Source organism: Pseudoalteromonas sp. CuT4-3 (assembly GCF_035666335.1).
GTDB classification, from domain to species: domain Bacteria; phylum Pseudomonadota; class Gammaproteobacteria; order Enterobacterales; family Alteromonadaceae; genus Pseudoalteromonas; species Pseudoalteromonas atlantica.
Window position 1 is genome coordinate 598871 of the sequence record NZ_CP142030.1, and the last position, 57671, is coordinate 656541.

General features: G+C 41.9%; 55 protein-coding genes and 1 pseudogene (1 of these 56 cut by a window edge). 28 read left to right on the forward strand and 28 right to left on the reverse strand.

Annotated elements, in window-relative coordinates:
• Both VOI46_RS02595 and VOI46_RS02600 read right to left on the reverse strand, forming a co-directional pair.
• Positions 1–818: the 5' portion of an ion transporter gene (locus VOI46_RS02595; protein WP_004586829.1), read on the reverse strand. Its footprint begins 130 nt before the window's first position; 818 of the gene's 948 nt are visible here — the first part of the coding sequence; it begins with the start codon at positions 816–818; the stop codon falls past the left edge of the window.
• Positions 815–3487, reverse strand: a complete 2673-nt coding sequence (locus tag VOI46_RS02600) for a bifunctional acetate--CoA ligase family protein/GNAT family N-acetyltransferase (protein ID WP_004586830.1) — start codon at positions 3485–3487, stop codon at positions 815–817. The genes VOI46_RS02595 and VOI46_RS02600 overlap by 4 nt, the downstream gene beginning before the upstream one ends.
• A 114-nt stretch (positions 3488–3601) precedes the next feature.
• Between VOI46_RS02600 and VOI46_RS02605 the strand changes: the two genes are divergently transcribed.
• Entirely contained in the window at positions 3602–4318 is a 717-nt protein-coding gene (locus tag VOI46_RS02605; RefSeq protein ID WP_004586831.1) for an SIMPL domain-containing protein, read from the forward strand.
• Here VOI46_RS02605 and VOI46_RS02610 read toward each other — a convergent pair.
• The 8 genes from VOI46_RS02610 to VOI46_RS02645 all read right to left on the reverse strand — a co-directional run bounded on the left by VOI46_RS02610 (position 4315) and on the right by VOI46_RS02645 (position 11336).
• The gene (locus tag VOI46_RS02610; protein WP_004586832.1) at positions 4315–4983 is read right to left on the reverse strand and encodes a hypothetical protein; all 669 of its coding nucleotides are present in this window, start codon (positions 4981–4983) and stop codon (positions 4315–4317) included. The genes VOI46_RS02605 and VOI46_RS02610 overlap by 4 nt on opposite strands.
• An 83-nt stretch (positions 4984–5066) precedes the next feature.
• Positions 5067–6899, reverse strand: coding sequence for a DUF885 domain-containing protein (locus tag VOI46_RS02615; RefSeq protein ID WP_004586833.1), 1833 nt, complete (start codon positions 6897–6899; stop codon positions 5067–5069).
• Between the two features lie 86 nt (positions 6900–6985).
• Positions 6986–8122 carry a radical SAM family heme chaperone HemW gene (gene hemW, locus VOI46_RS02620; RefSeq protein ID WP_004586834.1) on the reverse strand — a complete coding sequence of 379 codons (1137 nt, stop codon included), beginning with the start codon at positions 8120–8122 and terminating at the stop codon, positions 6986–6988.
• Positions 8119–8718 (reverse strand): XTP/dITP diphosphatase, encoded by a 600-nt coding sequence (locus VOI46_RS02625; protein ID WP_004586835.1) that lies wholly within the window; start codon positions 8716–8718, stop codon positions 8119–8121. The genes hemW and VOI46_RS02625 overlap by 4 nt, the downstream gene beginning before the upstream one ends.
• Before the next feature lie 4 nt (positions 8719–8722).
• The gene (locus tag VOI46_RS02630) at positions 8723–9166 is read right to left on the reverse strand and encodes a DUF4426 domain-containing protein (RefSeq protein WP_004586836.1); all 444 of its coding nucleotides are present in this window, start codon (positions 9164–9166) and stop codon (positions 8723–8725) included.
• Positions 9167–9223: 57 nt separating this feature from the next.
• The gene (locus VOI46_RS02635; RefSeq protein ID WP_004586837.1) at positions 9224–9757 is read right to left on the reverse strand and encodes a YggT family protein; all 534 of its coding nucleotides are present in this window, start codon (positions 9755–9757) and stop codon (positions 9224–9226) included.
• A gap of 26 nt (positions 9758–9783) precedes the next feature.
• Positions 9784–10605 carry a pyrroline-5-carboxylate reductase gene (gene proC / locus VOI46_RS02640; protein WP_004586838.1) on the reverse strand — a complete coding sequence of 274 codons (822 nt, stop codon included), beginning with the start codon at positions 10603–10605 and terminating at the stop codon, positions 9784–9786.
• Positions 10606–10622: 17 nt separating this feature from the next.
• The gene (locus tag VOI46_RS02645; RefSeq protein WP_004586839.1) at positions 10623–11336 is read right to left on the reverse strand and encodes a YggS family pyridoxal phosphate-dependent enzyme; all 714 of its coding nucleotides are present in this window, start codon (positions 11334–11336) and stop codon (positions 10623–10625) included.
• 2 nt (positions 11337–11338) lie between these two features.
• Between VOI46_RS02645 and VOI46_RS02650 the strand changes: the two are divergent.
• Together VOI46_RS02650 and VOI46_RS02655 are read left to right on the forward strand one after the other, a co-directional pair.
• Positions 11339–12379: pseudogene (locus VOI46_RS02650) on the forward strand (type IV pilus twitching motility protein PilT).
• 9 nt (positions 12380–12388) lie between these two features.
• Entirely contained in the window at positions 12389–13522 is a 1134-nt protein-coding gene (locus tag VOI46_RS02655; RefSeq protein ID WP_004586841.1) for a PilT/PilU family type 4a pilus ATPase, read from the forward strand.
• A gap of 133 nt (positions 13523–13655) precedes the next feature.
• Here the strand turns inward: VOI46_RS02655 and ruvX are convergent, their stop codons facing one another.
• The 6 genes from ruvX to VOI46_RS02685 all read right to left on the reverse strand — a co-directional run bounded on the left by ruvX (position 13656) and on the right by VOI46_RS02685 (position 18081).
• A complete protein-coding gene (gene ruvX / locus VOI46_RS02660) occupies positions 13656–14105 on the reverse strand; it encodes a Holliday junction resolvase RuvX (protein WP_004586842.1) in 450 nt (149 codons plus the stop codon).
• 9 nt (positions 14106–14114) lie between these two features.
• Positions 14115–14672 carry a YqgE/AlgH family protein gene (locus VOI46_RS02665; protein ID WP_004586843.1) on the reverse strand — a complete coding sequence of 186 codons (558 nt, stop codon included), beginning with the start codon at positions 14670–14672 and terminating at the stop codon, positions 14115–14117.
• Between the two features lie 124 nt (positions 14673–14796).
• A complete protein-coding gene (gene gshB, locus VOI46_RS02670) occupies positions 14797–15747 on the reverse strand; it encodes a glutathione synthase (RefSeq protein ID WP_324738172.1) in 951 nt (316 codons plus the stop codon).
• Positions 15748–15822: 75 nt separating this feature from the next.
• Positions 15823–16557: a 16S rRNA (uracil(1498)-N(3))-methyltransferase gene (rsmE, locus tag VOI46_RS02675; protein WP_004586845.1), complete on the reverse strand. Its 735-nt coding sequence runs from the start codon at positions 16555–16557 to the stop codon at positions 15823–15825.
• A 72-nt stretch (positions 16558–16629) separates the two neighbouring features.
• The gene (locus tag VOI46_RS02680; protein ID WP_004586846.1) at positions 16630–17106 is read right to left on the reverse strand and encodes a hypothetical protein; all 477 of its coding nucleotides are present in this window, start codon (positions 17104–17106) and stop codon (positions 16630–16632) included.
• 81 nt (positions 17107–17187) lie between these two features.
• Positions 17188–18081: a hypothetical protein gene (locus VOI46_RS02685; protein WP_004586847.1), complete on the reverse strand. Its 894-nt coding sequence runs from the start codon at positions 18079–18081 to the stop codon at positions 17188–17190.
• 78 nt (positions 18082–18159) lie between these two features.
• Here VOI46_RS02685 and glnE point away from each other — a divergent pair, with 78 nt between their 5' ends.
• Positions 18160–21000, forward strand: a complete 2841-nt coding sequence (glnE, locus tag VOI46_RS02690) for a bifunctional [glutamate--ammonia ligase]-adenylyl-L-tyrosine phosphorylase/[glutamate--ammonia-ligase] adenylyltransferase (protein WP_138725022.1) — start codon at positions 18160–18162, stop codon at positions 20998–21000.
• A gap of 333 nt (positions 21001–21333) precedes the next feature.
• On the opposite strand, the gene VOI46_RS02695 is transcribed toward glnE, so the two are convergent.
• From VOI46_RS02695 to tolC, 3 genes are all read right to left on the reverse strand, one after another.
• Positions 21334–21906 (reverse strand): toxin co-regulated pilus biosynthesis Q family protein, encoded by a 573-nt coding sequence (locus VOI46_RS02695; protein ID WP_024031547.1) that lies wholly within the window; start codon positions 21904–21906, stop codon positions 21334–21336.
• Between the two features lie 38 nt (positions 21907–21944).
• Entirely contained in the window at positions 21945–22874 is a 930-nt protein-coding gene (gene lpxL, locus VOI46_RS02700; RefSeq protein WP_054983765.1) for an LpxL/LpxP family Kdo(2)-lipid IV(A) lauroyl/palmitoleoyl acyltransferase, read from the reverse strand.
• A gap of 97 nt (positions 22875–22971) precedes the next feature.
• Positions 22972–24327, reverse strand: coding sequence for an outer membrane channel protein TolC (gene tolC / locus VOI46_RS02705; RefSeq protein WP_282338002.1), 1356 nt, complete (start codon positions 24325–24327; stop codon positions 22972–22974).
• Positions 24328–24477: 150 nt separating this feature from the next.
• Between tolC and VOI46_RS02710 the strand changes: the two genes are divergently transcribed.
• The 10 genes from VOI46_RS02710 (at position 24478) to VOI46_RS02755 (ending at position 35336) form a co-directional block, all read left to right on the forward strand.
• On the forward strand, positions 24478–25104 hold the full coding sequence (locus VOI46_RS02710) for an NUDIX domain-containing protein (RefSeq protein ID WP_004587962.1): 627 nt from the start codon (positions 24478–24480) through the stop codon (positions 25102–25104).
• 26 nt (positions 25105–25130) lie between these two features.
• Positions 25131–25589, forward strand: a complete 459-nt coding sequence (locus tag VOI46_RS02715) for a DUF1249 domain-containing protein (RefSeq protein ID WP_039972261.1) — start codon at positions 25131–25133, stop codon at positions 25587–25589.
• A complete protein-coding gene (locus VOI46_RS02720) occupies positions 25576–26361 on the forward strand; it encodes a metallophosphoesterase (RefSeq protein WP_004587964.1) in 786 nt (261 codons plus the stop codon). Before VOI46_RS02715 ends, VOI46_RS02720 begins: the two co-directional genes overlap by 14 nt.
• Positions 26346–26915: a YqiA/YcfP family alpha/beta fold hydrolase gene (locus tag VOI46_RS02725; protein WP_004587965.1), complete on the forward strand. Its 570-nt coding sequence runs from the start codon at positions 26346–26348 to the stop codon at positions 26913–26915. Before VOI46_RS02720 ends, VOI46_RS02725 begins: the two co-directional genes overlap by 16 nt.
• A gap of 26 nt (positions 26916–26941) precedes the next feature.
• Positions 26942–28831 (forward strand): DNA topoisomerase IV subunit B, encoded by a 1890-nt coding sequence (parE, locus tag VOI46_RS02730; RefSeq protein WP_004587966.1) that lies wholly within the window; start codon positions 26942–26944, stop codon positions 28829–28831.
• Between the two features lie 30 nt (positions 28832–28861).
• The gene (locus VOI46_RS02735) at positions 28862–29956 is read left to right on the forward strand and encodes a PQQ-dependent sugar dehydrogenase (RefSeq protein WP_004587967.1); all 1095 of its coding nucleotides are present in this window, start codon (positions 28862–28864) and stop codon (positions 29954–29956) included.
• A gap of 10 nt (positions 29957–29966) precedes the next feature.
• Positions 29967–32261 (forward strand): DNA topoisomerase IV subunit A, encoded by a 2295-nt coding sequence (gene parC, locus VOI46_RS02740; RefSeq protein ID WP_004587968.1) that lies wholly within the window; start codon positions 29967–29969, stop codon positions 32259–32261.
• Positions 32262–32430: 169 nt separating this feature from the next.
• The gene (locus VOI46_RS02745) at positions 32431–33144 is read left to right on the forward strand and encodes a 1-acylglycerol-3-phosphate O-acyltransferase (protein WP_004587969.1); all 714 of its coding nucleotides are present in this window, start codon (positions 32431–32433) and stop codon (positions 33142–33144) included.
• A complete protein-coding gene (gene rraB, locus VOI46_RS02750; protein WP_004587970.1) occupies positions 33144–33479 on the forward strand; it encodes a ribonuclease E inhibitor RraB in 336 nt (111 codons plus the stop codon). The genes VOI46_RS02745 and rraB overlap by 1 nt, the downstream gene beginning before the upstream one ends.
• A gap of 681 nt (positions 33480–34160) precedes the next feature.
• On the forward strand, positions 34161–35336 hold the full coding sequence (locus VOI46_RS02755) for a polysaccharide lyase family 7 protein (RefSeq protein ID WP_004587971.1): 1176 nt from the start codon (positions 34161–34163) through the stop codon (positions 35334–35336).
• A gap of 53 nt (positions 35337–35389) precedes the next feature.
• Here the strand turns inward: VOI46_RS02755 and VOI46_RS02760 are convergent, their stop codons facing one another.
• Positions 35390–36361, reverse strand: coding sequence for a zinc transporter ZntB (locus VOI46_RS02760; protein ID WP_004587972.1), 972 nt, complete (start codon positions 36359–36361; stop codon positions 35390–35392).
• A 278-nt stretch (positions 36362–36639) separates the two neighbouring features.
• Between VOI46_RS02760 and VOI46_RS02765 the strand changes: the two genes are divergently transcribed.
• Genes VOI46_RS02765 through VOI46_RS02775 form a run of 3 tightly spaced genes read left to right on the forward strand, consistent with a single transcriptional unit; the run spans position 36640 to position 39029 of the window.
• The gene (locus VOI46_RS02765; protein WP_004587973.1) at positions 36640–37068 is read left to right on the forward strand and encodes a RimK/LysX family protein; all 429 of its coding nucleotides are present in this window, start codon (positions 36640–36642) and stop codon (positions 37066–37068) included.
• 10 nt (positions 37069–37078) lie between these two features.
• Positions 37079–37984: a 30S ribosomal protein S6--L-glutamate ligase gene (rimK, locus tag VOI46_RS02770; RefSeq protein ID WP_004587974.1), complete on the forward strand. Its 906-nt coding sequence runs from the start codon at positions 37079–37081 to the stop codon at positions 37982–37984.
• The gene (locus VOI46_RS02775; protein WP_024031557.1) at positions 37971–39029 is read left to right on the forward strand and encodes a succinylglutamate desuccinylase/aspartoacylase family protein; all 1059 of its coding nucleotides are present in this window, start codon (positions 37971–37973) and stop codon (positions 39027–39029) included. The genes rimK and VOI46_RS02775 overlap by 14 nt, the downstream gene beginning before the upstream one ends.
• A 74-nt stretch (positions 39030–39103) precedes the next feature.
• Here the strand turns inward: VOI46_RS02775 and VOI46_RS02780 are convergent, their stop codons facing one another.
• From VOI46_RS02780 to recQ, 4 genes are all read right to left on the reverse strand, one after another.
• On the reverse strand, positions 39104–39676 hold the full coding sequence (locus tag VOI46_RS02780; RefSeq protein ID WP_004587976.1) for a mechanosensitive ion channel domain-containing protein: 573 nt from the start codon (positions 39674–39676) through the stop codon (positions 39104–39106).
• 70 nt (positions 39677–39746) lie between these two features.
• Complete coding sequence (locus VOI46_RS02785; protein ID WP_004587977.1) at positions 39747–41456, reverse strand: BamA/TamA family outer membrane protein; 1710 nt, start codon at positions 41454–41456, stop codon at positions 39747–39749.
• A gap of 146 nt (positions 41457–41602) precedes the next feature.
• Positions 41603–41887 carry a DUF3630 family protein gene (locus VOI46_RS02790; RefSeq protein ID WP_004587978.1) on the reverse strand — a complete coding sequence of 95 codons (285 nt, stop codon included), beginning with the start codon at positions 41885–41887 and terminating at the stop codon, positions 41603–41605.
• A gap of 7 nt (positions 41888–41894) precedes the next feature.
• Positions 41895–43718: a DNA helicase RecQ gene (gene recQ / locus VOI46_RS02795; RefSeq protein ID WP_004587979.1), complete on the reverse strand. Its 1824-nt coding sequence runs from the start codon at positions 43716–43718 to the stop codon at positions 41895–41897.
• A gap of 134 nt (positions 43719–43852) precedes the next feature.
• On the opposite strand from recQ, the gene VOI46_RS02800 reads away from it, so the two are divergent.
• Both VOI46_RS02800 and rarD read left to right on the forward strand, forming a co-directional pair.
• Positions 43853–44308 (forward strand): thioesterase family protein, encoded by a 456-nt coding sequence (locus VOI46_RS02800; RefSeq protein WP_004587980.1) that lies wholly within the window; start codon positions 43853–43855, stop codon positions 44306–44308.
• Between the two features lie 130 nt (positions 44309–44438).
• A complete protein-coding gene (gene rarD / locus VOI46_RS02805; protein WP_004587981.1) occupies positions 44439–45356 on the forward strand; it encodes an EamA family transporter RarD in 918 nt (305 codons plus the stop codon).
• A 52-nt stretch (positions 45357–45408) separates the two neighbouring features.
• Here rarD and VOI46_RS02810 read toward each other — a convergent pair whose 3' ends face one another.
• Positions 45409–46644: a response regulator gene (locus VOI46_RS02810; protein ID WP_039972264.1), complete on the reverse strand. Its 1236-nt coding sequence runs from the start codon at positions 46642–46644 to the stop codon at positions 45409–45411.
• 87 nt (positions 46645–46731) lie between these two features.
• On the reverse strand, positions 46732–47106 hold the full coding sequence (locus VOI46_RS02815; protein WP_004587983.1) for a DUF413 domain-containing protein: 375 nt from the start codon (positions 47104–47106) through the stop codon (positions 46732–46734).
• A 90-nt stretch (positions 47107–47196) separates the two neighbouring features.
• Between VOI46_RS02815 and VOI46_RS02820 the strand changes: the two genes are divergently transcribed.
• The 8 genes from VOI46_RS02820 to ung all read left to right on the forward strand — a co-directional run bounded on the left by VOI46_RS02820 (position 47197) and on the right by ung (position 54912).
• Positions 47197–48066, forward strand: coding sequence for a LysR family transcriptional regulator (locus VOI46_RS02820; protein WP_004587984.1), 870 nt, complete (start codon positions 47197–47199; stop codon positions 48064–48066).
• Positions 48067–48264: 198 nt separating this feature from the next.
• The gene (locus VOI46_RS02825; RefSeq protein ID WP_004587985.1) at positions 48265–49197 is read left to right on the forward strand and encodes a porin; all 933 of its coding nucleotides are present in this window, start codon (positions 48265–48267) and stop codon (positions 49195–49197) included.
• 298 nt (positions 49198–49495) lie between these two features.
• Positions 49496–50305 carry an ABC transporter ATP-binding protein gene (locus VOI46_RS02830; protein ID WP_004587986.1) on the forward strand — a complete coding sequence of 270 codons (810 nt, stop codon included), beginning with the start codon at positions 49496–49498 and terminating at the stop codon, positions 50303–50305.
• 4 nt (positions 50306–50309) lie between these two features.
• Positions 50310–51314: an iron ABC transporter permease gene (locus VOI46_RS02835; protein WP_004587987.1), complete on the forward strand. Its 1005-nt coding sequence runs from the start codon at positions 50310–50312 to the stop codon at positions 51312–51314.
• Positions 51315–51319: 5 nt separating this feature from the next.
• A complete protein-coding gene (locus VOI46_RS02840) occupies positions 51320–52810 on the forward strand; it encodes a cobyric acid synthase (RefSeq protein ID WP_004587988.1) in 1491 nt (496 codons plus the stop codon).
• Positions 52794–53393 (forward strand): cob(I)yrinic acid a,c-diamide adenosyltransferase, encoded by a 600-nt coding sequence (cobO, locus tag VOI46_RS02845; RefSeq protein WP_004587989.1) that lies wholly within the window; start codon positions 52794–52796, stop codon positions 53391–53393. The genes VOI46_RS02840 and cobO overlap by 17 nt, the downstream gene beginning before the upstream one ends.
• Positions 53393–54253: a cobalamin-binding protein gene (locus VOI46_RS02850; RefSeq protein ID WP_004587990.1), complete on the forward strand. Its 861-nt coding sequence runs from the start codon at positions 53393–53395 to the stop codon at positions 54251–54253. Before cobO ends, VOI46_RS02850 begins: the two co-directional genes overlap by 1 nt.
• Positions 54250–54912, forward strand: coding sequence for a uracil-DNA glycosylase (ung, locus tag VOI46_RS02855; RefSeq protein WP_004587991.1), 663 nt, complete (start codon positions 54250–54252; stop codon positions 54910–54912). The genes VOI46_RS02850 and ung overlap by 4 nt, the downstream gene beginning before the upstream one ends.
• Positions 54913–55092: 180 nt before the next feature.
• On the opposite strand, the gene VOI46_RS02860 is transcribed toward ung, so the two are convergent.
• Positions 55093–55281, reverse strand: coding sequence for a DUF3545 family protein (locus VOI46_RS02860; RefSeq protein WP_004587992.1), 189 nt, complete (start codon positions 55279–55281; stop codon positions 55093–55095).
• 305 nt (positions 55282–55586) lie between these two features.
• Positions 55587–56537 carry a transaldolase gene (gene tal / locus VOI46_RS02865; protein ID WP_004587993.1) on the reverse strand — a complete coding sequence of 317 codons (951 nt, stop codon included), beginning with the start codon at positions 56535–56537 and terminating at the stop codon, positions 55587–55589.
• A 254-nt stretch (positions 56538–56791) separates the two neighbouring features.
• Between tal and yaaA the strand changes: the two genes are divergently transcribed.
• A complete protein-coding gene (yaaA, locus tag VOI46_RS02870; RefSeq protein ID WP_004587994.1) occupies positions 56792–57571 on the forward strand; it encodes a peroxide stress protein YaaA in 780 nt (259 codons plus the stop codon).
• The last annotated feature ends 100 nt before the right edge of the window (positions 57572–57671 follow it).

Sequence of the window (57671 nt, forward strand, 5' to 3'; positions counted from 1 at the left end):
TGTGAGTCATCTAAACTGCCTTGGTGAATTTGCTCATGTACGGCATCTTCAAAAAATTGCCGGCGTTTACGTATTTGCTCCGAAAAACTAGAGGCAAGCAAGCCTGTAGGAATTGCCACCATTCCCATGCTCACCAAAGTGACTACGCCACCAAATAGTTTACCAAGTGGCGTTAGCGGTACAACATCACCATACCCAACCGTAGTGAGGGTCGCCATAGCCCACCACATAGCCGCAGGAATAGAGCCAAATTTATCTGGCTGAATATCGTGCTCCAATAAATAAATACCGCAGGAGGCAAGTATTAGCAGTACCGACATAATAAAAAACGCGGCCAGTAACGAGCTCGCTTCGTCTTTAAATGCTTGTAATAACAACTGCATTGCACGTGAATAACGAGTAAGTTTAAATACTCTTAACAGCCTTAATACACGTAAAAAACGCAAATCCAGAGGAAACACAAACATTAGCAAGCTGGGTAAAATGGCTATTAAATCGATAAGAGCCAAAGGTGATAAAAAATAATGCAGCCGGCGTTTTGCGTTTGAACCTTTTATAGCCGCGTATTTGCTTTTATCAACACAGGCCCAAAGCCTTGCAAGGTATTCAAGGCTAAAAATAGCCACCGAAATAACCTCTAATAGTAAAAACTGCGGGTAATATACTTTGTTTATACTCGGTACTGATTCCAACACAATGGCAATAACGTTAAGCATAATTAAAGCAATCAGCGCGGTATCGAGTATATGCCCCGCTTTGCGGTAATCGCCAGTCCCTTCAAATACCTGCGCTAACGTTTGTCTTGCTGTACTGCTCATGTGTTTAGCTTTAACAGCATATTAATACTGCCTTCTTCAAAATCGCGGCTAATTGTGAAACCTAACTTACGGGCAAGCTCAATCATGCCGGTGTTCTCAGGCAGTGTTATGCCTTCAATTACTTCTACGCCTTGGCGCTTACAATGATTTATTGCAGCGCTCATAAGCAGCCTGCCAAGACCTAAGCCTTGGTAGTCAGAGCGAACCACGGTTGCAAACTCAGCATGTAAATTATCAGGGTCCATAATAACGCGTGCTACACCTAGGGTGCGGCTTTTACCTTCAAAGCGCTGGCATACAATAAAGGCCATTTCTCGGTCGTAATCTATTTGCGTCATTTTTGCGAGTTGATCGTGGTTAAACTGGGGCAGCTCACCAAAAAAGCGTTTGTAACGATCTTCTTTATTGAGTGATTGATCAAACTCTTGGTGGGCTTTTTCATCCTCTGGACGAATAGGCCTTAATGTAGCTCGCGTATTATTTTTAAGGGTTACTTCTTCTACAAGATCAATAGGGTAAGGGCGAATACACAAACGTTTACGATCGCTGCGTGCCTGATAGCGATTAACACTAATAGTGGCATCAAGCACTAAAAATTGCCCGTTGCTGGCTAAAATAGGATTAAGTTCCATGGCACTTATATCGGGCTGATCGACAACAAGTTGAGATATACGTGTGAGCAGGGCGCACAACCGATATTTATCGACTTTTTCTGGCAAAATGCGATCTTTTAATACGCCTTTATCGTTTGCTGCTGCAATGAGGTATTTAGCTAAGTTCATATTAAGCGGCGGCAAAGCAACGGCTGCTAGGGCATACTCTAACCCATTACCCGCTTCACCAAGTAATATAACAGGGCCAAAATTAGGCTCAGTTTTAATGGCGATTCGCAGTTCATTAGCGCCGGCGCGCGGCGCCATTTTTTGCAATGAAAACCCTTCAATAACAGCATCTGGATAGGTGTTTTTAATTCGTATCAGCATGGCAAAGGCGGTTTGTTCAACCTCGTTTGCATCGTTTAAGTTAAGAACCACGCCCCCTACTTCTGATTTTGAGGCAATACTTGGGCTAATCAACTTTAACGCTACCGGAAAACCTAGTTCAATTGCTTGCTCACGCGCCTCTGTGGGCGTGTAGGCTACTTCTGTTTGAATACACTCAACACCATAATGACTAAGAATTTGGCTTGCTTGATGAGTGGGTAAGTAGCTTTGCTCTTCTTCTAAAAATTCGTTAATGAGCGTAGTGGCCGCTGATTTATTTATTTTTGCATCATCGGTATTTGATTCGGGTGTTTGCGTTAAATGTTTTTGGTTACGACGATAGCTAACTAAATGCATAAATGCGCCAACCGCACCCTCAGGCGTGCGATAGGTTGGAATAGTGTGGTTAGAGCAAACACGCCTCGCAGCATAAGCCGCATCTTCACCCATAAAGTTGGTCATTACATAAGGGCGCGCCATCTTTGGTATTTTTTGTAAGGTTTGCACTATCATATCGGCGTAGTCTTCACTTGGTGCCAGTGCCGAAGGGGTATGAATAATAAGTAAGTTTTTAACTTCTTCGGCGCGAAGTAAAATTTCTAATGCTTGCTTGTAACGCGCCGGAGCAGAGTCGCCAAAAATATCGACAGGGTTAGATGTAGTATCCGACTGCGGAATAACTTTATTGAGTGCGGATCGTGTTTGCTCACTAAGCTGGGTAAGTTTGCCCGAATTTAAAATAAGCTCATCGACCGCCATAACCCCCGGGCCGCCGCCGTTGGTTAAAATGGTTAACTGCTCAACTTTTAGTAATTTAGGGTGGATGGCAAGTGTTTGCGTGGCTGCAAAAAGTTCGCGCAGATCACTAACACGCAGCATACCGGCGCGTTGAAAAAGCGCATCGTACACTGCATCTGAACTTTGCTTGCCACCGGTATGAATTTCAGCAGCCAGTGCACCTGCTCCGGTTTTTCCCGTTTTAATGGCAATAACTGGCTTACTAAAGGCCGCTGCCCGTGCTGCCGATATAAACCCGCGAATATCTTCAATATTATCTATGTAGAGCAAAATCGCTTTGGTTTTAGCATCGCGGCCTAAAAAATCGAGCAGCTCATCAAAATCGATATCTAGGCAATCACCGACCGAAACAAAATACGAAAAGCCAATTTCTTTATTTTTAGCCCAATCTAAAATAGTGGAACACACCGCTGCGGATTGCGATATAAATGCCAGTTTCCCTGGTGCTGCAACTGTGTGGGAAAAGCTGGCATTAAGGCCAATATGCGGAATGAGCAGCCCTAAACAATTAGGCCCAAGCAAAGTAACGTGATGGGCATTTGCAGCGCGCTTTAAAGCTGTTTTTTGGCTCAATGAGAGCCCATCGGCAATCACAATTGCACTTTTACAGCCAAGCTCACCTAGCTGCTCGATAATACTCAGTAAGGTATTTTTATTAGTACAAATAACGGCTAAGTCGGGCACTTTGGGCAGCGCGGCAATATCAGGGTAGGCAAGCACGCCGTGTACCGCACTATGGGTAGGGGTTACGGGCATAATTGGCCCTTTAAACCCACCTTGCAATAAATTGCGCATAACCACAAACCCCGCGCGTGTGGGGGTATTCGAGGCGCCAATAACGGCTACCGAGGCCGGATTAAAAAATTGGCTGATGCGCTTTAAGCTCATGGCATATCCTTGGCTGATTATATTTTGCGTTATTTATAGTCTCAATGTACCCTGTTTGCTGTGTTATTTCGAGCGCATAGATACTTATTATTGATATCAATCAAGGAGTTTTTTGTGAATAAAACACCCGGTTTTTACACCGTTATAGCCGCAATTTGCCTAAGTATAGGCTTAATTTTATTAGGCTTTATTATTAAAAGTGCCGCAGTAGATGTAAAAAGCATGGAACGTAGTGTGCAGGTTAAAGGGTTAGCAGAGCGTGAAGTTAGCGCCGATACGGTAATTTGGCCGCTGCAATACAGCGATGCAGACAACGACTTAGAAAAACTGGTTAGTCGGGTTGAGCAAAAAAACGATGCTGTTATTGCATTTTTAAAGCTACATGGCTTTGATGATGACGAAATAAGCACGGGTAGCCAGTCGATTATTGATAAGCAAGCCCGTGAATACGCTAACGATAATCAAAAATTTCGTTACTTGGTACGCGCTAATATTATTGTTTATTCGAACGCGCCCGACAAAGTACAAAATGCGCTGAGTAAAGTGAGTCAATTAGCTAAACAGGGCATTGCCATTGTGCAAAATAGTTACGAAACCAAAGTTGAGTATTTATTTACCGGCCTTAACGATATAAAACCAGCCATGGTGCAAGAGGCTACAGAAAAAGCCCGTGAAGTTGCCAACAAATTTGCTAAAGATTCGAACTCAACGCTGGGTAAAATAAAATCCGCTCGCCAAGGGCAATTTAGCATTAGCAATCGCGATTCAAACACGCCACATATCAAAAAGGTGAGGGTGGTCACCAGTGTTGAATATTACTTAAGTGACTAAATTGCTCTAACTAAGTGGGCAATTTGCGCGGTTGAGCGCTGTAGGTAAGCAGCGCTAAGTAAAATACTGGTTTCGTTTATATCAGCGCCTTTTAATATATTTGCCAGTTGCTGTTTAGCGGTTGGATTTTGTTTTTGCTCTATTTCCATAAGCGCTAATAATGCTGAAAATTCATGCTTTATTGGTGTGCTAGGTTTATCAGCATAGGCGATATAACAGGCAACAGGGGTAAGGCCGCGAGCATTTGTTTGTGCAAGGGCTTTTACTAAATTATCGTTAGATTCAAATAGCATTAATGAGCGCACATAGTTAAACGCCAGCTTTTGAGCATTGGCGTGTTTAAATACATTGTGCAGTACATTATTTCCTTGGCTGTCTTGTGCTAAAAAGCCGTTATTTTCTTTTAATGCAGGTGTAAAAAACGTTAATGCATCAGTTGTTGTTAATTGGTTTATAAAAGGTGCTGGTGGGGTGTTGGTTGTTAAAATACGTGTTGCCACATTTTGCATAAAGTCGTATTTAATACTCATCCGCAAAGCACTTTCGTAAAGGTGGTTTAGCTGTAATGTTTGCTGAGCCGGGCTTAACTGTTTAAAGTCGTTATCGAGCTCGTCTAGCTGATGCTTAGCAATGCGCGCATTAAGTAATTGTATGCTTAAATCCATTCTTAACCCTACCTCTGAGCGTTTTTATTACTATAAAACAAAAAAGGCCGCATCAGCGACCTTTTTCTATTTATAACCAAGTATTAAGCTTTTTTACTTGCTACCCACTCGTTTACAAAGTTCTCTAGTACGTTAAGTGGTACAGGGCCATTTTTAAGTATAACGTCGTGGAACTGACGAATATCAAACTTATCGCCTAGTTGCTTTTTAGCATCTTCACGCAGCTCTAAAATTTTAAGCATACCCACTTTATAAGCTGTCGCTTGCGATGGCATTACAATGTGACGCTCAACCATTTTAACACCGTCAGATGTGGCGTTAGGCGTATTATTTACGTAGTAATCAATACCTTCTTGGCGAGTCCATTTCATTGCATGAATACCGGTATCAACGACTAAGCGACACGCACGCCATAATTCCATAGAAAGGCGGCCAAAGTCTGAGTATGGGTCTGAGTAAAGGCCCATTTCTTTAGGAATGTACTCTGAGTATAAGCCCCAACCTTCAATGTAAGCGGTGTAGCCACCAAACTTACGAAACTTAGGTACACCTTCAAGCTCTTGTGAAATAGCAATTTGCATGTGGTGACCCGGAATACCCTCATGGTATGCTAATGCTTCCATTTGGTACGTTGGCATTGCTTCCATGTCGTAAAGGTTTGCGTAGTAAATACCAGGGCGTGAGCCATCTGGCGCAGGTTGTTGGTAAAATGCTTTACCTGCTGCTTTTTCGCGGAATGCTTCAACGGCTTTAACTTTAAGATCAGCCTTTGGCTTAACAATAAATAACTCATCTAGACGAGTTTTCATAGTATCAATTAGGCCAGTGGCTTCATCTAAATAACGCTGTTTACCTTGCTCGTCATTGGCATAATAAAATTGTTTATCCGTTTTCATAAACTGCATAAACGCTTTTAAATCACCTTTAAAGCCTACTTTGTCTTTAATTTCACGCATTTCATCATGAATACGTTTTACTTCAGCAAGGCCAATGGCATGAATTTCTTTAGCGGTTAAGTCAGTTGTTGTGGTGCGCTTAAGTGCGTTATTGTAAAACGCTTTGCCGTCAGGCAGTTTCCATGCGCCATCGCGGTTATCTGCACGTTTTTCTAACTGTGCTAAGTAATTAATTAACTTAGAGTAAGAAGGCTTAACTGCTGATTTTAATGCATCAGTTGCCTCGCTAATTAAGGCATCTTTTTCATTTTGGTTAATTTCAAGAGCGCTTACTTTACGTTTAAAATCGGCTAATAGTGTTGAGTCTTCACCTTTTTCAAACGGCGCACCATGAATGATGTTTTTGCTCGAATCTATAACATGTGGGAACACAAATTTAGGCGCAATAATGCCTTTATCAGCACGGGTTTCTAAATCAGTAATTAGCTGATCAAATACAGTCGGTACACCGTTTAAACGCGCAATATAATCTTTAGCTTCTTTAACATTACTAATTGAATGTTGGTTTATTAAAAACGCAGGCATCATAGAGTGCGTACCAAACATTTGGTTAACCGGGTAGTTATGGTAACGCCATTTAAAATCAGCAATCGAGCTTTCTAGGTCTTGTTTTTTTAAGTCGTAACTTACTTTAGTGGCATCATCAAGCAGGTCGCGGTTAATAGCATTTAAAGTAACTAAGTCTTCTTTTGCTTGCGCAAGGTCTTTTAGTTTTTGCTCTTCGCTGCCGTCATCCCATTTATCGTAATCTTTTTTAATACCCATGTAAGTTTGATAAACCGGGCTGCTCATTACATCGCGGTTAAAGGTATCTTCAAAAAACGCATTCGCTTTGTCGATTTCGCTTTGCACAGGTTGCGCTTGCACTGCAGGCGCCGGGGTTGTTTGTTGTGGTGCCTGCTGGCAGCCGGCTAAAATAGCAACGCTCACGGCTGCTGCAATAAAGGTAAGTTTACGCATTGTTTTCCCTTTGTTGTTAGAAACCCATTAGGGTGTATTATATTTATTTGCTTGTATTTTATGTTTATCGCGCGTGGTTAAAACCACTACACGAACAATTCTAGCAGGTCATTTAAAAAACGATGCCCTTTGAGGCTAACTTGCCAATGGCCGCTTTCTTGTATTAACAAACCTGCATTTATTGCTTTAGCTAACGCTGTTTGTTGGCTTTGCAATGGCTGATTAGTCAGCGCACTGTAATCATCAATAGGGCAAGGCTCGACTAAGCGAAAGCGATTCATAAAAAATTCAAAGGCTAAATCTTCTTGCTCTACTTGCCAGCTTTTATACAAGTACGGCTTAAGCATATCCATGTAACCGCGCGGATGCTTAATTTTTTCAGTACGGGTAATAATGCCGATTTTTGCATCAGTCACCTTACCATGAGCGCCACAGCCAATACCGAGATAATCGCCAAAACGCCAATAATTCAAGTTATGTTGGCATTGAAAGCCTGGCTTTGCATAGCCCGATATTTCGTATTGTATGTAACCGGCTTGAGCAAGTAGTGCTTGGCCTTGCTCTTGAATATCCCATAGGGTTTCATCTTGTGGCAAAGTTGGCGGCTTGGATGCAAATTGTGTATTAGGTTCAATAGTGAGCTGATACCAAGATATATGTGGCGGATTTAAAGCAATTATTTTTTTTAAATCGCTCAGTGCATCGTCAAGGCTTTGCCCCGGTAAGCCATGCATTAAATCAAGGTTAAAGCTATTTAACCCGGCTTGCTTAGCTTGCTCTGCAGCGTAGTGCGCTTCATCGGCACCATGAATACGGCCAAGTGCTTTTAACTTGTCGTTTTGCATGCTTTGCACGCCAATAGAAATACGGTTAATACCCGCTTTAACGTACTCTTTAAAGCGTCCGGTTTCTACGGTACCAGGATTAGCCTCAAGGGTTATTTCGCAGTTGTCGCTTAGGCCAATTAGGTTATCGACTTCGTTTAACAAGCGGGTATATGCATCGCCAGTTAATAAGCTTGGTGTACCGCCGCCAATAAATATACTGTGAATTTTACGCCCTTGCACCAAGTGTAAATCGGCTTTTAAGTCGTCAATTAAATGCTGAACATATTCAGCTTCAGGAATGTCGCCTTTTTGCCCATGGCTATTAAAATCGCAATAGGGGCATTTTTGCACGCACCAAGGTACGTGCACATATAAGCTCAGTGGTGGAAGGTTCACAGGCCGCCTTTGCTTTGTAGCTCTAGTAATAACTTTTTAAGTGCTTGGCCGCGATGACTCACTGCATTTTTTTGCGCTTTGGTGAGCTCGGCGCTGGTACAGTTTTGCTCTTTAACAAAAAATACTGGGTCGTAACCAAAGCCGCCTTCGCCATTTTGGGTTTGTGTAATTTCGCCTTCCCAGCTTGCGCTGCAAATAAGTGGGGTAGGGTCATCGGCGTGGCGCATTAATACAAGCACACACCAAAAGCGGGCTTTACGATTTGGGTTATCGGCTAATTCGTTAAGTAGTTTATCTATGTTGTCTTGATCGCTGGCGCTTTCACCGGCAAAACGAGCTGAGTACACACCCGGCGCACCATTTAAGCCATCTACCTCTAAGCCTGAGTCATCTGCAATGGCTGGCATGCCGGTAATTTTAGCAGCATGGCGGGCTTTAATTATCGCGTTCTCTACAAAGGTGGTGCCGGTTTCGGCCACTTCGCCTACGTTAAAATCGCTTTGCGGAAGCACATTTATATTAAGCGGGCTAAGCATATTGGCCAGCTCGTTAACTTTGCCAGGGTTGCCTGTGGCAAGCACTAATGTTTTGGTCATGTTTTTAATCTACGTAAAATTTTTGCTGAAACGTGAGTTTTTGAGACTGACTACCTTGCTGGATGTTTATCTCAAAACGTAAAATCTCTTCGTTGGTGTAGTCTACTTGCGCAAGGTAATAAATTGATTCACCTTCTTTTACTTCTTTAAAAGTAAGGGCTTGCTTATTGCCGAGTAGGTTTTTTGCGGTGCCGCTGAGCTGAGCGGTTTGCGCGGTTTTATCGCTATTGTTTTTCAGTACTGAAATATTAACAATGCCTTTATAACCACTACGCTCAAGGCCATATGTTTTAGCTATTTGCGGCTGAATAAAGGTAGATGGAAAAGCAATGTAATGCACTTGCCAAGGGCCCAGCTCTTTGTACTGTGCGCCTTGCATGTCTTCACTGTGGGCATTAAAAGCAAAGGCTAAAAAACTAATAAAGCAAAACTTAATTAAACGGTTCATTATGATGTCCTATATAAAAAAGAGGCCAAAGGGCCTCTTTTGCTTATAACAAAAAATTTAGGCTAAAAAGTCCATTAGCAGCATTTGTAAAAACTGAATACCAATAATTAGTACAAGCACCGATAAATCTAAGCCACCCATTGGTGGAATAATTTTACGAAGTGGCTTGAGCATTGGCTCAGTAAGCTGATGGAAAACCGCTTCTATTGGGTTATAACCTTGACTTACCCAGCTTAAAATAGCGCGAATAATCAATACCCAAAATACAAGGTTTAAGCCTTCTTTAAGTACGGTAATAAGTGCTTGTATAAACACAGGTTGCGCAGCCCATGCGCCGTATATCACCAGCATTAAAGTACTAATTTTGGCAACGGCTACAATAAATGCCAGCAATAGAGAGGCTAAATCAAGCCCACCTAACCCGGGTATAATTTTACGTAACGGGTTAACTGCAAACGACGTTGCTTTAACCACAAATTGGCTCATTGGGTTGTAAAAGTCGGCTTTTGCCCACTGTAGCCAAAAACGCAGTAGTACCACCATTAAAAACAAATCAAACAGGGTACTGATCAAAAATTGCATGGCATTCATAGTGTAACCTTCAATAAAAAGTAATTTTAAAGTTCTTTTTCCATTTGCATTGCACGCGCAATACACGCATCCATTGCATCGCTAACTGTTTGCACTAGGCCTTCGCCTTTTAAATGCTCAACCGCAGCATGGGTGGTGCCGCCTTTAGAAGTTACATTAGCGCGTAATTGCGAAATGCTTATCTCTGGTTGGCTCAATGCCATTTCGGCTGCACCCAGCGCAGTTTGCTGTACTAAGCGGCGCGCATCTTCATCGTTAAAGCCAAGTGCTTTCGCTTTTTCTTCAATGGCTTCCATAAATAAGAAAAAGTAAGCGGGCGATGAGCCTGTCACAGCAATGACATCGTTAATTTGCGACTCTTGCTCTACCCACACAACAATACCTGTGCACTCAAACACTTGTTGTACAAAGTCGTGCTCTTCGGCTGTTTCATCTGCGCCAAATAAACCCGATACACCACGCCCTAGTAGCGATGGCGTGTTTGGCATACAACGTACCATTTTAACGTTTTGGCCAAGCATTTCGCGTAAACGCTTAACGGTTAAGCCAGCCGCTACCGAAATAAACAGTTTATCACTAAAGTCGATACCCGATTCTTGAAACGATTTACATAAATCGCCCATCATTTGTGGTTTAACAGACAATACAATGACATCAGCATCGCGTAAGGCTTCGTTATTGTCGCTGGTGGTTTTCACCTTGAAATCGTCTGCTACCTTGGCAAGCTTTTCTTGGTTGCGGTTTGTAGCAATGATGTTGTTTGCATTAAAACCGTTTTTTACCATGCCACCAATAATGGCGTAGCTCATGTTACCTGTGCCTATAAATGCGATTGTTTTATCTGACATATGTCTGTTATCACCTTTTAAGTTCGAGTTCCAAAAATATCTGTGCCGATCCTCACCATGGTTGAACCTGCGCTAACGGCGGCTTCAACATCATTGCTCATCCCCATCGACAACGTATCTATATGAGGATATTGGGCCTTTAGTTTATCAAAGCAAGTTTGTAATTGCTCAAAAGATTGACTTTGCTCACTCGGATCGTCGCTTTTAGCCGGAATAGCCATTAAACCACGCAAAGTGAGTTGCTCACATTGGTCAATAAACTCAGCTAGTTCGGGGATTTGCTCTACGCTGCAGCCCGACTTTGCCTCCTCGGCGCTTATATTTACTTGAATAAGCACATTTAAAGGCGCTAGGTTTTCTGGACGTTGACTGTTTAAACGCTTAGCTATTTTTATTCTATCTACGCTTTGTACCCAATCAAAATGTGCAGCAACAAGGGCGCTTTTATTTGATTGAATAGGGCCAATGAAATGCCAAATGATGTCGCTAAATGTGTGTAGTTGAGCTATTTTATCTACAGCCTCTTGAACATAAGACTCACCAAATTGGCGCTGGCCATGCTCGTAGGCAGCAATAATATCGTCGCTTGGTTTTGTTTTTGATACAGCTAGCAGCGTAATAGCGTCGCTACTACGTTTAGCATTTTTAGCCGCGCTGGCAATTCTAGCGTAGGCGGATGTGAGTCGTTCTGCTATTGTAACCATATATTTATCAGTTAGTTGTGGAGTCATAAATGGATATTACCGAATTATTAGCGTTTAGTGTGCAACACAAAGCATCTGATTTACACTTATCGTCAGGTGTTTCACCTATGATACGCGTAGATGGTGATGTTCGCCGCATTAATATACCTGCACTTGCAGACAAAGACGTAAACAGCCTTGTTTACGACATTATGAACGATAATCAGCGCAAGGACTACGAACAAAATCTAGAAGTGGATTTTTCGTTTGAAGTGCCTAACCTTGCACGATTTCGTGTTAACGCATTTAACTCAAACCGCGGCCCTGCAGCGGTGTTTCGTACCATCCCTAGCGATGTACTGACGCTTGAGGATTTAGGTGCGCCAGATATTTTTAAAACAATATCAGATAACCCGCGTGGTTTAGTATTGGTTACCGGCCCAACTGGTTCGGGTAAATCAACAACGCTTGCGGCTATGGTCGATTATATAAATCAAACAAAACATCACCATATCCTCACCATTGAAGATCCTATCGAATTTGTACACGATAATAAACTCAGTCTTATTAACCAACGTGAAGTACACCGAGATACGCACAGCTTCTCTAATGCACTGCGCAGCGCGCTGCGTGAAGACCCGGATGTAATACTCGTTGGTGAGCTACGTGACTTAGAAACCATTCGCCTTGCGATGACCGCCGCAGAAACCGGCCACTTAGTGTTTGGTACGCTACATACCACCTCGGCACCAAAAACGATTGACCGTATTATTGATGTATTCCCAGGTGAAGAAAAAGATATGGTGCGTTCAATGCTTTCTGAGTCACTGCGTGCCGTTATTTCGCAAACACTACTTAAAAAAATTGGCGGTGGACGCGTGGCCGCGCACGAAATTATGATTGGTGTACCGGCGATTCGTAACTAAATTCGTGAAGATAAAATTGCACAAATGTATTCGTCTATTCAAACGGGTGCATCACACGGCATGCAAACCATGGATCAATGTTTAAATAATTTAGTTAATCACGGCATTGTGACAACCGCAGCCGCAAAAGAAAAAGCCCAAGATAAAACCCAGTTTGGTGGCTAAGGACATATTATGAATTTATCTTTAAATCACTTTTTACACATAATGATTGATAAAAAAGGCTCGGATTTATTTGTCTCTAGCCAATTACCAGTCAGTGCAAAAATTAATGGTGAGCTTATCGCTCTTAGCGACGATAAGTTAAGTGATGAGCAATCGCTTGCGCTTGTAGAGTCAGCGATGAGCGTTAAACAAAAAAACGAATTTCATACTACTAAAGAGTGTAACTTTGCGATAGCCACAGACGAAGGGCGTTTTCGTATATCGGCTTTTTGGCAGCGCGATAGAGCGGGTATGGTTATTCGCCGCATTGTAACGCAAATACCTGATATAAGTGATTTAGGGCTGCCCTCTACACTTACCGATGTGATTATGTCAAAGCGCGGGTTAGTGCTGTTTGTTGGTGGTACTGGCACGGGTAAATCAACTTCACTGGCTGCCTTAATCGGCTACAGAAACCGCAACCAGCGCGGCCATATACTCACCATTGAAGATCCGATTGAGTTTGTGCACGAGCACCGTAAAAGTATTATTACTCAGCGCGAAGTAGGGCTTGATACCGACAGCTTTGAGTCGGCACTTAAAAGCTCTTTACGCCAAGCTCCCGATGTTATTTTAATTGGTGAAATACGCTCGCAAGAAACCATGGAATACGCACTGAGCTTTGCCGAAACGGGTCACTTATGTGTGGCTACATTGCATGCTAATAATGCCAACCAAGCCATTGACCGTATTATGCACTTAGTGCCTAAAGAAAAACACGACAAGCTTAAGTACGACTTAGCGCTAAATTTACGCGCCATTGTTGCCCAGCAACTTATTCCCACTTCTGATGGGGAAGGGCGTGTAGCCGCGATTGAAATATTATTAAACTCACCCATGGTGGCAGAGCTAATTAAAAATGGGGATATTGGTGGCATAAAAGAGGCCATGTCTAAGTCTAAAGAAATGGGTATGCAAACCTTTGACCAAGCCTTATTTGAGCTATACAAACAGCAGCGTATTAATTACGCCGATGCACTACATCATGCTGATTCGCCAAACGATTTACGCTTAATGATTAAGCTGCGCAATAATGAGCAACAAGGTGCAGGATTTTTACAAGGTGTAACTATTGATGGACTAGATGATAAAAACAGCAATTAACACTGCATTTTATCCATAAAAAAAGCGCCGCTGGGCGCTTTTTTTATGGATAATATTACTTATAACGTTTTATACCACTGCGGTGTTTTTCTACCTTTAAAATAGACTACGTAATTAAAGGAGTCGGCATTACTTATTCACCATAACTGGCTTCAAAAAAACTCTCTAAAATAATCACTGCCGACATATTATCGACATTTCCTTTCCCTAAATTTTTATAGCCACCGTGCTCAAATAAACGCGCTTTTGCATCGGCGGTTGTGAGTCGCTCATCTTGTGTTTGCACCGGTATGCCGTAATGGTTGTGCAAGCGATTAGCAAACTTTTTAGCCTTAAAGGTTACCTCTTGCGAAGTACCATCCATATTAAGGGGTAACCCGACGACCATTAAGTCGGGTTGCCACTCTTTAACTTGAACCGCAATATGATCCCAATTAGGAATACCATCTTGGGCTTTTACCGCTTTTAAGCTAGACGCACTGCCTGTGAGCTCTTGTCCTATGGCAATACCAATGCTTTTGGTGCCAAAGTCAAAGCCCATTACGGTGCGCTGGCCTTGCGGCTTAAGGTTTTTTTTCGTCATTATCGTTCTTTAAGCGTGTCCAGCTTCGCTGCAAAGTTGGCTAACATCAAAGCCTAGCATTGAAACTGCTTTTTCCCAGCGTTTTTCTACCGGCGTATCAAAAATGATCTTCGGATCGGCTTTAATGATCAACCAACTGTTATCTAAAAGCTCTTTCTCAAGTTGTCCTTGCTCCCAGCCCGAATAACCAAGCGTAATAATAAATTGCTCAGGTGCGTGGGCGGTGGTCAGGTTGGCAAGTACGTCTTTTGATGTGGTGATCATTATATCACTGCTAAGCTTTTGGCTTGCAGAGTAGCCTGGCTGAGGTGAATGAAGTACAAAACCTCGGTCGGTTTTAACCGGACCACCTGCAAACACAGAGACTTGCGCGGCTTGTTGGGTTTTGTCGTTGTCTATTTCTATTTTATCTAAAAGCTCACCAACGGTCACATCAATAGGCTGGTTGATCACCAATCCCATAGCCCCATCTTCATTGTGCTCACAAATATAGGTAACGGCACGTTTAAAAAAAGGGTCTTGCATCGACGGCATAGCGATTAAAAAATGATTTTCTAATGATTGCATAGATTTCACCCTTTTAGTTTATGAATACTTATTGAACTTTGAGTATGGCATAGATATATACGTAGCGTATAAAAAGTCCATTAATTGTATGAAATACTTAAATTAATGGACTTTTAAATGGTGTTTATTTAGCGAGCTTACGCTCAATTGCGTCAAACAAAATACCGGTAATAGATATATCGTAAGCGGCTTCAATTTCACGTACGCAGGTTGGTGCTGTTACGTTAATTTCGGTGAGCTTGTCGCCAATAATATCTAACCCTACAAACACTAACCCTTTTTCTTTAAGCGTAGGGGCAACTGCTTGAGCTATTTTAAGGTCTGACTCGCTAAGGGGGCGGGCTTCACCACGGCCGCCCGCAGCTAAGTTACCGCGGTTTTCACCATTTTGTGGAATACGTGCTAAACAATACGGAATAACTTCACCATCAACAACCAATACGCGTTTATCACCTTGTTTGATCTCTGGAATGTAATTTTGCACCATGGCAAAGCAACTACCATGCTCAGTTAAGGTTTCACAAATAACGCCAATGTTTGCATCATCTTCTTTAATACGAAAAATAGATGCGCCGCCCATGCCATCGAGTGGTTTTAAAATAATGTCTTTATGCTCAGCTAAAAACGCGCGTATTTGAGCTTGGCTGCGCGTTACTAGCGTATCTGGCGTATGCTCGCTAAACCACGCTGTAAATAGCTTTTCGTTAGCATCGCGCAGGCTTTGTGGTTTATTAATAATTAACGTACCTTCTTGCTCTGCACGCTCTAAGATATAAGTTGCGTAGATGTACTCCGTATCGAACGGTGGATCTTTTCGCATTAAAATAACGTCTAGGTCGGCAAGCGCGATTGTGGTTTTTTCTTCAAGTTCGTACCACTTTTCGGTGTTATTAAATACCTGCGCTTTTGCTGCGGTTGCATACGATTTACCTTGGCGAAGCGATAAGTCACCCATCTCCATGTAGTAAATTTCGTAGCCACGTTTTTGCGCTTGCATCATCATTGCAAAACCGGTGTCTTTTTTGATGTTAAATCCACTAATAGGATCAGAAATAATACCTAACTTTATCGCCATGCGCTGTGCCTTAATCTAATTATAATGACTACTAGAGTGTTAATAGTTTTAATATGAGGGTGCCATTGAGCTATTTCAATTAGCTAAATCGCCAAATTGTAATTGTAATGCACTTAAGACCGTTAAAGCGGCCGTTTCTGTTCGTAAAACGCGCGGCCCTAAGCGAATATCAACAAAGTGCTGATCTTTAGTTTGCAGCATTTCTTCATCGGTAAAGCCGCCTTCAGGGCCTACTAAAAAGCGTACACCGGCGCTTGGAACGGTTATTGTTTTAATGCTGTGCTCGGCACGAGGGTGCAAAGTGAGCTTAATGGCGTCTGTTTGTTGTTCAAGCCACAGCTTTAAATCAACCGGTGTGTGAACAACTGGCACAAAGTTACGCCCCGATTGTTCGGCGGCTGAAATTGCAATTTTTTGCCATTGTTGGTGTTTTTTTTCTAACCGGTCGCCACTGAGTTTAACGCCACAGCGCTGACTAAAAATAGGGGTGATTTCGCTAATGCCAAGCTCAACAGATTTTTGGATGGTAAAGTCCATTTTGTCGCCACGCGATACGCATTGCCCTAAATGAATTTTAAGCGGCGATTCGACATCATGCTCATCAAAACGTTGTGGCATAACAACAACTGATTTTTTAGTTACCTCAATAATTTCACTGAAGTATTCACCGCCTTCGCCATTAAAAATAGACACATGTTCGCCTACTTTCATGCGCAATACGCGGCCAATATGGCCCGCTGCATCGTCGTTTAAAGAAACCGGGGTGTTTAAGGCAATACTCGATGCCTGATAAATATGAGGTACTCGCATGGGGGTCACTTATTTTATAGCGTAAAGGTGTATAGCGCTATGGTAAGTAAGCAGGGCGTTGTACGCAATTATTTATTTTTGTTTAAGTGACTTGGCAAGTGCGATTAAATCTTTAGGTGTTTCGGCAATATCGGTATCGCACGATAAGTGATTTTTAAAGCCTTCGTCAGTAATACGATTAAATGTATAGCCGTTGTCGTCAAAGCTAACTACGTAGCGTTTTTCATGCAGGGAGTTATATATAAAGCGTTGTTTGTCGTCGGCAAGTAGATAGTCGGTATTATTAAATAGCACGCCCTGAATATCGTGGTGCTCGTGCAGGTAAGTGGCTAGTTCAGATACGCTAATTTCGTTTTCTAGGTCGCAATAGCAATAGTCTTTAATGAGTTCGTCAAACATCATTTTTACCAGCTTACGGGTGTTACTGCCTGCAACTATTAAGGTGCTGGGTGTATTGGGTGCCGCGTGCTTAAAATAATACTCGGCAAATGTACGACTAAATTCGTTATCTATATCAATTAACAAATAGTTAGTTACTTCAAATGACATAGGGCCCCGTTGCTTTATGCAAATGTGTTATGCCAGTTAACTAAATACGGGGCGCTTGGCGACTTATTTAATAGCGTGGCGTTAAAGTGAAAACATGCTAATAAGTAAATAGCCTATAGCACAAAAAACAGCAAACTCAATGCATGCTATGCCTATATTGTCCTGATGGTCGACCTCTAAAGCGGCATCAATATTGGGTAATGAAATTGCTTTTATTACAAAACTTAAACAATATAATAACACCCACATTACACCGCAATGCATTACCAGTGTAAATATATTTTCGACCATTTTTCCATTTTGAAAGGCCGCACTAGATAATCCAGCATACACGGCTAGGGCTAAACCTATTGATTTTCCTGCATATCTAATGCCGATAGAGGTGTTTTCTAGGTTAAAGTTACTTTGCAGTGACGCACCTTGGTTTGCTTTAGCGAAGCGGTATTCACGGATTTTGCTATCTAGCGCAAACATCCCTTGTAGCGTAAAAAAGCTAACAAAAGCAATAAGTAAGTTACTAAACCCTTGTGCATGAGTCCAGGTATACAAGCCAAGTGCAATAATACAGTTGGCTAATAACATACCAGAATCAACCAATGCAGCGCATACATTTTGCTTTAATATAGCAGCTTCTTCATTAAATCTATGTAATATCCATTTTCTATGAATTAAATGCCCGACTTTTATAAATGTAAATAATAGAACAATTAAAATAACCACTTTTAATGGATTATGTTGTGCCGTACTCATACTTATTTCATCAAATAAAAACGCCATAGTGGCAATAACCACGGTAATTTCTGAGGCGAAACTAATCCCCATTGCAAAATTATCATGCTGCGCTAGTTCGTCTTTAAGTGCCTGTTTTGCTTTTATTTGAGCAACAATTCTAAGACTAAAAATAGTAATGCATATAACCGCAAAACTAATGGCAATCGCAACTAAACTAGTGTTAGATAATGATAAATATGACATGCTGATCCTAAGTAGAGATAACCTTTCTTGGTTTTAGTTATTCTAGTATGGTTAGCGCATATATAAAAGAGAGGATTGATGAGTAACAAAATGCAACTTCCTATTCAATTACAAAAACTTGGCTCAACACGCTTTGCACAGCTGTATCCGCAGCAACCTATACAAGAAGAAGTTGTAAAATTATGTGCTTTGAGCGACTTTGCTTTTCGCAGTTTAGAGTCGCAACCTCAACTAAAAGACTGGTTAATAAACCCCGATGAGCAATTTAGCCGAGATGTTCCCGCGCCATTCGACGGCCTTGACTTGCAGCAGGTAGATGAAAACCAGTGCAACAAAATTTTAAGACAGTACCGAGAAAAATACTGGCTAAAAGTAGCGTACCTCGATTTGTGTTGCGATAACCCAATCAGTGACAGCATTAAATACATAAGCCTATTAGCTGATATGCTTATTAATAGCGCAAATAGATGGGCCCATGCGCAAACGGCAAAAACAGCAGGGGAGCCTTTAGATGAGCAAGGTAACTCTTTGCCTTTAATGGTTTTAGGCATGGGTAAATTGGGCGGCCACGAGCTTAATTATTCATCAGATATAGATTTGATTTTTGCTTACCCGCGCAATGTACCGACCCAAGGTGGGCGTAAACGTATTGAAGCCCAAGTGTTTTACACCAAAGTAGCACAAAAACTGATTAATGCACTTAATCAAGTAACCGGTGATGGCCAAGTATTTAGGGTTGATATGCGCTTGCGTCCATTTGGTGAAAGTGGGCCTTTAGTGATGAGCTTTCACGCCATAGAAGATTACTACCAAGAGCAAGGGCGCGATTGGGAACGTTACGCCATGTTAAAAGGGCGGTTAATTGGCACACCCAATCAATATTGGGATGAATTTATACAGCTTTTAAAGCCCTTTGTTTATCGTCGATATATTGATTTTTCGGTGATCGAATCGCTGAGAAAAATGAAGCTTATGATAGCCCAAGAGGTTCGCCGAAAACGCCTGACCAACAATATAAAACTAGGTGCTGGTGGCATTCGCGAGGTTGAATTTATTGTACAAGCTTTACAAATGGTGCGTGGTGGGCGAGAAGCTAACTTACAAACCCAATCACTACTGTACGCCTTAGAGCAGTTAACGTTAAACCAAGCGATGGATGAGCAAGAAGCGAATGAGCTAAAGCGCAATTACCTACACTTACGTAAAGTAGAGCAATATTTGCAAATGTTTGACGATCAACAAACACAAACCCTGCCCGATGATGAGCTTAATCAAGAGCGCTTAAATTACTTACTCGAGTCTGAAAGCTTTGACCATACCATGAGCGAGATTGAGCAGGTCATGGCCAAAATTCACGATGAATTTTTATTGGTGATAGGGGAGGAAACTGTTCCCCTTGATACCTGCGAAGGTGCGTTTATAAGTACTTGGGATCATGGTGATGTTAGCTTTTTAAACGATATAAAAGAGCAATGGCAAGTACCACTTCATGATTTTAAACAACGTTTGAGTAAGGTAAATATAGGTAATCGTGGGCGAGATATTCTCGACAAACTAATGCCTTTATTGCTCAAACAGCTCAGTGACTTTAATGCCAGTGGTGAAACATTTACCTTGGTATGCCAAATTTTAAATAAAATTGTATCGCGTACTGCTTACCTTGAATTACTGTACGAAAACCAAGGTGCGCTAAAGCAGCTTGTTTTATTATGTTGCCATAGTAAATGGATAGGGGAGCATATTTCCCGTTATCCTATTTTGCTTGATGAGCTAATAGACCCTGCTGCGCTTTACAAACCTACGCCGTTGAGCGCCTATAAAGATGAAATACGACAATATTTTTTGCGTATAGAACACGACGACCTAGAGCTACAAATGGAAGCGCTTAGGCAATTTAAGCAAACACATCAATTACGTATTGCGGCTGCCGATGCAACTGGTGTGATTGATGTTATGAAAGTAAGCGATCACTTAACGGCTCTTGCCGAAGCTGTGGTAGACCAAGCCGTTAATATAGCGTGGTATAACACGGTTAAGCGCTTTGGCATGCCACCAAACACAGATGATGAGCACAAAGGCTTTGCCGTTATTGCGTACGGTAAAACAGGCGGCTTTGAAGTAGGCTATGACTCCGACTTAGACCTTGTGTTTGTGCATAATCACGACGGTAATAGCAGTACCAATGGCGATAAATCGATTACCTCACGACAGTTTTATTTAAAACTTGCACAGCGCTTAATGCATTTATTTAATACCCGTACCGCCTCGGGCATATTGTATGAGCTTGATACACGCCTGCGCCCTGAAGGCGCCTCTGGTTTATTGGCTATTAACTTAGAGAGCTTTAATCATTATCAGCAAACCCAAGCTTGGACTTGGGAGCACCAAGCGCTTGTGCGCGCCCGCGTTATATTAGGCCAAGATGAGCTAAGAGCGCGTTTTGCACAAATTCGTAAAGAGATATTATGTGCCCAACGCGATATAGATACACTTAAGCAGGATGTGCTTAAAATGCGCGAAAAAATGCGCACGCACTTAGCTAAGGGAAACTCTGAGCAATTTGATTTAAAACAAGATGTGGGCGCCATGACCGACATTGAATTTATAACTCAATACCTAGTGCTCAAAAACGCAAATCAGTTTAGCCAGCTAACGGTGTTTTCCGATAATGTAAGAATACTCACAGATGCTGCCGCGATTGGTTGTATCACTAAAACCCAAAAGCAGCAGTTAATCCAGGCGTATATTGATTATCGCTCACGTTACCACGTATTAAACCTAAATCAGCAAGGTCGCTTGGTGTCGCGTAAGGAGTATCAAACCGATATAGAAAGTGTAACGGCATGCTGGAATGCAATATTTGAACTAGGGCGTGTTGATCTTTGCGGATTGAAATTTGTTCAATCTAGGGACGATTAAATCGCGGCGCGAGGTTTGTAACCTAGTGGGCTAAGTAAAAACCGAGCAAAGCTTCCGCGTCCTGCTCACGCCCCTTACCTACATCCATGTAGGCAACAAAGAGTTTATCGCCCCTAGGCAGAACCCGAAGGGCAGCGCATGTTTGGCATTTATGCTGCGTTATCGCCTATTTATGTGGAATAACCACACTTCATAGGCTCTGTCTTGCCTAAAAACCAGACATGCTGCTGCAAATTCAACCATCAAAGTTCAACACGCCCTCGAAACATAAACACTAAAAACCCAAGCACAGGCTTGGGTTTTTATTATGTATGGTTTGGTTTATTTACGCTGCTAAGTATTAAGCTTTAAACAATTGCTGCGCACAAATTCAGAAGGTAATTCAGTGATCACCGCTGCGCGCTGTTTGTGGCAAAGGTAGGTATACACTTCGTATTCAAAGTCATCATTAATTGCGCGGCCAACTTGATAAAGCGCTGAGGTAAAACTGCTATCAACCCTAAAATGATCTTTTACAACGTAGTCTTTACTCAAATACCAATATAATTGAATACCTTCGCTTTTAGCGTATTGGTTAAGTACGTCTTTTAACGTTGAGCCGTTTTCAAAGCGTCTTGGTGCACTTGTTCCTGTCCAGCTAGCAGGCATCGGGTCAACGGCTCTGCCGCGCTCAGCTAAAACACGATCAAGTGTTTGCTCGGGCTTTTTAAGTTGTAATACAAACTTATCGCGCTCCCTATCGGATTTAACTTGGTTACGGATAGACGAATAAAAGCGTGAAAGTCCCTCGGCGGCTGCGTTTTTACTCTCTTTTATGTCAAACAATGGACCCGTACCAACTAACACATAGGTAGCTAGTAAGATTAATGCAACTGCTAGTATTAAATGCTTAACCCAAAACCACATAACTCATGCTCATTTATTATCATTATTTATTTATACCACTACTTTTTATAAAAAGAAGGGGTATTTTTATCTGGGCGTGTTTTAAAACGGCGGTGCAGCCACATGTATTGCTCAGGTGCAGCGTTAATTGATTGCTCAACGCGCTGATTTACACGTGTTACATCTGCTTTATCATCGCCGCTTGGGAAATTTTCAAGCTCAGGTACTATTTCTAAATGGTATTTACCGTGCTCATCACGACGACTAATTAGGCTCATGGTTTCGCAGTGTTTACTTGCTGCAAAAAGTAATGTACCTGTGGTTGTGGCTGTATCTGGCACTGCGTAAAAAGGCACAAATTCACAGCGGTTACGGCCGTAGTCTTGGTCGGGTAGGTAATAACACACCTTTTTATTTTTTAGTGACTTTAACAAGCCTTTTACGTCTTTTCGTCCAATTAAATACTCGTTAGAACGAAGGCGGCCATTGGTTGTAAAGTATTCCATGAGTGCATTGTTGTGTGGGCGGTAAAACCCCAGCCCTTGGCATTTGGTGCCCATAACACGACTCGCCATTTCTAAATGCAAAATATGCGGCACCAATAGCAGTACGCCTTTACCTTGAGCCTGCACGCGCTCAAAGTGCTCTAATCCTTTAATAGAGCCATACGCTTTTTTAACGCGCCACTGCGGCCACCACCAGGCCATGCCAGTTTCAACCATGGCAATTCCGGTGTTTTCCATGTTTTTTAGCACAAGCTGTTGTTGCTCGGCTTCGCTCATATCAGGAAAACACAGCTTTATATTAACCTCGGCAATATGGCGACGACGTTTCATAAATTTATGTACTAAGCGCCCCAATAACTTACCTAAGCTAAGCTGAATTTTTTGTGGCAACCACGAAATCAAATACAAAAAGAAAACGCCAATCCACGTTAGCCAATAACGAGGGCCTAAAAACGAGGCTTTAAAAGGAGATGAGGTGACCACAAAATACTCTCTAAAATAAAAACGCTAGTTTAACGCTTAGTGTTATAAAATACAAAAAGCCAGCAATGGCTGGCTTTAAACGCTACTTTTTAACTTATTAGGCTTTTTTTAAGCCTTGGTTAATACCCAGTAAATCGGCACTTGTTAGTGTACCTGCAGCTTGCTTTAAGCGAAGCGTAGATAACACGTAACGATAGCGTACATCAGCTAGGTTACGTTTTGCATCGTACAGGTTTTGCGTGCTTACAAGCACATCAACAATAGTACGCGTGCCTACTTCAAAGCCAGCTTCTGTTGCTTTAAGCGCACTTTGCGCTGATACCACAGCTTGCTCTAGAGCTTTGTAAGTCGCGATGTCTGATACAACTTGGTTGTATGAGGTAATAACGGTACGCGTTACGGCGCGGTAATTTGTTTCGTAATCTTGGCTGGCTGAAACATAAAACGCACGGGCTTGTTTAGTTGCAGCTACGGTTGCGCCGCCTGTGTACAGAGGAACACTTAAATTAACGGCAACCGATGTTGAGTCGGCACGTGGTTGGTCGTTAAAGCTTAAACCATTTATATTTTGGTCAGTTAAAGAATCACCGTAGCTGGCATCAAGTGTTAGCTTTGGGTAGTGGCCAGCTTTAGCAAGCGTGATCTGATCTTTAGCAATATCAACCGTGACTTTAGAGACTTGTAAGCTGATATTATTGTTCTCAGCAACTTTTACAAAGTCAGTCGATTTTTTAACCGGTTTTACTGTTGAAAATGTTTCGGTGTTTAAAAAATCAAGTTTTGCGTGGTACTTACCGGTTATTTCGCGCAGTTGCTCGCGTGCGGTTTCAACGGCATTACTGGCAATAATTTCTTGTGCTACTGAGTTATCGTATTGTGCTTGCGCTTCGTGAACATCTGTAATTGCTGTAAGGCCAACTGCGTAACGCTGTTTGGTTTGCTCTAACTGGCGTTCAATGGCACGCTTTTCGGCTTGCACAAATTCAAGGTTATCAATGGCGCTTAATACGTTAAAATAGCCTTCAGCAACGCGCACAATTAAGTTTTGTTTTGCGTTATCGTATTGCGCATTGGCTTGCAGCGCTTGTTTTTCGGCAATATCAAGTGTATTCCATGCGCCTAAGTCGAATAAGGTTTGGCTTAAACTAACACCACGCGTGAATTGGTCGGTATCGCTGTTTATTTTAACTTGGTCAGCTAAATCACCAACGCTCTGAAAAGAGGTAGAATCGCTTTTTTCATAGCCCATGCTTACGCCAATTTGCGGCAGTAATGCACTCATTGCTAAATCGCTTTCGTAAGATTGCGCATCTGCTTGGGCTTTTGCTTTTAAAACAGTGGGATCGTTAGCAGTAGCAATTTCAAAAACTTGCATTAAATCTTCAGCACTTGCTGTGGTTGTGCCTAATGCGCACGACAAACTAACGAGCGCTGCAAGGATGTTCTTTTTCATGTTAGGTTCAGTCCTTAGACAAATTTTGTACTAAAAGCATGGTAACGTGTTTTGCTTAATAACTAAAAAAGAAATTAGTAAAACTGTATGTTCAAATGTAACAGAATATATTAACAAACTTTAATCGTTTAAATAAGCGGGATGTATAATATGGCAGATAAAAGCTTGGTTCAATTTACACATAAAGATGTGAGCTTAAAAGCAGTTAAAAGTCTGTATAATGGCTTTTTTAAGGTGGATATGTATGAGTTTGAGCATAGCCTGTTTAATGGTGGTACATCGCAACTTATAAAGCGCGAAATACTAGAGCGGGGCGATGCAATCGCTGTTCTACCTTATGATGTAACTACGCAAAGTGTACTTTTAATAGAGCAAATACGTATTGGCGCTATTAACAGCAAACACTCGCCCTGGCTGCTAGAATGTATTGCCGGTATGACCGATGGCAGTACCGATTACGAAGGGGTGGTAAAAAAAGAAGCCTATGAAGAGGCTGGGCTTGAGCTTACTGATCTCGAATTTATGCTCTCTTACCTTTCAAGTCCGGGTGGTACCACTGAGCGCTTACATTTATACCTAGCACGTGCAGATTTAAGCCAAGTACAAAGTGGTGTATATGGCCTTGAAAGCGAAGGTGAAGACATTAAAACCCATATTTTAAGCCTTGATGATGCGCTTTCGCGCCTCAATAACGGTGAAATAGATAATGCGGCAACGGTAATCTGTTTACAGTGGTTGGCGTTAAATCGTGAAAAAATAAGCAGTAAGTGGACATAATTTTAACTTTTTAATACGGCGGTACTTTGACAGCACTTTTAGCAACCCAACGATATATTCAGAGCCTCCCAAAGTACATGACGCTTTGCGAGCATAATTACGTACGTCTTTCAAAACTACTACCTAAAGAGCGCAGCGCTAATAGTGTGCGTAAAGTTAAATTAGGTCATAGTGAATTTGCCATTATCATTGACGATAGTGCTAAGTACACACTGGATATTTCTATCAAACAGCTAACAGGGGTGGTTAAAGGCGTTTCTCCTTTGTATTTAACAGTAAGGCTTTATCAAGATGCAAAAGTGGCTGAAATTATTCACCACGATTACCATCAACGGATAAAGCCATCTTATGGTTATCCAAATCCTAAAATTCACCAAAAAGATGAAAAGTATCAACTTAATGCATTTTTATATGACTGGTTAGTAGCCTGTGTAGAGCATGGCCGAGCAGTACTAAACTGGGATATAAACAATGGCTTGGTTTGATGAGCATTATCACTTTAACCGCTCATCGCTGCGTGTTGCGCATATAACCGATAGCCATTTATTTGCCGACCCTAACGCAGAGTACTTTAACGTAAACACCGCCGCGCATTTTGCACAAGCATTAGCGCACATGGCCACGCAGTCATTAGATGCGGTTATATTTGGTGGTGATTTAACACAAGATCATAGTTTTGAATCTTATTTATTATTTGCTGAGCTTATTAATAACGCAGATTTGACCTGCCCAGTATTTTGGGTACCAGGCAATCATGATGAAATTGCCATGCTTAATCGCATCAGTGGTGGGCAAATAGTGTCAGCTAAACGCATTATCGCACAAGGATTTGAGCTGTTACTTATAAACTCAAAAGGCCCTACACCTGCAGGGTGGGTGTCTAGTGAGCACTTAAATGAAATCGCGGATTGTTTAGCAAGTTCGCAATCGCAGCATGTGGTGTTTTGTCATCACAACCCGCTTGCTATTAATGGCTACCTTGATAAACACATGCTTGAAAACGGCCCGCAATTATTAAACGTGTTAGTTAATAGCGCTAATGTAGCGGCGTTGCTGCACGGTCATGTGCATAATCACTATACGCAAACTTTTAGAGAGCTGAGTATTTATGCAACGCCCGCCAGTTCGGTGCAATTTACAAAAAATTGCCCGCAATGGCAGCAAGAAAGCCACGGCCCCGCTTATCGAATGTTGCATTTAACGACACAGGACAATGCTTTAACAGTTAAAACGGATGTTGTATGGTTAAACGCGTAATTTATATTCATGGCTTTAATAGTTCTGAAAAATCATATAAAGCTGTGCGCTTTGGCGAGCTTATGGCAAACTATGACGTTGACTATTGCGTACCGCGTTTAAATCACGAGCCCTTACAAGCTATTTTACAGCTTGAGCATTTATTAACGCCAGATACCGCGTTACTTGGGAGCTCACTAGGTGGGTTTTATGCCACCTACTTGTCGCAGCGTTATAACCTGCGAGCAGCATTAATAAACCCAGCAGTAGCACCGTTTAACTTATTAGCGCCGCTTATTGGCCACAATTATAATCCGTATCAAGATTATCATTATGAGTTAAATACCAGCCACATGGATGCTTTAAAAGCATTGTATGTGCCTAAATTAACATCCCCCGAATTGCTCTATTTGTTGCAGCAAACGGGAGATGAAGTGTTAAATTATCAACACGCAGTAAATTATTTTTCACAATGCAAACAGTTAGTTGAGTTTGGTGGCGATCACAGCTTTGTTGGTTTTGAACGCACCTTAGATAGTATTGTAGAGTTTCTTAAATTACCTAAAACAAATTAGCCTAAGCGCATATAAAGATAAAAATTATGAGTCAGCAAAATTATAACGCCGAAGCCATTGAGGTTCTCAATGGATTAGAGCCGGTAAAACGCCGCCCTGGTATGTATACCGACACGGTACGTCCAAACCATTTAGGCCAAGAGGTTATCGATAACAGTGTCGATGAAGCCATGGCGGGCCATGCCACTAAAATTGATGTGATCTTACACGAAGATAACTCTCTTGAAGTTATAGACGATGGCCGTGGTATGCCTATAGATATTCACCCTGAGGAAGGTATTCCTGGGGTGGAGCTGATTTTTACCAAGCTGCATGCAGGTGGTAAATTCTCTAACAAAAACTATCAGTTTTCGGGCGGTTTACACGGGGTAGGTATTTCGGTTGTAAATGCGTTATCGCACCGTGTTGAAGTAACGGTAAGGCGCGACGCTCAACAATTTAGAATGGCCTTTGAAAACGGCGATAAAGTTGAAGACTTAAATGTCATTGGCACTGTTGGTAAGCGCAACACCGGTACAACCGTTCGATTTTGGCCCGATGCGAGTTACTTTGACTCAGCTAACTTTTCAATTACTAAATTAAACCACCTATTAAAAGCTAAAGCGGTTTTATGCCCAGGCTTGCGCATTAAGTTTGTTAATAAGCAAACTAAAGAAACTCAAGAATGGTTTTACGAAACAGGCTTAAAGGATTACTTAATTGAAGCTGTTAAAGGCTTTGAAGTACTGCCAAAAGACCCATTTGTAGGCGAGTTTTCAAGCTCGATTGAAGGGGCTGATTGGGCTGTTGTATGGCAACCTGAAGGCGGCGAGTCGATTGCTGAGAGCTATGTAAACCTTATTCCTACCGCACAAGGTGGTACTCACGTAAATGGTTTGCGCCAAGGCTTACTTGAAGCAATGCGCGAATTTTGTGAATTTAGAAACTTATTACCGCGTGGCGTAAAGCTTACCCCAGATGATATTTGGGAGCGCTGTTGCTATGTGTTATCGGTAAAAATGCAAGACCCACAATTTGCCGGCCAAACCAAAGAAAAGCTTTCTTCTCGCTCATGTGCAGCGTTTGTATCGGGTGTGGTTAAAGACTCATTTAGCTTATGGTTAAACGAGCACACAGACACTGCAGAATTGCTTGCTGAACTGTGTATTTCAAATGCACAGCGCCGATTGCGAGCGGCTAAAAAAGTAGTGCGTAAACGCGTTACCTCAGGCCCTGCGTTACCCGGTAAACTAACCGACTGTAGTGCCGCCGATAACGACCGTACCGAACTATTTTTGGTAGAGGGTGACTCAGCAGGTGGCTCGGCTAAGCAGGCACGCGATCGTGAGTTTCAGGCAATAATGCCACTGCGCGGTAAAATTTTGAATACGTGGGAAGTTGAATCAGGGCAAATATTAGCCTCGCAAGAGGTGCATGATATTTCGGTGGCGCTGGGTATTGACCCAGACTCAACTGATTTAACCGGCCTGCGTTATAATAAAATTTGTATATTGGCCGATGCTGACTCGGATGGACTACACATTGCCACCTTATTGTGTGCTTTGTTTGTGCGTCATTTTCCGCAACTGGTTAAAACAGGACATGTATACGTAGCTATGCCACCGCTGTTTAGAATCGACATTGGTAAAGAGGTGTATTACGCCCTCGATGAAGATGAAAAAACAGGTATTTTGGCCCGTATAGAAGCAGAGAAAAAACGCGGTAAAGTAAACGTGCAACGATTTAAAGGGCTGGGCGAAATGAACCCGCTGCAGCTGCGCGAAACGACAATGGACCCAAATACTCGCCGCTTAGTGCAACTTACGTTAGATGAAGAAGAGCAAACATTAGAAATGATGGATATGCTACTTGCTAAAAAACGCTCGTCAGACAGACGCCAGTGGCTAGAAGATCACGGTAATAAAGCACAGGTATAATAAGCTTGTGTTTAACACTTGGAGAGGCAAATGAATAAAATACTAGGAAGTTTATTATTGCTTGGCTTAACAACAGCCCCAGCAATGGCAAAAGACATACTAGACAAACTCACCGTAGCACCTGGGTTTGAGGTAAGCTTATTTGCTGATGATGTGGAAAATGCACGCCAGATAGCAGTATCAAAAAAAGGCATTGTTTACGCAGGTTCGCGTAAAGCAGGAAATGTGTATGCGTTAATCGATCATAACAGTGATGGCGTAGCAGATAAAAAAATGGTGATTGCTGAGGGGCTAAATATGCCCTCTGGTTTAGCAATTAAAGATGGCGACCTATACGTAGGTGAAGTACACCGTATTATTCGCTTTAAAAACGTAGACACGCAGTTAAAAGACCCTAAATTTGACGTGGTTTACAACGCGTTGCCATCGGATCGTCACCACGGGTGGAAGTTTTTACGCTTTGCACCCACTGGCGAGCTTATTATTCCGGTTGGTGTTCCGTGTAATATATGCGCCGAAGATGAGCGTTACGGGCGTATTTTTGCACTTGATGTAGAAACCAAGCAAATTAAAACAATAGCCCAAGGGGTACGCAACTCAGTGGGGTTTGACTTTCATCCAAGCACGCAAGCATTATGGTTTAGCGATAACGGCCGCGACATGATGGGTGATGATATTCCACCTGATGAAATTAACCGCGTAAGTAAAGAAAACGAGCATTTTGGTTTTCCTTATGTTCACGCCGGTGCCATTGTAGATCCTGAGTTTGGTAAAGGTAAAAACATTAGCGACTACAGCCCGCCAGCGCTTGCGCTAGGAGCTCACGTTGCGCCACTTGGCATTCATTTTTATACCGGTAAACAGTTCCCGGGCTCTTACAAAGAGCAGCTATTTGTTGCTGAACATGGCTCGTGGAATCGTACTAAAAAGTCAGGTTATAAAGTGGCTGTAGCCAATGTAGAGCAAGGGCGTATTACTAAATACACGCCATTTATTACCGGCTTTATGCATAACGAAACAACCTTTGGACGCCCAGTTGCATTTGCACAATTAAATGACGGCAGTCTGCTAATAAGCGACGATTACGCAAACGTGATCTACCGCGTAAGCTATAAGAAAAACTAGGTAAGCTTTAATGAGTGATACAGATACCTTGCTAATGCAAGGAATTGAACAACAAACAATGGGGCGTTTTACCGAAGACGCCTACTTAAATTACTCTATGTACGTAATTATGGACCGTGCATTACCGCATGTTGGTGATGGTTTAAAACCGGTTCAACGTCGTATTATTTATGCTATGAGCGAGCTGGGTTTATCGGCCGCTGCTAAATATAAAAAATCGGCTCGTACGGTAGGTGATGTATTAGGTAAATACCACCCGCATGGCGACAGTGCCTGTTACGAGGCTATGGTATTAATGGCGCAGCCGTTTTCTTACCGTTACCCATTAGTCGATGGGCAAGGTAACTGGGGGGCAGCAGATGACCCTAAATCGTTTGCAGCAATGCGTTATACCGAAGCACGCTTATCAAAGTTCTCTGAGGTATTACTTAAAGAGCTAGGGCAAGGCACCGTTGATTGGACGCCAAACTTTGACGGCACTATGGACGAGCCATTAGTGTTACCGGCGCGCTTACCGCATATTTTGTTAAATGGCGTAACGGGTATTGCAGTAGGTATGGCAACCGATATTCCACCACATAATGTGCGTGAAGTAGCCAGTGCCTGTTGTTTATTACTTGATAAGCCTAAAACCGAGCTTGATGAGTTACTTGAGCTTGTGCACGCACCTGATTATCCAACCGACGCTGAAATAATTACCCCAAAAGCCGATATTCATAAAATATACAAAACCGGCCGAGGCTCAATTAAAATGCGCGCGGTGTATACTGAAGAGCATGGCGATATTGTTATTACGGCGCTACCGCATCAGTGTTCAGGGGCTAAAGTGCTTGAGCAAATAGCAGCGCAAATGAATGCTAAAAAGCTGCCAATGGTCGCTGATTTACGAGATGAGTCTGATCACGAAAATCCAACCCGTATTGTGATTGTACCGCGTTCAAACCGCATTAAAGCTGAGCCGTTAATGGCGCACCTATTTGCCACCACCGACCTTGAAAAAAACTACCGTGTAAACTTAAACATGCTAGGCCTTGATGGCCGCCCGCAAGTAAAAGACCTACGCAGTATTTTATCTGAGTGGCTAACGTTTAGACGCGAAACAGTACGCAGGCGCTTACAGCACCGTTTAGATAAAGTACTGGCACGATTGCATATTTTAGAAGGTTTACTTGCTGCCTTTTTAAATATTGATGAAGTAATTGAAATTATTCGCACAGAAGATAAACCAAAACCTGTGTTGATGGAGCGCTTTGATTTAACCGATACTCAAGCCGAAGCCATTTTAGAGTTAAAACTTCGTCATTTAGCAAAACTAGAAGAATTTAAAATACGTGGCGAGCAAGATGAGTTGGCCAAAGAACGTGACAAGTTAGAGCTAACGCTTGGCTCAGACCGTCGTATGTCAACGCTTCTTAAAAAAGAAATTCAAGAAGCGGCCGACATGTATGGCGACGATCGCCGCTCACCTGTTATTGAGCGCGTAGAAGCTAAAGCACTGAGTGAAAAAGATTTAATTCCTTCAGAGTCGGTAACAGTCGTGCTTTCTGATAAAGGCTGGGCACGTGTTGGTAAAGGCCATGACATTGACGTAGAAGGACTTAATTACCGTGCTGGCGATGAATACAAAGCCTCCGCTAAGGGTAAGAGTAATCAGCCTGCGGTATTTTTAGACTCAGCAGGGCGTGCATTTGCAACCGATGCGCACAGCTTGCCATCAGCACGTAGCCAAGGCGAGCCAATGACTGGGCGCTTTAACCTCACCACAGGGGCTAATTTTGAGCACGTGGTAATGGGTGAAGATAATCAAGTGCTACTTATGGCCTCTGACGCGGGTTATGGTTTTATTACTGACTTTAAAGACCTAGTAAGTAAAAATAAAAACGGTAAAGCCTTGGTGAGCGTGCCTAAGGGCGGAATTTTACTCTCACCAATCAGAGTAAACGATGTAGCAACCGATTACTGCATGGCCATTTCGAACGAAGGACGCATGCTGTTGTTCCCACTGCGCGACTTACCAAAACTGGGTAAAGGTAAAGGCAATAAAATTATCTCTATACCAGGGGCTAAAGTGCAAGCACGTGAAGAGTTTGTCAAAGTGCTGGCGGTGGTACCACAAGGCAGTAGCGTTACCCTTCATGCTGGTAAACGAAAGCTAACGCTTAAACCGAGCGATTTGGAGCATTATCATGGTGAGCGCGGGCGTAGAGGTAATAAGTTACCGCGAGGCTTACAGCGTGTTGATGAAGCAGTGGTGGAGTTTACGCCGGCAGATGAGCAAAATGATGACACATTAGTCGAAGAATAAACCCGAAATATACACCTCTAACGGCCTGCTTTTGCAGGCCGTTTTTGTTTATCCTGTATTTTTCAGCTTACAGCTGTTCGCTATTGTCTCGTGATCGTCATAAAATCACGTTATAATAGTGAAATATGCGTGGCTTATAGCGCATTGCACACACATTTTGGAGAGAAGTTTGTTAGCTGTTATACGTATTTTAATTATGGTGCTGTTTATATTTTTCAGCTGCGTGTTTGGGTTGTTATTGTCGATTGTGAGACCGTTTCACCCTAATAATGTGCATGTGATAGCCGGCTGGTTTGGCTCAATGGCTAAAATGTTAGGGGTTAAACTTGTCCTTAAACGCCACCCTGATGCGCTCAATACTGGCCCTGCGGTTTATCTATCAAACCATCAAAACAATTACGATTTATTTACTGTATCGGCTATGGTGCCTGAAAACTGCGTTAGCTTAGGCAAAAAAAGCTTAAAGTGGATCCCATTTTTTGGACAACTTTACTGGTTGTCGGGCAACATATTGATTGATAGAGCTAATCGCTCAAAAGCGGCAGGTACAATTTCAAAAGCCGCTGAAAAAATTAAACAAAAAGGCCTATCTATTTGGGTATTTCCCGAAGGCACAAGAAGCTATGGCCGAGGTTTACTGCCATTTAAAACCGGCGCATTTCACACCGCTTTAAGCGCAGATGTACCCATAGTGCCGGTATGTATGAGCACAACTGATAAAACTATTAAGCTAAACCGCTGGGATAATGGTACAATTTACATTGAAATGTTAGCGCCTATATCACTTGATAAAAAAGTGAGTGCCCGTGAACAGGCCACCCAAGTGAATAGTATTATGGCTGCTAAAATAACTGAATTAGATGCTCAAGCGAGAGATAAATAATGGAAAACTGGCGTGAAATAAGTGAAGACATCGTAAGTTCACTACTTGAAGATGGCTCTGATCCTGAAATACTTTATGAAGTTGAGCATCATTTTGTATGCGAAGATTTTAGCAAATTAGAGCAAGCGGCACTGGCTGCCTTTAAATTAGGCTACGATGTTGAAGAACCGGCAGAGCTTGAGCTAGAAGATGGCAGCAAAATTTGGAGCTTTGATATTGTAGTCGAAGCTGAGCTAGACGTTGAAGTTATAATGGAAGACGTTGATAAACTTGCAGCGCTAGCTGTTGAGTGTGACGTTGAATACGACGGTTGGGGCACTTACTTTCAAGAGTAAGGCGTTAGCTAGTTGATAAAGGCGAGCATTTATATATGCTCGCTTTTTTTGTGCACAGAGTAAACATGACTCTTTAAACCGCAGCCTATTTTCAGATATTAATTCATTTTTAGTGTAATGGCGCATTAATACCCCCCTTTATTTTGCCTTATTTAACGGCAAAAATTTAATACTTTTCGTGTTACCAATTTTATTTTTGTTATAACCAATTATTATCTTTCATATAAAAACTTAATTCTCCTTAATTTATTCATTAAAAGTTAAGCTTGTTCATATTCCTATTGGTAATAGGGCTTATTTCGACGTACTACTTATTCATTAAATTGAAAAAATATTTTTATTTATTGCTAACCTGTCCCTAATATATAACCTGTTGAATAGTTATAACTATTTACAAGTTATAAATGCAATATTTAATAAAACTAATACTTATTTGCTATTACATCCTCTGTTGACATATTGGTAACAAAAAATATAGCCTTTAGCTCGCCATATGGCATTAATATTGGTAAGGCCAATTTAAGGGTTTTAGATTGTTTTTTGTAACCCGAGTGTTCTTGCCAAATCTATTCATACACAAAAATAGAAACCTGTTTACACAGGGTGATCTAAGTTTTAGTGACTGACACAAAACTAGGTAGTTAGGTTATTTTTATATTCAGGTTTAAAGGAATAAAGATAATGATTAACCATAAAAAACTGTTTTTTTACAGCGCAATTGCGACAAGTTCAGCGCTATCTCATGCTGCAACAATTAATAATGCAGGCTTTGAAAGTGGCTTTAGTAATTGGAACGAAACCGACCCAGCAGCTATTTCTTCAGATGCTTACAGTGGCTCAAAATCGTTAAAGATTCAGGGCAGTCCAGCACGGGTTTATCAAGTGGTAGATATACAGCCTAACACTGAATACACCCTAAGTGCTTATGTGCTGGGTAAAGGGCAAATTGGTGTAAACGATTTAAATGGTTTATTTAAAAACCAAACCTTTAATGTTTCTTCGTGGACTAAAGTAACAAAAACATTTACCTCAGCAAACACCAATTCACTTCAGGTTTTTGCTAAACATTACAACAACACCAGCGATGTAAGGTTTGATAATTTTGCCTTGGTTGAGGGCAGCGGCAGTAATGATGGTGGCTCAGATGGCGGCAGCGATAACTCAAATGGTTCAACAATTCCTAGCAGCATAACCAGTGGTAGCATTTTTGATTTAGAAGGGGATAACCCAAATCCTCTCGTTGACGATAGCACCTTAGTGTTTGTGCCGTTAGAGGCACAACATATTACGCCTAATGGTAATGGCTGGCGTCATGAGTATAAGGTTAAAGAAAGTTTACGCGTTGCTATGACTCAAACCTATGAAGTGTTCGAAGCTACGGTAAAAGTTGAGATGTCTGATGGCGGAAAAACAATTATATCGCAGCACCATGCTAGCGATACCGGCACTATATCTAAAGTGTATGTGTCGGATACTGATGAATCGGGCTTTAATGATAGCGTAGCGAACAACGGAATTTTTGATGTGTACGTACGTTTACGTAATACCAGCGGTAATGAAGAAAAATTTGCTTTGGGTACAATGACCAGCGGTGAGACATTTAACTTGCGGGTAGTTAATAACTACGGCGATGTAGAGGTTACGGCATTCGGTAACTCGTTCGGTATACCAGTAGAGGATGATTCGCAGTCATACTTTAAGTTTGGTAACTACCTGCAATCGCAAGACCCATACACATTAGATAAATGTGGTGAGGCCGGAAACTCTAACTCGTTTAAAAACTGTTTTGAGGATTTAGGCATTACAGAGTCAAAAGTGACGATGACCAATGTGAGTTATACGCGCGAAACTAATTAATTAGTGACTTATTATGGCCACTCAATTGAGTGGCCATAATAAAAAACTTTATTTTATAACCATTTTTTATTTTTAAAGTACACGCCAATACCGCCAGTAAGCACAATTAAAAAAATCACAAATGCACTAAATGCATAAGGGTTTTCGGTGCCAGGTATGCCACCTACATTTACCCCTAAAAGGCCCGTTAAAAAGCCCAGTGGTAAAAAAAGTGCAGCCACAACCGACATTACATACATGCGTTGATTTAATTGCTCAGACACCTGGTTAGTAATGGTTTGCTGAATAATTTGCGCACGCTCTATGGCGCTATCTAGCTCTTCTAAATAACGAATAAGTAAGTTAGTGGTTTCGTTTAGCTTTGCTTTATCTTCATCTAAAAGCCAAGGGTAATGGTTATTTACCATTAAACTCAACGCTTCTTTTTGCGGTTTTAAGTAACGTTTTAAGGCAATAGTTTGACGGCGTAGTTGAGATAAACCTTGGTTATCAAACTTTTTACTTGGCTCGTCTATTTCTTCTTCAAATTCATCCAGGGTTTCATCAAGCGTATCAATGACACTTTGCATGCGTGATGTCAGTTTTTGCGTAATAGAGCCGACCAACTCTGATATTGAGCATGGGCCGTGGCCAACATTAAGCTCTGCTAATATATCTTGAATCGAAAGTAAGCGACGTTTGCGCGTTGTGATAACCACAGATTCGCTAATAAATAAACGAATTGACACCATGTCCTCAGGGCTTTGCGCTGGGTTTAAATTTACACCACGCAAAAACAGCATATGGCCATTAGTACTAGGTGTTAAGCGAGGGCGAGTTTCATCAGCAATAAGCGAATCAAGCTCAAAGTCGGTAAGGTGAGCCTGGCTTTTAAGCCACGTTACTGCCTCGCTTTGGCTGTAGTCCATATGTATCCACAGTTTACCTTGGCTAGGGTGCCAGTTATTTAAATCGCGGGTGTTTTCTATGGCGTGCGCGCCGCCTTTTTCATCAAGCACCAGTGCATGCAGTAAACCATTAATCATATTTTAAACTCATATAATAGTGTATTTTTAATATAGTTAACTATAGTGTATCTGCATAGTGCTTTACAAACTTACCTTAACTTTTAATAAGTTAGCCTTAAGGTAAAACCTATATGCAGGCTTTAATTGCTAAATAAGGCACTAAACAGCAAGGCGCGCATTGTGTGATTAGTTCCTATAAAAGATCAATTTAATTTACTCATCGACTAGATAAATTTATTTCGCTGGTGTTTTTTGCGCCGTAGCGTATAAGTCACTTTTTTATTAAGGGCACATTTATGACAGCAAAGTTAACTGTTGGTTGGCGTGAGTGGTTAAGTTTACCCGAGCTTGGCATCGAAAAGATAAAAGCAAAAGTTGATACTGGCGCCCGCACTTCATGTATTCATGCAATTAACATTGAAGAGTACAAAGAAGGCGAAGAAAAGTGGGTAAAATTTATAGTCCAACCATTGCAAGATGACGAACACACTCAGGTTGCTTGCACTGCAAAGGTTAAAAAAATTAAGGCGGTAACCAGCTCAAGTGGGCAAAAAGAGTTACGGTACTTTATAGAAACAAGGTTGTCTGCAGGGCCCCATAGTTGGCCTATAGAAGTTACTTTAACGAGTCGGGCAACCATGAAGTTTAGAATGTTATTAGGGCGTACAGCCATGGAAAATCGTATAGTCGTTGATCCGGCTTTATCTCATTTATTAGATAGTTAAGGTTTTAACTATGAAAATTGGTATTTTATCTCGCAACAGAAATTTGTATTCAACGCGTCGCTTAATTGAAGCGGCAGAGGCACGCGGTCATGAGGTAAAGGTGATTGATGCGCTTCGTTGCTATATGAATATAAACTCAGAGCAGCCAGAAATTCACTACCGTGGTGAAAATTTAAAAGATTTTGACGCCATTGTTCCACGCATTGGTGCTTCGGTGACGTTTTATGGTTGCTCTGTTTTACGTCAGTTCGAAATGATGGGGGTTTATCCTGTTAACGAATCGGTGGCTATTTCTCGTTCGCGCGATAAATTACGCTCACTTCAGCTGTTATCACGTAAAGGCGTAGGCATGCCGGTAACCGGTTTTGCCAGCAAACCAGATGACGTTAAAGACTTACTAGAAATGGTAGGCGGTGCTCCGGTGGTTATTAAATTACTTGAAGGCACACAAGGCATTGGTGTTGTACTTGCTGAAACACGTAAAGCGGCTGAAAGTGTTATTGAAGCGTTTATGGGTTTAAAAGCCAATATTATGGTTCAAGAATACATTAAAGAAGCCGGCGGAGCCGATATTCGTTGTTTTGTACTTGGTGATAAAGTAATAGCGGCCATGAAGCGCCAAGCGCAAGAAGGCGAGTTCCGCTCAAACCTTCACCGTGGTGGTAGCGCTACATTAGTACGCATTACCCCAGAAGAGCGTAAAACCGCCGTTGCTGCAGCAAAAGCAATGGGCTTAAATGTAGCGGGCGTTGATTTACTTCGCTCATCTCGTGGGCCGTTGGTAATGGAAGTAAACTCTTCTCCAGGCCTTGAAGGGATTGAAGTGGCAACAGGCAAAGATATTGCCGGTATGGTGATTGATTTCATCGAAAAAAATGCTGCTATTAAAGGAACCGCAACCCGTGGCAAAGGTTAAAATTAATCGTCCTTTTACCTTATTAGGTGAAAGTGTTGGCGTGGGCGAGCGTAAAACCCTTGCCTTAGAGGCTGCTAAACTTTACACCCATTCACCGCTTAATATTCCTATTGAAGTGGTTAATGGTGTAATGGAAGGCCCAGTGCTGATGGTGTGTGCCGCTATTCATGGTGATGAGCTAAATGGTGTAGAAGTTGTACGTCAGCTGCTCTCTAAAATAGATGCAAGCCAACTGCGCGGAACCATAATTGCTGTGCCAATTGTTAATGTGTTTGGCTTTATTCATAAATCACGTTATTTACCCGATAGACGTGATATGAACCGCAGCTTTCCGGGCTCTGAGCGTGGATCGCTTGCGGGGCGTATGGCACATATGTTTTTTAATCAGGTGGCGGTACATTGTACCCACATTATTGATTTACATACGGGGGCGATTCACCGTACTAACTTACCGCAAATACGCGCTAACTTAGATGATGAAGCAACCGCTGATATGGCCAAAGCATTCGGCACACCAGCGGTTATAAATGCATCCCTTCGTAATGGCTCATTACGTAGTGAAGCCGCTAATTTAGGTATACCGGTTATTACTTACGAAGCCGGTGAAGCCTTACGCTTTGACCCTATTGCTATTGCAGCAGGTGTGCAGGGTGTGGATTATGTGATGCGGCATTTAAAAATGATCCGCGGCAAGCGTCCTAAAAAACTGCCCGATCCTATTATTGCAGGGTCTACAAGTTGGATACGCGCTGAGGTAGATGGCATTGTACGTGCGCAAGTATCGCTAGGTGAACACGTAGAAAAAGGCCAAGTGCTGGCGTACATAAGTAGCCCATTAGGTGATGCCGAGCTTGAGCTTTTAGCGCCTAAGGGCGGTATTGTGATAGGCCAGCAAACTATGCCACTAGTAAACGAAGGGGATGCGGTATTCCACCTTGCTTACTTTGCAAATGATAACAGCTTAGTAGAGCAGCAATTAGAGCATTTTATTGATGAAATAAATGATTTAGATGAAGAGCTTAAAACAGCTGAGCTAAATAATTAGCACTATGTTAGCTAGTAAAAAGCCGCAGTGAGGTTTGCCTTACTGCGGCTTTTTTACGGATATGACTTTTAAAACTATGTCTTTTTAGGGCCAATAATCCGTTTTATTACCGGTGCCTTTGTAGGCTTAGGTTCTTTATTTAATACCATAACCGGGCGTGTCACAAACAGGTTATTAGGGTAAACAACTCGGTGCCCATCCACATGCTCAAGTAGCACGTTCATTAAACCTAATTCGACAATGCGCCCTTCTATATGGTTTGCGCCATCAACAATACGCACCCAATTTCCCACATGAAAACCATTTTGAATAAACATGAGTAAAAAAGCGGTAAGGTTACTAAGCAGCGACCAAGCGGCAAATAAAGCGACCCCGAGCATAGCAAATAAGGATGAGCCCAAAACTAATAGCCCGCGCAGCTCTATACCCCAAAATATAAGCACTAAGCACAGTACTACAAACGCGAGTATTATTTTTAATAACAGCTCCGCTCTAAATTTACGATGAACATCTACTTTTCCTTTTATGGCTTTTTCGAGCAACTTTTTAGTGACTTTTAATAAAAGAGGAAAAAGTAAAATGGCGATAAGGGTAACAATCAATTTATATTGCGTACCCATTAGCTCTAAAAGTGCAAACAATTCCAAAGTGTGATCCCGTACTTTTTTTAGGAAAATTTAAAGCGCTAGTGTAACGCTTTCGTTTATTGCTCGCTATTTAAAAGGTGTTTTTAACACTTACGAGCCACTGCACCGAATCAACATCGTCGTAGCTATCAAGCGGGGCGGCAATATCAAGGTGGATCATGGTGCCAGAGTTTGCTCTGCTAGGTGCTAAACGTAAACCCACACCAACATTTTTTAAAACATGATCGTTCTCGCCGTTGTCTTCATCGTTAAACCAAGCGCGGCCAACGTCAACAAAGCCCGCTGCACCGACTTTAAATAGCTGCAGTAAATCGTACTCCCAGTAATAGCGTTTTTCTAAGCTGACTAAAAAGCTTCGGTCGCCATGCTGGTAATCCATAGGATAGCCACGAAGGCCCGTTTCGCCGCCAAGTGTTAGCTGCTTATCGGCGGTTAGGTTTTTAGCATACTGGGCACGGGCTTTAACAAACCAGGATTGGTTTTCGCTGGTATTTAAGTAGTACTGCACTTCGCTGGTGGCTAAAAAATTTTCTAGTTGTTTTTGCTCTTTATTCCAATAACCATCCACTTGAGCACTAAAACGCCACAGCGTTCTGTCGGTAGTAAAGTGCGCTTTTTTAGCTTTTAACGAATACACGGCTCTGCTGTCATCATTACTTAGTGATTCATCTGAGTAGCCTAATAGGGCTTTAATATTCCACCCTAAATTTAAATCTTCGGTGCGCGAAATACTGTCAAAATTACGCACTTTTATATAACTGTCTTCAAACCAATGACCACTCACATAGGGATAACTTAGTTGCCTGTTTTTGGCCAAGGGAGCAAAGGTTGTTTCTATTTCTGCAAAGCTGTCTTCTTGGTTTACATAGCCAAGCGTTAAGCGCTGTGTCCAGCTATCAGATAATGCTTTAGAGTGGCCTAAAAAAGCGCTAAAAAAATCGGTTGTTTGATCAAACTCGCTGTATTCATCACCACGGCGATACAACGACTCTTCTCGCTGTTCAGAAAAGCTTTTAATACCATAGCTATAAGGTGTATCTATGGCGTAAAACGGATAGGTTAGCTCTAATAAGTGGCGTTTTCCGTCACTGTTGTCGGCATACTCTAAGCGCCCGCGATACCGGCTAGATAATATATTAGGATCGTCATAAACAAATAAATAACCATTACGATCGCTGTCGGTAGTGCGTGAAAACGACAAGCGCTTGCCCCAACCCAGTAAATTGGACTCGCGAAAGCCAATACTCGATTTATTTTCGCCACCGCTGCGACTAAAGCTTATTTCGGGTAGTAAAGTCCATAAATCGCGAGTTACCACCGTTACATCTACGTTGCCGTCGCAGTTTTCAACCGCGCTTATTTGCGCATCATATAAATAGTTTTGTTGGCGTAATAAACGCTCTGACTCAGCGAGTTTTCTGGCATTGTAATTATCGCCTTGTTTAAATAACAAAATATTACTAATAACGCCTGGCTCGGTTTGAATATGCGCGCGGTTGGCAAAACGAAAAAGCGCGTTATTTTCCTCCTCCAGCTCGGTATTAAAAACGTTAAGTTGTTTAAGGGTAATTGAGGTTATTTGGGCGTCGCTGCGACTATTAATCAGTGTGGTTTTATCTTCAACCTCACGGCGTAAATTATTGCTTTTGTCTGAGTGAGTTTGCACAGCGGAGCAGGTGTTAGTTTTATTGGGTGGTTGTTGTGCAAAGGCCTTAGGCGCACTAAAGCTTACAAGGGCTAAGCTTATACAACAGTGTGCAATCCATTTTCTATTCACCATTCAACCTCTTCAATACTACAGCAAATATGAGTCGTAATATCAGCTTACATCATTGTTATTACAATGTAAGTAAAAGGTATGGATTTTGAAACTAATTAATTGTTACCGTTATGCACCTTTGTTAATTAGCGCATATGCGAGGCGTTTTAGCTTAAGTAAAAAGCAAGGGCTGCTAATAAGTGCTCGGCTTCTAGGCCTTCGCCATTAATCCAAATACTTTCGCTGTAGTGTTCAAAATTTAAATTAAAGGTTTGCTGTTGATAGCTAAAGCGCAATTGATGACGGTCAGCACCCCCTGCGTAGTCAATAATTGTTATTTCATCTGCGTGTAAAAACAGCGTGCTCCACAGCTCAAAGTCTTCATCGTGTGGGGCTTCTATAGGGCTTATAACAATGCATTTATGGGCGTGATTGTATTCAATTTGGGTCATAGTTTACTTAATTGCTAGCAAGGTAATTACGAATGGCCGTTAAAAATTCGCCGCCATATTTATTGAGTTTGGTAAAGCCAACGCCCGACACCTTTAAAAATTCGCTGTCGTTGGTGGGCATTAATTGCGCCATTTCGGCTAAGGTTTTATCGTTAAATACAACGTACGGCGGTACATCGTCGGCATCAGCGAGTTCTTTACGCAGAGCCCGTAAGCGGGCAAATAGTTTTTTGTCGTAGTTAAACTGCGCCAGTTTATCTTGGTATACGTGTTTAGCTTGTAAGCGCGGCTCGGCAAGCTGTAGGGCGTATTCACTTTTAAGTACAGCGCGTGCTGCTTCGGTTAAGCGCAGCGAGGCACCTTGGGTAATATCTTGGCTTAACAAGCCTTGGTGTATAAGTTGGCGTAATATACTGAGCCAAAATTCACTGCTTTTGTCTTTGCCTATGCCATAGGTGCTGAGTTCGTGGTGGTTGTTGTCGCGTATGCGGCTGGTATTAGCCCCGCGTAATAATTCTACAATATAGCCTAAGCCAAAACGCTGCCCAGCTCGATACACACACGAAAGCGCTTGTTGCGCTACTAATGTGCCATCAAAGCTTTTTGGTGGGTTAATGCAAATATCGCAGTTACCACATTGCTCGCGTTTATACTCGCTAAAGTAGTTTAATAGTATTTGCCGGCGGCATGTTTGCGCCTCGGCAAAACTGGCCATGGCATTAAAGCGTTGTTCTTCTACGCGGCGGCGTTGTTCATCGTCTATGTCTTCAAAAAAGCGCCTAACGCGGCCTATATCGGCGGGATCAAAATACATAATGGCTTCTGCGGCTAAGCCATCACGCCCAGCGCGGCCGGTTTCTTGATAGTAGGCTTCAATACTTTTTGGAATATCGTAATGCAGAACAAAACGCACATTTGGTTTATTTATGCCCATACCAAAGGCAACGGTCGCAACGACTATTTGAATATCATCGCGGGCAAATCCGGTTTGCACAAATTGGCGTTGCTCGTTGCTCATGCCTGCATGGTACGCGGCGGCATTTAAACCTGCATCAGCGAGTTTTTCGGCAATGTCATCAACGCGTTTACGGCTAGTGCAGTAAATAATGCCACTTTGATTTTTTTGCTCTTTTAAATAGCGCAGTAGTTGCGCCATTGGCTTGAACTTTTCTTCGATGGTGTAACGAATATTCGGTCTGTCGAAGCTGCCGGTATGTATATAGGGCTGTTGTAATTTTAATTGCTCAACTATATCAAAACGGGTCGCTTTATCGGCCGTGGCGGTCAGTGCCATCATAGGTACATGGGGAAAGCGCTGCTTAAGCTCATTTAATCTAAAGTAATGAGGTCTAAAGTCATGCCCCCAATGCGATACACAATGTGCTTCGTCAATTGCAAATAAGCTGATATTTAAGTGGCTGAGTCGCTCGGTAAATTCATGCTGAAGCACTTTTTCAGGGGCAACATACAGTAATTTTATTAGCCCTTGGTGCAATTGTTGGTACACTAATTGTTGCTCTTCGCGAGCCAGGCTATTATTAATGTAAGCGGCTTTAACACCTAATGCTTGCAGTTGCGTTACTTGGTCTTGCATGAGCGAGATAAGCGGTGAGATTACCACAGTAACCCCTTCGAGCACTAACGCTGGTACTTGGTAACACACTGATTTACCGCCGCCTGTAGGCAGTAGTACCAAAGAGTCTTGGCCATTAATGGCCGCGTCGATCACCGCTTTTTGGCCATCACGAAACTCGCTGTAGCCAAACACTTGTTTAAGAACCGTGTCGGGCTTGCGGACCAATGTGCTAGGTGTAGGGGTTAGAGTATTCATCGGCGGCTATTTTAGTGGTTTTTTTATAGGATGTCTTTAGCTTAGAGGTAAATGATTTAATTAGTGTCTCGTGGTTTTGCTTCAGGTATGCTTAACTCATCGTACCAGTGTTAATTTAAACATAGAGAATAATAATGAATAAAGAAATGTTAATTGAACAAGTTGGCGCACTGTTTGTAAATGGCATGCCATTTAATCAGTTTTTAAATATCTCGGTAGAGTCGCTCAGCCCTGAGCAAGCTAAAATTACCTTTCCCTGGCAGGATGTATTTATAGGCAATCCTGCGCAAAAAATTCTTCACGGCGGTATTATATCGGCGGTGCTCGATAATGTGGGCGGCATGCTTGCAGCAGCCAGTGTTATTGATAAACTAACCGAGCTCGATATCCCTAGCGTACAGCAAAAGCTGGCTACCTTAGGCACTATTGATTTGCGCACAGATTATTTGCGCCCTGGCAAAGGGGAGACATTTACAGCCAGTGCTACTTTGATCCGCTCTGGTAATAAAGTGTGTGTATGTAGAATGGAGCTACACAATGAAAAGGCAATCCAAATCGCCTTTGGTACAGGTACGTATTTAGTAGGTTAAAGCTGCTAATTACGTACGGCTAAAATAAAAAGCTTTGCCTTGCGCTGAGCTTTAGTTACCGCAAAATAAATCACTTAATAGCACAAATTGGTATAAACTGTCGGCCTTTTAGTATGAATAAGTAGTATGTATGTCGATTGCAAACGAGCAGCGTAAAGGCGGTATTTTTGCCTGTTTAGCTTTTTTAATGTGGGGCTTAGCGCCTATTTATTTCAAACAAATACAGCATGTTTCTGCTTTTGAAATTTTAACTCACCGTGTTGTCTGGTCTGTGGTTTTTTTAGTGCTTGTGGTCAGTGTGCTTAAATACTGGGATAAGGTTAAGCGCATAGTTGCCCAGCCAAAAATTATTTTAATGTTAGTACTTACCTCTTCTATATTGGGCTTTAATTGGGGGCTGTTTATTTGGGCGGTTAATAATAACCATATGCTCGATGCCAGTTTAGGGTATTACATAAACCCATTACTTAATGTGCTGTTGGGCATGCTATTTTTAGGCGAGCGGCTGCGAAAGTTACAAGGGTTTGCAGTGTTTTTAGCCTTTGCGGGCGTAGTATTGCAATTGGTCAGTTTTGGCTCGTTTCCGGTGGTGGCGTTTTCGCTTGCCACGTCTTTTGCTATTTATGGCTTACTGCGTAAAAAGTTACCAGTCGAAGCGCTGCCAGGCATTTTACTCGAAGCCCTAATTTTACTGCCGGTTGCATTAATTTACTGGTGGGTAATGGCACCAACGCCTACTTCCGACTTGGCCCTAAACGATTGGCATACCAATGCGCTATTAATTAGTGCCGGTATTATTACTACGTTGCCGCTGCTTTGCTTTACCGGAGCGGCCAAACGTTTGCAGTACACAACATTGGGCTTTTTTCAGTACATAGGACCAAGTTTAATGTTTATGCTTGCTGTGGTGTTTTACGATGAAGTATTTGATGCAGAGCGGGTGATTACGTTTGCCTGTATTTGGAGTGCACTGGCTATATTTACTTGGGACTCTTATCATCAATCGCGTAAGCGTAAAAAAGCGGCTGTAACCGCCGCCGAAGTTTAATACCTATGCGCAATAATAGTTTAAGCAAGTTGCTATAAAGCAGCGTTAAGGTTTAGCTTATTACTTTATTACGGCCGGTTTCTTTTGCATCATATAGCTTTAAATCGGCCTGTTTAAGTAACTCATCTATTTGGTAAATAGGGCCGCTTGCAAAGCCAATAGAAATTGTAAATTTAATTTTTTCTTGGCTAAACTCTTGGCTATTAAGCTCTATAAATTGCCTAAACCCTTCAAGGCGTTTTAGCGCTTGCGCTGTGGTTGCATCAGTAAAGTAAACGGCAAATTCTTCACCGCCTAAGCGAGCGACTAGCTGCTTTTCAAAGTACTTTTTAAAACACACCGCCAACCCTTTGAGAACCTCATCGCCTGAATCGTGACCGTATGTATCGTTAATCGATTTAAAGTGGTCTATATCAAGCATGGCGAGTGCGCCATCTTGATTCGATTTTTTTAAATACTTGAGAGACTTGCTCGACTCTTCAAAAAAGTAGCGACGATTAGGCAGGTTTGTTAAGTAGTCAGTATTTGCTTGGCGTTTAATTGTTGCTATTTGCTCAAGCATGTCGACGTTTTGACTTAGTCGGCAGTAAAACTCTTCGCTGTTAAAGGGTTTATGGAGGTAGTCGTTGGCACCATTTTTTAAAAATAGGCTCGATAATGCTGACGAGTCAGCACCCGAAATACCGATAATGGCTTTTTCATCATTACTGTAAAGCCGGCGAATTTCGGCGCATAGCTCATCACCATTCATGTTTGGCATTTCGTTATCGGTAATGATAACAGACACGTCTTTTTGGCTTTCAAGTACCTCTAGCGCGTCTTTGCCGTCCTTTGCTTCGAGTATTTGATACTTATGGCGCTTTAGTAAACTGCAAATGTATCTACGGGTAGAGGTTGAGTCGTCGACGACCAACACTTTTACGTTCTCGTTACGTGGTAAACGGCTTAGTTGTTTTTCTAGGTATTGGTAAGCTTGTTTGTTTTCTTTGATTATGTAATCAATTATTGGGTATTTTTCTACCGTGTCGCGAGTTTGTTTATCTATGTTGCCTGTCATTACGATGGTGGGAATGTCGGCATTAATAGTATACGGAATGGCCTCACCCGCAGGAGCATCGGGAAGGATAAAATCAACAACAGCGCAAAAGTAGCTATTGTGTTTTATTAGCTCTTTTGTTGCCGCTAAAGACTCGGCTATATCTACTTCGTAACCTGCTTTAAGCGCGATATGCTTTTGCACACGCGCTATAGTAGGCGTATCTTCAACTATGAGTATTTTTCGCGTCACGTAACAACCTTGTTTGATATTTTGCAAAAGTATTTGCTTATACAAGTTGTAACTGTTAAAACGCAAAAAAGCAAATATCTTAGGGGCTTATACGCTATCTGATTCGCTATAATCGTCTTGGCTTATTGGTACCGGCCCTGACATTTTTGAACGGCCAAAAAGTGTATGAAACTTGGTTTTACAGGTTGTTAGTTTTAAATATTTAACCCAGGCTTTTTCGATTGGGTTTGTAGGTTCTTTACTGCCACAAACTACGTCAACAAATTGCTCTTGTAGCGTATTTTGAGGTGCTAAAGTTTTATTATAAAGCCCTTTTAGTACAACGCCGTGTTGCTCTAATATGCTGGCTTCTAATAAGGTGAAGTTTCCGCTGCGGCTAAACCCGCGAGGAAAGTTTTGATCATCATAAAATTGACGTTGGCTAACAAACGCTTGGCGAAGTAGTGAAATATCGTTGCTCATAACTGTATCCTCATACCCTGTTTATTGCTGGAGTATGATGCAAGTTTGACAATTTATTAAACAAGTTATTTTTATCGTGAGGATAAAAAATTGGATATAGATTTATTAAAAACATTTGTAGAGGTTGTGCGCACGCGTCACTTTGGTAAAGCGGCTGAAAACCTGTATATCACTCAATCGGCAGTAAGCTTTCGAATTCGCCAATTAGAACAGGGGTTGGGTGTAAACTTGTTTATTCGCCAGCGTAACAATATTCAATTAACGGCGCCAGGAGAGCGATTGCTTCCGCACGCTAAAATGATCATCACCGGCATGCAGCGTGCCAAAGTCGATGTGGCACTTGCCGATAACATGCACAAGCAAATAAGTTTAGCGGGTACGCCTAATATATGGGATGCGTTTTTACAATTTGGCATTACTAATATTGTGTCGGCTATGCCTGGGGTGTCGTTGGTCGCAGAGGTTAAAGCTCAACAAGAAAGCACGCGGTTATTATTAGAGCGTACGCTTGATTTGGCCATTTTATTTGACCCCCCTAAAGTAGACGAGCTTGTGGTTGAGCGAATTTGCGAGCTGCCAATTATTCCGGTTAGTGGCTATGACACGGCCACTAACGAGAACTTTTTTGATAACCAATATGTATACGTTGATTGGGGTACTACGTTTTCACTATGGCATGCGCGCCAATTTACCGGTAAAACGCCGCCTTATTTTAGAACCAGTACGGGGCGTATTGCCCTTGATTTAATTCTTCAGTGTGGCGGCAGTGCGTTTATTCCCGAGGTACTTGTTGAGTCCCACCTAGAAAAGGGTGAGCTGTTTCATGTAAAAGATGTAGAACATACTTCGCGTGATATTTTTGTGGCCTACCACAGAGACAACGAACAAAAAGAGTTAATAGAAACCCTGATTAACTTACTGCCTAAAATAAATGCTTACCAGCCTGTTGATGAACACTAAATACCGACTATGATTTTTAATGAGGTTGAATAGGTACAATTTTGTTTATTAAATATTCATGTCGTTTTGTTTTCAGAATTTAGACACTTTTATTAAAATAAAAAGACAAAAATGTTTCCTTTGTAATATATCTGTCATTTAACGGTGACAAACTGCAGCTGTTTTAAAAATTAGTCTTGTGATTATCGAGGAAATAACATGAATTTTGTAAAATCGAGCTTATGTGTTGCTCTAGTAAGTGGTTTATCTTTTAGCGCGTTTGCAGACGTTGATGTATACGGTAAAGCGAATGTTACTGTGCAATCGTCTGATGATGGCGAAGGGTCTTTCACTGAAATTAAAAGTAATGCATCTCGCTTTGGACTAAAAGGGTCTGAAAAGATTACTGATGGATTAGAAGCGGTTTATAAGTTTGAGTTTCAAGTTGATGTATCTGATGCTGACTCTAAAGGTGATAACGACGACAATATTTCTGCACGTAACCAGTATGTAGGTTTAAAAGGTGCATATGGTCAAGTTGTTGTGGGTCGTAACGATACAGCGCTTAAACAATCGCAAGGTAAGTTAGATTTATTTAATGACCTTGAAGGCGATATTAAAAATGTCTTTAAAGGTGAAAACCGCTTAGGTGATTCAATCACTTATACATCTAAAAGCTACGAAGGCTTTAAAGTACTTGCTACATTTGTTGCCGAAGATGACGTAGATGCAGATAACGGTTATTCAATGGCGGTTACCTACGGTGACTCTACACTTAAAAAGAGTGCGGTATACGCCTCGGTTGCAGCCGATAGCGAAGTAAATGGCTACGATGTAGTGCGTGCGTCAATTCAAGGTAAAGTAGAGAGCTTTAAATTAGGCGCTATGTACCAAACTCAAGAAAAAGTAGACGGTAGCGCAGAAGCTGACGGCTATTTATTAAACGCAGCCTACAGCATGGGTAAAAACACGTTCAAAGTGCAATACCAAGCAATGGACTTTGATGACAGCGACGACAAAACGGCAGTTTCTGTAGGTGTTGATCATAAGTTTAATAAAAACATTAAAGTATTTGGTTTTTACTCAAGCTTTGATATGGACAACAATGTTGACCAAGACTACGTTGGCCTAGGTATGGAATACAAGTTTTAAGCGTTGCTTAAACACTCCCTTTATTAACCGCGCTCTAATGAGCGCGGTTTTTTTTGCTTTAAATTATTTACTTACCCGCCCATAATAGACCCTCATTTGGAATGGGGTGAAATTCCTCAACTATTCCCGTAACTGTAATTAGCACCAGGCTTTAAGTCAGATACAAATGAGACATATCAATCAGCATGAGAAGTTCTAGATTGGTATACTTTTTTAACGAGCGGGTAAACTCATTTTTATTGATGCACTAGTCTTTTAGCTGTGTGTTAGTGAGTGCACGCTTTCCAAGGACTCACTTTTGCAAACTACATTAGCGCCAAATACACCCTTATTAAACGTTCAAAATGTGTCGTGGGAAGTCGATGAACACGCCATTTTAAACAATATTAATTTACACATAGCTAAGGGTAAGTTTATTGGGTTAATTGGCCCAAATGGGGCGGGTAAGTCGAGCTTACTGCGCTGTTTGTATCGCTTTAATAAACCGACCGCTGGTAACGTTACCTTTAATCAGCAGGATATTTGGCAGCTTAAAAGTGAAGACTACGCAAAATATGTTGCTGTAGTTCTACAAGAAACGCCCGCGCAATTTAACCTAACATTATTTGATGTGGTTGCCCTTGGGCTTACACCTCATAAATCATTATTTAGCGCCACCACCCACAGCGACAAACAAAAAATTACACAGGCAATAAAAACCGTAGGGCTTGAGCAACAGTGTAAGCAAAATTTTGAATCGCTTTCGGGGGGCGAAAAGCAACGTGCATTGATTGCCCGCGCTATAGTGCAGCAACCGCAATTACTCATCATGGATGAGCCAACCAGCCATTTAGATGTTAAATACCAAATACAAGTGATGGAACTGGCAAAATCGCTAGGGGTTACTGTGTTTGCCTCATTCCATGATTTAAATTTAGCAGCCGCTATATGCGATGAGCTGGTGGTTATTAATAAAGGTAAAATAACACATGCAGGCTCGCCTGCGCAGGTACTTAGTGAGGACATGCTAGCGGATGTTTTTGGGGTATGTGCGCGCGTAACTAGCCACCCTCAACGCACAGAAAATGGTCAAACTATTCCTCATATTACTTACTTTTATGGCTATTAATTAAATGGATATAACAAAAATAAACCAGTGGACAATATTTATAGCAGCCGTGTTAATTGCACTGGGTAGCCTTTTTAGCGCACTGAGTTTTGGCGCCGCAGATACGCCGTTAAGTGATGTGCTCACAGGGATTTTATCAGCAGGGGAGGGCTCGTTTAACGCGCGTATTATTTATGAGCTTAGGTTACCTCGTACCTTACTTGCCTTTATGGCGGGTGCAGGTTTGGCTATTGCAGGGCTTATTTTACAAACGGTTACTCGTAACCCGCTCGCTGATCCGTATTTATTTGGCATATCGTCAGGCGCGTCGTTTGGGGTCGTACTGCTTATGGCCGTTGCGGGTATTAGTGCAGGGTTTATGTTATCGGCTGCTGCCTTATTAGGGAGCTTTTTAGCAATGGGCTTATTGATACTTATTGCTGGGCGGCAAAAAAGCACGCAAGTAGAGTCTATGTTGCTAGCGGGGGTGGCGCTGTCATTTTTATTTAGCGCATTTACAAGTTTATTGCTGTATTGGAGTGACCCGCAAGCAGTGGCTGGTATTTTGTTTTGGACGTTAGGCAGCTTTGCCCGCGCACAATGGGCCACGTTATGGTTGCCATGCGTGGTTATAGTGGTGTGTATTAGCTTTATGCTGAGCTTTAAAAGGCAGTTAAATGCGCTGCTTCTTGGTGATGAAAGCGCGATAACGCTTGGGGTCCGTGTGCACCGTTTTAGAATTTTAATGTTGGTATTGAGCTCGTTAATAACGGCCGTGCTGGTGGCCTTATGTGGCGGTATTGGTTTTGTAGGTTTAATGGTGCCGCACATAGTGCGCTTTTTTATATCTCAGGGCAGTACTGCTGGCTTACTAATTACCAGCTTAGTGGGCGGCACGTTTATGGTGTGGGTTGACGTGCTTTCGCGCTCATTACTTAAAAACCAAGAGCTCCCTGTAGGGGTGATCACAGCAGCTATGGGTAGCGTATTTTTTTTAAGCTTACTCTTTTTTAGAAAAACAAAGGCATAGTGCTGATGAAAACCTTAATGATTCAAGGCACTACCTCAGATGCCGGAAAAAGCACCTTAGTTGCTGCGCTTTGTAGAGTGTTTGCAAAGCGAGGTGTAAAGGTCGCGCCTTTTAAACCGCAAAATATGGCGCTTAATAGCGCGGTTACAAAAGAGGGGGGCGAAATAGGCCGTGCGCAAGCTTTGCAAGCTATAGCCGCTAAAGTAGAGCCTCAAAACGACTTTAACCCCATATTGCTCAAACCCAATAGTGATACGGGGGCACAAGTCATTGTACATGGAAAAGCCATTAGGAATATGGAGGCAGGGGCTTATCATAACTATAAACAGGTTGCGATGGATGCAGTGCTTGCCTCGCATCAACGCCTAGCAAAGCAGTTCGATTTATTATTGGTTGAGGGCGCAGGCAGCCCCGCAGAAATAAACCTACGCGAGAACGACATTGCCAATATGGGTTACGCAGAAGCGGTAGATTGCCCTGTCATTATTATTGCCGATATAGACAAAGGCGGTGTGTTTGCGCATTTAGTGGGCACACTTGCCTTACTAAGCGAATCCGAGCAAGCGCGCGTAAAAGGCTTTGTGATCAACCGTTTTAGAGGCGATATAAGCTTGCTACAAAGTGGGCTAGATTGGCTTGAGCGCTACACAAAAAAACCAGTGCTTGGAGTGCTGCCTTATTTGCATGATTTAGCACTTGATGCCGAAGATGCTGTAGCAATAGATAACACGGTGACGACTGCCACCATTAATATAGCCGTGCTTTTATTGCCGCATATTAGTAACCATACCGATTTTGATGCATTGCGGCTGCACCCAAATATTAATATAAATTATGTACGCCACACACACGCGATCCCACCGGTTGATCTGATTATTATTCCTGGCAGTAAAAACGTGCTGGGTGATTTAAGTTTTGTAAAAAATGAAGGCTGGGGTACGCAAATAAAGCGCCACATACGTTATGGCGGTAAAGTATTGGGTGTGTGTGGCGGTATGCAAATGTTAGGAAATAGCATTGCTGATCCGATGGGGGTTGAATCGTCATTAAAACGTGTTAAAGGCCTTGCATTAAGTGACTTTGATACCACTCTAAGCACCCAAAAAGTACTCACTAAAGTAACGGCGGCTATGCAGTTAAATGATTTGCAAACACCGTGTAGCGGCTACGAAATTCATGCCGGCATTAGTGAAGGCGCAGCACTTGATAAGCCATTTTTAACGTTTAACGCGCACCCTCATGGGTTTGAAAACGATGGCTTTATTAGTGACGACAATGCCATTGCTGGTACTTATTTACACGGCATGTTTGATGAACCCGCTGCCACACTGCAAATTTTAAAGTGGGTAAAAAGTGATGCAGCCATACAACCTGTGAGTATTGTAGCGCACCGCGAGCAACAACTTGAGCGCTTGGCCACTACGTGCGAGGCGCATTTGAACATGCAACAGATTATATCGATTTATGAAGGAGATAATAATGACGGATACAAATAACGATAAGCACCAGCAGCGCCAACAAAAAGTAAAAGAGCAGGTAGATGCACGCGTGGCTGCTGCGCAAGATGTTAAAGGGATATTTCAGGTAATTACGGGTAATGGTAAAGGTAAATCTACCTCAGGCTTTGGTGTGGTTGCTCGCTGCGTAGGGCATGGTAAAAAAGCCGCTGTTTGTCAGTTCATTAAAGGCACATGGGAGTGTGGAGAGCGTAACTTATTACAAGGCGCAGGGGTTGAATTTGCCGTTATGAATACCGGTTTTACATGGGATACGCAAAATAAAGAAGCCGACACCGCAGCCGCGCAAGCAACGTGGCAAGAGTCAAAGCGTATGCTTGCAGATAGCAGTATTGATTTAGTATTACTTGATGAGCTTACCTACATGGTGACTTACGGTTATATTGATTTAGATGAGGTAGTAAACGCGCTAAATAATCGCCCTCCCATGCAATCGGTTATTATTACAGGTCGCGCAGCACACCGCACGTTAACAGACCTTGCCGATACAGTAAGCGAAGTGCGCAATGTTAAACACGCCTTCGACTCGGGTATAAAAGCACTAGAAGGGTTTGATTACTAATGTATAAAGCGTTTTTTGCTGCACTGCTGTTATTGAGTTCAGGGGGCAGTGCCGTGGCCCGTGATACAGCTGCGCCAGATAAACTGCGCGTTGTAGCACTTGCACCGCATATAGTAGAAAACCTATTTGCTATAGGTGCGGGAAGTAATATTGTTGGCACTGTTGATTACGCCGATTACCCAAATGAAGCTAAAAGTATTGAGCGCATTGGTGGTTACTATGGTATTTCTCTTGAAAAATTATTAGCGCTAAAACCCGATTTAGTGATTGGTTGGAAAAGCGGTAATCAAAGTGAAGATTTAGAACAAATTAAACGCCTTGGTATAAAAGTACATTTAAGTGATCCCAAAAAAATAGAAGAAGTTGCAAACGAGCTGATTGCTTTTGGAAAATTTACAGGGCGTATTGAGCAAAGTAAGCAAGTAGCAAACGCATTTATTACAAAGCTCAAAAATATTAAAAAGCAGCAGCAAAGCAAAAAAATATTAACTGGTTTTTATCAATTATGGCTAGAGCCAATGATGACGGTAAGTGAAAATACATGGATAAACCAGCTTATAGAAACATGTCATGTAAGCAATGTATTTGCACATAGCCCAACCGACTACCCGCAAATAAGTATTGAAAACGTGGTGATTAAAAAACCACAGATTATTATTATTCCTGATGAACAAGCCGATAAGCCACAACCTAAAATTAATTGGCAAAAATGGCCAGAAGTCCCCGCTGTAAAACATAATCAATTTATACGTGTAAATGCCGATTTATTACATCGTTTTACACCGCGCATGCTAGATGGACTGGCAAATATGTGTGATAAAATAGACGCATCACGCAAACAAATTAAGAGTATACAATGAGCGATTGGCCAGCCTTTTTAGAATATGAATTACAGCAACCTTATATGCAGCAAACATTAGATTATGTAGCAAAACGCCGTGTCGAAGGTGTTGCTGTGTACCCACCCAAAGAGCAAGTATTTAGCGCCTTTGAAGCGACAGCCCTTAACAATATTCGCGTGGTTATTTTAGGCCAAGACCCATATCACGGAGAAGGCCAAGCCCATGGCTTATGTTTTTCTGTGTTGCCAGAGGTTAAAAAGTTACCGCCGTCGTTAAAAAATATGTACAAAGAATTGGCAACGGATATTCCCGGTTTTGAAATACCAGACCATGGCTACTTACAAAGCTGGGCAGAGCAGGGCGTGTTTTTACTCAATACAGTACTCACGGTTGAGCAAGGCCAAGCGCACTCGCATAAGCATTTAGGGTGGGAGCAATTTACCGATAACGTGATAGCCCATATAAATGCACACTGCAAAGGTGTCGTGTTTATCTTATGGGGCGCTCATGCGCAAAAAAAAGGTAAAAATATTAACAGCACTCGCCATCATATTTTAAAAGGGCCGCACCCATCGCCGCTTTCTGCGCATCGTGGTTTTTTTGGCTGTAAGCACTTTTCACAAACAAATGAATTGTTACAAGCCCAAGGCGATACGACCATTAACTGGCAGGTTTAATTGATATATTAAAAAAGGCTTTCGTATCATGAAAGCCTTTTGCTTAGTTATTGTGTACTAATGCCCATGCGCAATAATTATCAATTACTTTGAAGGGGTAAAACCTGGCGTTAGCTTTACTATCGATACGGTTTTCCTGCCACAAAATAAATTGCCTAATTGAGCGCAATTTGTTTGAAATTAAAAATCTAGCTCATCAATTTCAATGCTGTCTGTAAAAAAGTCTAACTCCTGTAGTTCTTTACGTAACCGTTGTTTGTCTTTTATGGCCTCAATCTCGCGCCACTTTCTTTTTTTATTCTTTTGAGAGGTTTTTCTTGTTGTATCAGGACCTTCTAATATCTCTAATATATCGTTTAGGCTATCCATGACTATCTCCTATTGATTTTAGTGAACCTCGAGAATACCTATACCACAGGCCTAGCTAAAATAGAATAAAAAAGTGACGAATTTGTTACAGGTATGTGATGCATTGATGAAGTTTAATACTAACTAGCTTTATTGAGCGCGCTATTTTTAGATAGAAAAAATAAATAAAAAAATACTAAAAGTGAGCTATTTAGCTGTGTAGGCAATGTTACCTGCTGTGGCAGGTTAGTATAAAGCAGTGCGGATTATATTAAGGGCATAAAAAAACGCCGCAGGTGCGGCGTTTAATACATAATTAGCGCGTATTACATTGCTTTAAAACGTGCTTCTAGCTGCTCTTGTGCATCTGCGAATGAGCGGATACCTTCAGCTAGTTTTTCAGTTGCCATTGCATCTTGGTTATGTAACCAACGGAACTGCGACTCAGTAAGTGGAGCAGGCTTCGGCTCTTTAGGAATATCACTTTGTAGTAAGTATTCTTCTGCGCCTTCTAAATTGCCTAAGTCTTCTAGTAGGTTAGGGCTAATTGTTAGCTTGTCACAACCTGTAAGCGCAATAATTTCGCCAGTGTTACGGAAGCTTGCGCCCATAACAACGGTTTTGTAATCATGGCGTTTATAAAACTCAAAAATGCTACGTACAGATTGAACACCTGGATCTTGTAGCGGATCGGTTGGTTTTTCCATACCATTTGCTACGTGCCAATCTAAAATACGGCCAACAAATGGCGAGATTAAAAATACGTTTGCATCAGCACACGCACGTGCTTGAGCATCGCTAAATAATAAAGTTAGGTTACATTTAGTCCCTTCTTTTTCTAGCTGTTCGGCCGCTTTAATGCCTTCCCATGTAGACGCAACTTTAATTAAAATTTTGTCTTTGCTTACACCTTCTTTTTCATAAAGGCTAAGCAGGGTATGTGCTTTATCAATAGTTGCTTGGGTGTCGAATGATAAACGAGCATCTACTTCAGTAGAAATATAACCAGGTACAATTTCGCTAATTTCTTTACCAAGTAATACGGCAAAGTAGTCACATGCAAGTTCAAGCTGTTTAGCTGCATCTTGCTCTGTTTCTTTTGCATAGCTCCAAGCTTTATCTAAATAAGGCTTGTAAGCTTCAATCTCGCTCGCTTTTAATAAAAGCGACGGGTTTGTGGTTGCATCTTCTGGTTGATGCTTTTTGATCGCTTCAATATCGCCAGTGTCGGCTACGATAGATGAATGTTGTTTTAGCCTTTGTAGAGCGCTAGTCATTTGCCTTCCTCATTCCAAGCAAGTTAAAAGAAAATCTAAACTACCTTAATATAAGTATTCAATACTGCAACAGTGTGACAATGCTTGATAGGTCTTATGTCCTTATCAATAGAAAAACGACGATGCATGATTTATTAAGGTAGGATTTAGGCCATTGCGATTAATTTTCAATGGTATTTTATAAACAAAACGTGCTTTTCGTCTCATTTAATGTTGAAATTGACATTAAATAAATTACAAGTCAATAGCTAACTATGATCACTGTTATTTCACCAGCAAAAAATCTTGATTACGAAACGCCACCCGCAACAGATAAGTTCACTCAACCTGAATTACTAGAGCACAGCGAAGAGCTCATGAAAGTATGCCGTGAACTAACTCCAGCGCAAATTGGCAGCCTAATGAAAATTAGCGATAAGCTTGCAGGGCTTAACGCTGCGCGCTTTAGCGAATGGTCGCAACCATTTACACAAAGTAATGCTAAACAAGCGGTACTAGCCTTTAACGGCGATGTGTACGGTGGTTTAGATGCCGCAACACTCACTGCCGCTAACCTCGATTATGCGCAAAGCCATTTACGTATACTTTCGGGTTTATACGGCTTATTAAAGCCGCTTGATTTAATGCAAGCTTACCGCCTAGAAATGGGCACCAAGCTTGATAACCCTCGCGGGAAAAATTTGTATGAATTTTGGGGTAGCATTATTGCTAATAAATTAAACGAGGAATTAAAAGCGCAAGACGCACAATATCTCGTTAATCTTGCTTCAAACGAGTACTTTAAAGCAGTAGATAAAAAAGCACTCAATGCGCAAATTATTACCCCGCATTTTAAAGACTGCAAAAATGGTCAATATAAGGTAATTAGCTTTTACGCTAAAAAAGCGCGCGGCATGATGGCCCGTTACATTATAGAAAACCAGGTAACACAGCTTAGCCAATTAAAAGAGTTTACTGTGGCGGGTTATTACTTTAGCCCTGAAGCAACCACTAAAGATCTTGAGCCTGTATTTATGCGCGACGAGCAAAACTAAGCGTTTATACTCAGCAAACAATGAGTTAAAAAGCCATGCATTGCATGGCTTTTTTTATGCTGGCGCTAAACTTGCTAACTTCACCTACTATTAATGAGAT

What these genes read in the sequence shown, in the direction of transcription:
- VOI46_RS02600 (WP_004586830.1), bottom strand. Translation starts at nt 3,487, where the DNA reads ATGAGCTTAAAGCGCATCAGCCAATTTTTTAATCCGGCCTCGGTAGCC.
- VOI46_RS02610 (WP_004586832.1), bottom strand. Translation starts at nt 4,983, where the DNA reads ATGGATTTAAGCATACAATTACTTAATGCGCGCATTGCTAAGCATCAG.
- VOI46_RS02615 (WP_004586833.1), bottom strand. Translation starts at nt 6,899, where the DNA reads ATGCGTAAACTTACCTTTATTGCAGCAGCCGTGAGCGTTGCTATTTTA.
- VOI46_RS02625 (WP_004586835.1), bottom strand. Translation starts at nt 8,718, where the DNA reads ATGACCAAAACATTAGTGCTTGCCACAGGCAACCCTGGCAAAGTTAAC.
- VOI46_RS02630 (WP_004586836.1), bottom strand. Translation starts at nt 9,166, where the DNA reads ATGAACCGTTTAATTAAGTTTTGCTTTATTAGTTTTTTAGCCTTTGCT.
- VOI46_RS02635 (WP_004586837.1), bottom strand. Translation starts at nt 9,757, where the DNA reads ATGAATGCCATGCAATTTTTGATCAGTACCCTGTTTGATTTGTTTTTA.
- proC (WP_004586838.1), bottom strand. Translation starts at nt 10,605, where the DNA reads ATGTCAGATAAAACAATCGCATTTATAGGCACAGGTAACATGAGCTAC.
- VOI46_RS02645 (WP_004586839.1), bottom strand. Translation starts at nt 11,336, where the DNA reads ATGACTCCACAACTAACTGATAAATATATGGTTACAATAGCAGAACGA.
- VOI46_RS02655 (WP_004586841.1), top strand. Translation starts at nt 12,389, where the DNA reads ATGAATTTATCTTTAAATCACTTTTTACACATAATGATTGATAAAAAA.
- ruvX (WP_004586842.1), bottom strand. Translation starts at nt 14,105, where the DNA reads ATGACGAAAAAAAACCTTAAGCCGCAAGGCCAGCGCACCGTAATGGGC.
- VOI46_RS02665 (WP_004586843.1), bottom strand. Translation starts at nt 14,672, where the DNA reads ATGCAATCATTAGAAAATCATTTTTTAATCGCTATGCCGTCGATGCAA.
- gshB (WP_324738172.1), bottom strand. Translation starts at nt 15,747, where the DNA reads ATGGCGATAAAGTTAGGTATTATTTCTGATCCTATTAGTGGATTTAAC.
- rsmE (WP_004586845.1), bottom strand. Translation starts at nt 16,557, where the DNA reads ATGCGAGTACCTCATATTTATCAGGCATCGAGTATTGCCTTAAACACC.
- VOI46_RS02680 (WP_004586846.1), bottom strand. Translation starts at nt 17,106, where the DNA reads ATGTCATTTGAAGTAACTAACTATTTGTTAATTGATATAGATAACGAA.
- VOI46_RS02685 (WP_004586847.1), bottom strand. Translation starts at nt 18,081, where the DNA reads ATGTCATATTTATCATTATCTAACACTAGTTTAGTTGCGATTGCCATT.
- glnE (WP_138725022.1), top strand. Translation starts at nt 18,160, where the DNA reads ATGAGTAACAAAATGCAACTTCCTATTCAATTACAAAAACTTGGCTCA.
- VOI46_RS02695 (WP_024031547.1), bottom strand. Translation starts at nt 21,906, where the DNA reads ATGTGGTTTTGGGTTAAGCATTTAATACTAGCAGTTGCATTAATCTTA.
- tolC (WP_282338002.1), bottom strand. Translation starts at nt 24,327, where the DNA reads ATGAAAAAGAACATCCTTGCAGCGCTCGTTAGTTTGTCGTGCGCATTA.
- VOI46_RS02710 (WP_004587962.1), top strand. Translation starts at nt 24,478, where the DNA reads ATGGCAGATAAAAGCTTGGTTCAATTTACACATAAAGATGTGAGCTTA.
- VOI46_RS02720 (WP_004587964.1), top strand. Translation starts at nt 25,576, where the DNA reads ATGGCTTGGTTTGATGAGCATTATCACTTTAACCGCTCATCGCTGCGT.
- VOI46_RS02725 (WP_004587965.1), top strand. Translation starts at nt 26,346, where the DNA reads ATGGTTAAACGCGTAATTTATATTCATGGCTTTAATAGTTCTGAAAAA.
- parE (WP_004587966.1), top strand. Translation starts at nt 26,942, where the DNA reads ATGAGTCAGCAAAATTATAACGCCGAAGCCATTGAGGTTCTCAATGGA.
- VOI46_RS02735 (WP_004587967.1), top strand. Translation starts at nt 28,862, where the DNA reads ATGAATAAAATACTAGGAAGTTTATTATTGCTTGGCTTAACAACAGCC.
- parC (WP_004587968.1), top strand. Translation starts at nt 29,967, where the DNA reads ATGAGTGATACAGATACCTTGCTAATGCAAGGAATTGAACAACAAACA.
- rraB (WP_004587970.1), top strand. Translation starts at nt 33,144, where the DNA reads ATGGAAAACTGGCGTGAAATAAGTGAAGACATCGTAAGTTCACTACTT.
- VOI46_RS02755 (WP_004587971.1), top strand. Translation starts at nt 34,161, where the DNA reads ATGATTAACCATAAAAAACTGTTTTTTTACAGCGCAATTGCGACAAGT.
- VOI46_RS02760 (WP_004587972.1), bottom strand. Translation starts at nt 36,361, where the DNA reads ATGATTAATGGTTTACTGCATGCACTGGTGCTTGATGAAAAAGGCGGC.
- VOI46_RS02765 (WP_004587973.1), top strand. Translation starts at nt 36,640, where the DNA reads ATGACAGCAAAGTTAACTGTTGGTTGGCGTGAGTGGTTAAGTTTACCC.
- rimK (WP_004587974.1), top strand. Translation starts at nt 37,079, where the DNA reads ATGAAAATTGGTATTTTATCTCGCAACAGAAATTTGTATTCAACGCGT.
- VOI46_RS02785 (WP_004587977.1), bottom strand. Translation starts at nt 41,456, where the DNA reads ATGGTGAATAGAAAATGGATTGCACACTGTTGTATAAGCTTAGCCCTT.
- VOI46_RS02790 (WP_004587978.1), bottom strand. Translation starts at nt 41,887, where the DNA reads ATGACCCAAATTGAATACAATCACGCCCATAAATGCATTGTTATAAGC.
- recQ (WP_004587979.1), bottom strand. Translation starts at nt 43,718, where the DNA reads ATGAATACTCTAACCCCTACACCTAGCACATTGGTCCGCAAGCCCGAC.
- VOI46_RS02800 (WP_004587980.1), top strand. Translation starts at nt 43,853, where the DNA reads ATGAATAAAGAAATGTTAATTGAACAAGTTGGCGCACTGTTTGTAAAT.
- rarD (WP_004587981.1), top strand. Translation starts at nt 44,439, where the DNA reads ATGTCGATTGCAAACGAGCAGCGTAAAGGCGGTATTTTTGCCTGTTTA.
- VOI46_RS02815 (WP_004587983.1), bottom strand. Translation starts at nt 47,106, where the DNA reads ATGAGCAACGATATTTCACTACTTCGCCAAGCGTTTGTTAGCCAACGT.
- VOI46_RS02825 (WP_004587985.1), top strand. Translation starts at nt 48,265, where the DNA reads ATGAATTTTGTAAAATCGAGCTTATGTGTTGCTCTAGTAAGTGGTTTA.
- VOI46_RS02835 (WP_004587987.1), top strand. Translation starts at nt 50,310, where the DNA reads ATGGATATAACAAAAATAAACCAGTGGACAATATTTATAGCAGCCGTG.
- VOI46_RS02840 (WP_004587988.1), top strand. Translation starts at nt 51,320, where the DNA reads ATGAAAACCTTAATGATTCAAGGCACTACCTCAGATGCCGGAAAAAGC.
- cobO (WP_004587989.1), top strand. Translation starts at nt 52,794, where the DNA reads ATGACGGATACAAATAACGATAAGCACCAGCAGCGCCAACAAAAAGTA.
- VOI46_RS02850 (WP_004587990.1), top strand. Translation starts at nt 53,393, where the DNA reads ATGTATAAAGCGTTTTTTGCTGCACTGCTGTTATTGAGTTCAGGGGGC.
- ung (WP_004587991.1), top strand. Translation starts at nt 54,250, where the DNA reads ATGAGCGATTGGCCAGCCTTTTTAGAATATGAATTACAGCAACCTTAT.
- VOI46_RS02860 (WP_004587992.1), bottom strand. Translation starts at nt 55,281, where the DNA reads ATGGATAGCCTAAACGATATATTAGAGATATTAGAAGGTCCTGATACA.
- tal (WP_004587993.1), bottom strand. Translation starts at nt 56,537, where the DNA reads ATGACTAGCGCTCTACAAAGGCTAAAACAACATTCATCTATCGTAGCC.
- yaaA (WP_004587994.1), top strand. Translation starts at nt 56,792, where the DNA reads ATGATCACTGTTATTTCACCAGCAAAAAATCTTGATTACGAAACGCCA.